Here is a 57,671-nt window from a genome sequence, read left to right as displayed (position 1 = left end):
ATCAGATGCTCGTGGTAAGCATTTGTTAGGTTATCGCCAAGAGCCAGGTGTAGCGGAAGACTCACGTACTGAAACTTACGTTGGTATGAAAATGTTTATTCAAAACTGGCGTTGGAATGGTGTGCCATTCTACGTTCGTACAGGTAAACGACTACCAACACGTGTGACGGAAGTGGTTATTCACTTTAAGAAAACACCGCACCCAGTGTTTGGTGAAAATGCACCTGAGAACAAGCTAATTATCCGTATTCAGCCTGATGAAGGGATTCTAATGAGCTTTGGTCTTAAAAAACCAGGGGCAGGTTTTGAATCTCAAGAAGTATCAATGGACTTCCATTACGACAAGCTTGAAGAAACCCATATGCTGACAGCGTACGAACGTTTACTTCTTGATTGTATGAAGCAAGATGCAACCTTGTTTGCACGTACAGATGCTGTTCGCGCTTGTTGGAAATTTGTTCAACCAATTCTTGAATACAAAGAAAACCCAGAACACTTATTTGGTTATGCCGCAGGTACGTGGGGACCAAAACAAGCTGATGACTTACTTGCATCAAGTAATCGTGAGTGGCGTTTTCCTTGTAAGAATTTAGCAAACACTGACTATTGTGAGCTATAAGCATGATTAATTATCGCGTATTTGAAACACCGCAGGATGTTGTCGTTTCATTAGCTGACACCATGATGGCAATGAGCAAGCAGGTGAAGCCTGTCCATATATCGCTTTCTGGTGGGAGTACACCAAAACTGTTGTTTAAAACATTAGCGCAAGCACCTTATGCGAAAGATGTTAATTGGAGCAACTTACACTTTTGGTGGGGCGATGAGCGTTGTGTTGAGCCAACCGACCCGGAAAGTAACTTCGGTGAAGCAAACGAGTTATTGTTCCAACAAATCGATATTCCAGCTGGCAATATTCACCGTATTAAAGGTGAAGATGATCCTGCTGTAGAAGTGGTTCGATTTGCAGAGGAAATGGATGCAGAAATTCCACTTAAAAATGGCTTACCTGCATTTGATTGGATTTTATTGGGTATGGGAACCGATGGGCATACAGCATCATTATTCCCGAACCAAACAGACTTTGACGATCCTGAGCTTTCTGTGATTGCAACGCATCCAGATAGCGGTCAAAAACGCATTTCAAAAACAGCGCGCTTACTTGAAAATGCGGATCGTATTACCTACCTGGTGTTAGGTGAAAGCAAAGCTGAAGTATTGCAAGAAATTAATAATACGCCTGCAGAAGCTCTTGCTTATCCTGCAGCGAAAATTAAAGCCGTAAATGGCAAAACAGAATGGTTTTTAGATTCAGCAGCGGCAAAACTGCTGGCGCAAGGAGAATAATATGAAAGGCGATATCGGTGTAATTGGCTTGGCAGTAATGGGCCAAAACCTGATCCTAAACATGAATGACCACGGCTTTAACGTTGTTGCTTACAACCGTACTGTAGCAAAAGTGGAAGAATTCCTTGAAGGCCCAGCAAAAGGCACAAACATCGTTGGCGCAACGTCTCTTGAAGATCTTGTTGCTAAGTTAGAAGCACCACGTAAAGTGATGCTAATGGTTCGTGCTGGTGATGTTGTTGATGCATTCATTGATCAACTAATTCCACTATTGGATGAAGGCGATATCATTATCGACGGTGGTAACACTAACTACCCAGATACTAACCGTCGCGTAGCGCATTGCCGTGAGAAAGGCATCTACTTCATCGGTACTGGTGTATCTGGTGGTGAAGAAGGCGCTCGTTTCGGTCCTTCAATCATGCCTGGCGGCGCAGCTGAAGCTTGGGAAGCGGTTAAGCCAATTTTCCAAGGTATCTCTGCTAAAACTGATGCTGGTGAGCCTTGTTGTGACTGGGTTGGTAACGACGGTGCTGGTCACTTTGTTAAGATGGTTCATAACGGCATTGAATACGGTGACATGCAGCTTATCACTGAAGCATACCAGTTCATGAAAGATGGCCTAGGTATGAGTGCTGATGAGATGCAAGCAGTATTCGCTGACTGGAACAAAACTGAGCTAGACAGCTACCTAGTTGAAATCACAGCTGATATTCTTGGCTACAAAGATGAAGATGGTGAAGCACTTGTTGAGAAGATCCTAGACACTGCTGGCCAAAAAGGTACGGGTAAGTGGACTGGTATCAACGCACTAGACCTAGGTATTCCACTAACGCTTATCTCTGAGTCTGTATTCTCTCGTTGCCTGTCTGCACTGAAAGACCAACGCGTTGAAGCTGCAACTTTATTCGGCAAGACAATCACGCCAGTTGAAGGTGATAAGCAAGAGTGGGTTGATGCACTACGTCAAGCACTACTAGCATCTAAGATCATCTCTTACGCGCAAGGTTTCATGCTAATGCGTGAAGCATCGAACGAAAACGGTTGGGATCTAAACTACGGTAACGTAGCACTAATGTGGCGTGGTGGTTGTATCATCCGCTCTGCGTTCCTAGGTAACATCCGTGATGCGTATGAAGCGAACCCAGATATCGCATTCCTAGGTTCTGACGAGTACTTCAAAAACATCCTACAAGGCAGCCTAGCAGCATGGCGTAAAGTAGCAGCGAAATCTCTAGAGTCTGGCATCCCAATGCCATGTACGATTTCTGCGCTATCTTTCCTAGACGGTTACACAACAGCTCGTCTACCTGCTAACTTGCTTCAAGCTCAACGTGACTACTTCGGCGCTCACACTTATGAGCGTACTGACCGTCCACGTGGTGAGTTCTTCCACACAAACTGGACTGGTACAGGCGGCAACACTGCCTCTACTACTTACGACGTTTAATACCTAAATAACGTAAGCAAAAAAACCACCGTTAGCGGTGGTTTTTTTATATCTAATTTTTAAGTGTATGTTTTTTTTGTTCTTTTTTTTTGTTCTTTTTTTTTGTTCTTTTTTTATTTGAACTAATGATATTGATAGCTTAGTCTGAAATCGGATTTCATTGAAAGGGGATATGGATCACTTTTACCATCTCGAAACAACAAGTAAAGAGATTGGGGATGTTGAAGAATATGTTTCAGAAAGTATAGACAGGAATAAACAGTACGCTATCTGTTCACTGCTGCTGATGACTCATCATTTTGGAATCAAGAACTCACGAATTTGATGAGAAGTTCAAAAGAAAATACGTTTGCAAACTGGAGTAACGATCCTTCCATTCAAGTTGGTGCTATTGGTTATTTAAACTATCTCACCGGTGAATTTACTTTAGTTAGTACAGATATGGTTGATGACCCTGTTTATTTTCTGACTAAACGTAAAGATGAAAAATGGGAGTTCTCATCAAAAAACACATCTAAAAATAGTGGTGAAGTAAAAGTTGACGGTGGGTACTTAGATCCAAACTCAGGGGTTAAAGTAGACGTTGGAATGGAACACTCTTGGGTTTTTTCAAAAGCGAAAAGTTTAGCTGCGACGTATATTATTGCGGTAGAAGCATATACTAATAACCCTTATGGTTTAGTTGCTGATAAATGGGATATTATAAAAAGTGCAGCCGAAAAAACACCGTATATTGACCATGAAACCGGAGATATATCTCAAGGGTTTGGCTATATCAGTGGGGTAAAATGGGCGAGTCGTGGTGTTGCTATTGCAAGCAACGACGACGAAGGTCAGTACAGTATCGTAACCTCGGTGAATGTGGCCTCACCAAAGAAAGATCAAATAGGTCTTACTCCAAAATTAATTTCTGAAAAAGGCAGTAATTCTGTTACTGCAACTAAATTCCCAGCAACAAGAGATGAAATCGGTGATCTGGTTCCTGTTGCTTTTACGTTTACTTCAATTGACGGTAAACGTCCAATCAATAATTGGACTCAACCAATTAATCAGTTAGAACTCATCATCAATAGTAAGCCCGGTAGTACGTATATAACCAAGTGGCAATTAGCATATAAGACAGTAACGAATAAAAATATTCAGCACAAATCTGGTGCCTTCCCTGCACCACAAAGTGCTTCAGTTTATTTGCCTAAAGATGCCGTAGATGTTCAGTTATCTATTAAGTTACCCGGTGTTTTTTCAAGTAATAGATGTGAAGTCGTTTGGAAAGATCCTATTAATCAGTGGAATAAAGGTAAAAAAGAAGTTCAGACGTACGGTATATGGCCTGCAAATGCATGGTGTACAGAGCTGAAATCTTCTATTGGATAAGATGCTGCTATGACCCGCCCTAAGCTGACGGGTCTTTTTGTAGTGTTGCCTTTTTTCTTCTTTACTATTACTCATTACAAAATAACAACGTCACTTATTTACCGCTTTATCCGATAGAGCCTCTCAAAATGCCCGTTATACTACCTGAATTGAATAAACTATGACTGCGTTGTTTTTCTCTTTCAAGAATAAGTATCCCCAATAGTAAAGTTTTACCAAATTTAAGAGTAAAAAAAGCCCTAACAGATAGGTTAGGGCTTAATATTATTCAGACACTAATTTTAATTAGCTGACTTCAATTGGACCACCGAACGAGGTGACAGGTGGCAGTTCACCTTTAAACTTCTCGAAGTTCACAATACAGGTTTGTGCGCTTGTTGCCTGCGCTAACTCTGATGTTGGAATATCGATAGTAAGAGTGTTTGGATCGCCATAAGTGTCGATCGCACCAATTTTTTCGTTAAGAGGGCCATACCATGCCCCTTCTTCGATACGAACAATACCGCGAGGGTAGCTGTCAGTCAGCACTGCACCTGCTAATAGCTGTCCACGGTCATTAAATACACGTACCACATCACCATCTTTGACGCCTTTTTCAGCCGCATCTTGAGGGTTAATGTAAATAGGTTCACGACCTTGTACAGTGTAAGTTGCACGGAACTCTTCCGATTCACACATTTGTGAGTGCAAACGCTTATCTGGGTGACAAGACTGCAGCCAGAACGGGTGTTTATCAGAGCCCGGACCACCGTGAGAACGTTCTGTTTTTTCAAACCACATTGGGTGTTCTTGACAGTGTTCGTATTTGTAACGGCCAATCTTACGACTTGTGATTTCAATAAAGCCGGATGGTGTACCTAGCGCGTTAATTTCAGGATCTTGACGGAAATCAGCATGACGTACCCAAGGCTTACCTGTACCAAAGTCTAAGAAACCTTGTTGCCAGAATACATCAAACTCAGGCATATCAAACTTACCCTTGTTCGCTTTACGACAATCATTATAAAGCATACTAACCCATTGCATTTCATCCATACCACGGGTGTATTCGTTGTTTTTACCAAAGCGACGTGTCAGCTCTGTAAAGATCTCAAAGTCAGTTTTAGATTGGTAAAGCGGATCAACCAGTTTATGCATAGCCAGTAAACCACGACCACTGTATGAACCCATGACATCAATATCATTTCGTTCAAACTGGGTACATGCTGGCAGCACAATATCGGAGAAACGACAGGTGGCCGTCCAAGCAAAATCAATCGTTACAACGGTTTGTAGCTTTTGGAACGCTTTCTTCATGCGGTTACGATCTTGGTGGTGATGCCAAGGGTTGTTACCACTGATCACCATCATTTTGTAATCAGGAAGAATAACTTTTGAACCATTGTATTTAATTTCTTTGCCCGGCTCTAAAATACAGTCAACGAAACGTGCAACAGGGATAGTGCGGCTGTAACCGTTAAAATCATTGTTATCCCATTTCGGCTTTTGACCTTCATCGACGTTACGAGGGAAGCCACCTGGTGCAGCAAAGCCTGTTGAAGGTACACCGATACCAGAGTAGTGGTGACCATACGAAATACCACCGCCAGGAAGACCGATTTGACCAACCATCGCGGCAATAACTGCTCCCATCCAGTATGGCTGCTCACCGTGCTCTTGACGTTGAATACACCAACCAAACAGAATTTGTGTACGCTCTTTAACCAGCATACGAGCAAAGTCTTTAATTTGATCGGCTGGTACGCCACAGATCTCAGCAGCCCATTCAGGGGTTTTCTCAACCTTGTCTTTGGTTTCGCCTTTTACGTAACCAATGAACTCATCGAAACCAAGGCAGTACATCTTGATGAACTCTTTATCGTAAAGGTTCTCGTTGTACAGGGTATGCGCTACACCTAACATAAATGCCACATCGGTTTGTGGATTAATGTATAGATGTTTGTTGTTTAGGTAACGTTGGGTCTTGTTCTTAACTGGATCGACAGAGATCACATTGATCTCACCGTTATCGACTTTCTCTTTTAACTGCGCTAGATATGGGAAAGATTCGTGGGTTTCACAGTTCCAGCCCACCTGCAGGTTTTTCACCGGATCGTTTGCCCATAGCACCACATTTTTACTGTGATCAAGGATTTCAGACCAAGAAGTACCTTGTGCGTAAACTTCTGTTGAGCCGAGTACGTATGGCATGATGGTTTGACCAGCACCTGTTGAGTAGTCGCCTACTTTAGTGATGTAGTTACCATGCATACCCACAGCACGTTGCATGTGGCTGGTACAGCTGTGGAACTGACCCGTTTGACGCCAACCCGTTTGGCCTGCATGCAATGCCCATGGACCGTAATCTTTTTGAATACGTTCCAGTTCACGGTAGAACAAATCTAATGCTTCATCCCATGTAACACGGATAAAACGGTTATTACCGCGAGTTTCACCACTAAATTTGTGTTTCTTCAGCCAATCTAAACGCACCATAGGGTAGCGTACACGTGATGGATTGTAGATTACGCCCTTAATGCCTTTTAGCATTTCGGTTGGGTTTTTATCTATTTCAATCGCTTCGATTTCTTGTACTTTACCGGCATAGATATGGGCGCGGAAAGCGCCCCAGTGTGAGCCGGAGTAACGCCATGTACCTTGACCAATTTGATCGTCTGCAAACACTTTTGATGATGCGAGTAGGCTAGGACCGATAACAGAAGCAGCACTTGTTGTTGCAAGGCCTTTAAGAAAACTTCTTCTTGATACAGACATATTTATTTTAACTCCATCAATACTTAGTGTTGTGCGTCAGAAAAATCAGAAGAGTGCTTCTGAAGGTATTTACGCACCACGGCTTCACTATCACGATCAAAGTTAACGAACGCTAACATACCGTTGAACATTCCAGGCCAAGTATTGGCATCGAAGTGGCTTTCAGCAGGTTGAGTGTGACAAACTGAACAGTTAGTGGTGTAAGCTGATTTCGCTTTTTCCCAAACTGGCGTGATGTCATTAACAAGCGAGTCTTTTGGCATCCAGACTTTTGCTGTTACACGTTGCCAAGGAAGACCTGTTAGGTCATCAACTTTCTCTTCATATTTATCAACAACCTTGTCGTTTTGTGCAGATTCTTTTAGGAGCGATGCAACAGGAATGTTCATACCGAAGTCTTCTTGAATCACTCGGCCATAGCCCTTGTCTTTACGCCAGCCTGCAATTTCAACTTCAACTGCGTTGTCAGTTTCATCGATCACTTTTACGCCAGAAGCAGGGTTTAATAGGCCAGCTTCTACCTTCATATCTTTATCTTCATAAACAGGAAGGAAACGTACGCTATACACTTCTTCGCCTTTGTTGTACTTAGTATCGTGAGATAGCTGTACTAACTCAGATATCATGCCACCACTGGTATCCATATCTTTCGGTAAGTGGTGAGCAATACCTTTGTGACAATCTACACAGCTTTGATCACGCTCTGCTGCATTCTTCATTTGAACGCGAGCAACAGGAGACATCTTAGTGAAGTCCATTCCTTTATAGTCATGGCAATCTCGACATTCTTGAGAACCATTCGCTTTAAAGCGTTCCCACTCATGTTGAGCCAGTACAATGCGGCGGTCTTCAAATTTTTCAGGGGTATCAATGAAGCCAGCTACGTGGGCGAAGACTTCTTTACTTGCTTGAATTTTACGCGCGATTTTATCTGTCCAGTCGTGTGGAACGTGACAGTCAGGACAAGTTGCACGAACACCAGAACGGTTTTTGTCATGAATAGTGTTGGCGTATTCAGGTGCAACGTTGTCAGCGTGGCAACTAACACAGAACTCTTCGGTATTGGTTGCTTCTAGTGCAGTATTAAAACCACCCCAGAAAATAACGCCAGCAATAAAGCCACCAAGGGTTAGTACACCTAGGCTAATATGAACGCTTGGACGTGATAGGGTCTGCCAAGCTTTAAGCAAAAATGATTTCATTATAGATTCTCTTATATGATGCTAACGGTGATTAATTAGGGATTAACCGCCATGTCCTGGTGGACCAAATACGAAGAGTTGAAGCATCCAAACGGTAAAGCCGTAGCCCCCGACAAAAATGACGCTGAGAATTGGAAATAAAAAGACGACGATAAAAATGAACATCTTCCATTCTCGGCTACGAGTTTGCTTGGTTTCTTGATCAGTCGCACTGCTCATACAACCTCCTAATTTGTAAAAATGAGTAGTTATAAATATTTTTATTAAATCTATTTATATTGCGATCATAAATTAACCACTACATGCAGTTCAATTAATACTTTAGAGTTAACCCTATGTTTTACAGTGTTTTTTGATTTTGACCCTATACTGTAACAATAAAAGACATAATAAGTAGAAAAGTTAAAATTTATGACAGTATGTTTTAATTTAAAGGAGGGGGGATTATTCGTGATTGTATTATTGGTTGTTTGATTGTAATAAAATAAAAGTAAAGTTGTATTAATCGTTATTTGAATGTGTAGGTGTAATTGTGTTATAGCAATTAATTGCTGCTTAAAATATGAATAGCATGAATAACATTACTGATGAAAAAATAGGCATTATATGAATGCCTATTTTTTATTGATAATTACAGCGCTTAAGCTTTAATCAATAAGCTGGTAGTGATTACGTAAAATATTAATAATTTCAGCTTTAGGGTTTTTGCTTAATGTGATCTTTTTTCCGGTGATTTTTTCGGCAATACCCGTATAAACACGCGATATTTGCATGAGTACTTCTTGTGGTAACTCGTTGTCACGAGCAAGAGCAAAGCGTTCTTCCATGCGATCTTTATTTAATAAAATATCGGGCTCTGGAAAAGTGTTAAGTAGTACTTGGCGAAAATCTTCTTTTGAGTTTTCGACGATTTGACCGTCGCGGTAAGCTGCGCCATCCCAGATACGAGAAGAATCGGGTGTTCCCACCTCATCCATATAAATGAGTTTTTCGTTACCACTAGCATCTGTTACATAGCCAAACTCAAATTTGGTATCAACAAAGATTTGATCAATATTTGCGAGTGCATTACTGATAACATTAAATCCTTCTGCCAATAACTTTTCATACTGGGTAATGTCATCAGTATTGCGGAAGTTGAATGCAGCGAAATTATTGACGAGATCATCACGAGTGACATTGACATCATCTGCTTCAGGAACATTCGGAATGCCTTTTAGAATCCCTTTGGTTGATGGTGTCATGAGTAGTTCAGGGAGCTTTTGATCTTTTTCTAGCCCTTCAGGTAATTCTATACCGCAGAAATGACGTTCACCTTTGCTGTATGCACGCCACATTGAACCGGTAATGTATTGGCGACAAATAGCTTCAACCATCACAGGTTTTGCTTTTTGTACAATCCAAACAAAAGGGTGGGGGATATCAAGGATATGGCTATCCGCTAATCCATTATCTTTAAATAATTGAAACCAGTGATTAGATATCGCATTTAACGCAGCACCTTTCCCTGGGACTCCTTTAAGCCCTCCTTCACCGTGCCAGATACAATCAAAAGCAGAAATACGGTCGCTGATCACCATAATAGCGAGCGGTGCGTCGGGTTGAACGTTATAGCCTTTTTCTTTAATCAAACGTTGACTGTCAGCTTCTGTAAGCCAGTAAACAGAGCGTACCTTACCGCTATGAACGGGTTTATCAGTACGGATAGGGAGATCATCATTAACAGCTAAAACTTGATCGGCAAGGCTCATCGTGAAAGTCCTATTCAAAGATTACGCAGAAATGCAGAAGGATAATGACATGAATAAAATCACATCGTTATCAATCATCGTAATCGCATAATACAAGGTTAAGTAAGTCACTGCCAGTAAAATAGCAAACGTTTGCCTTTGGTTTGATTAAAACAAAAAAGGCGATAGACATTGGAATGTTTATCGCCTTGGCTATGTTTAAAATAGCTGGTGGATACTGCTTAATTTTTGTGGTGTTTGATGGATGAAGTGGGTTACCCATACTTGAATATCAGTCCAGTTTAGCCATACGGGACTAAACCGAAAGTGGTGCCAATTGGTTAAAATATGCAATGTCTTATGATAAGACGGTGCGGTCGCAAAAAGTAAAACAATTGCCACTATTTGCGCCAAGCTAATGAGAGGGTTCCTAACGGAAAAGGGTTTTAATGCTGTTCCAAATGACTTTTTTAGACGTTGGTTGGAAAGATCAACACTATAAATTTCATCTAACAACAAGTGAACAAAACCACCAAAAAGAACAAAGCTACCTGCTAGCCAGCTGGTTTCGGCGGTATGTCCAATGATAGAGCTTACATGAACGCAACATAGGGCAATGAGCAGAACAAACGCAATTGAATGGCAGCAACCACGGTGGACAGTACGGCGTTCAAAAACCGCTTTTCCCATATAGCGGATAGTAATAAACAGTGCTGCGCTATAGAGTAGTAACTCAAGCATCGTCACTTGAGTATAAATATGACTAATTAAAATGAAGCAGCAAAAACCAGCCAAGATATTAAACAAGGCTTTCATCGATGTTGAATGATCTGAATCTATGTCAGGTAATAGGCCACCAATAGTGCCAAGAAATGTCATCCAAATTGCCGCCGAAGGCGAAATATGATCAGCCGATAAGAAGGCGGTGGCCGTTAAACCACTAGCAACGGCAGCAACACTAAAGTGAGTAGAAAAGTTTGCCAAGAAGAAAGTTCCAACTGGGTTTATATACAGTTGTGTTTATCATTATATGGTCATAAATTTCAACCAATATCACAATTCTAGCATGTACTTTATGTTTGTTCGGATAAATAAACAACGAAACGGAGTATTTATCTGTTAAGTGTGTTAGGGCGTTGATGGTGAGAGAAAGAGATAAAAAAGCCTTAGTAAAGTTGGAGTAACTTAACTAAGGCGCTAATTCACAGGGAGAGAAAAAGTTATGCAGCGATAAATGCTGAGATAATACCGATCACACCACCAAAGACACCGCCCCAAACGACTAACCAGCCTAAGTGTTCACTGATCATCTTTTGCACCATTTCTTTGACCATTTTTGGGGTTAATTCATTCAGGCGCTGATCGATAATTTCTTCAATCGTCTCTTCGATATCATTGAGTGATTCAGGCTTAGCTAGTTGATCTTTAAGTGCTGCTTTAAAGTCATCTTGTTGGCTAATTTCGTTAACAGAATCCTGCATTTTTTCAATGAAAGGTTCGCGTAGTGGTTGGAGTGCTTCTACGCCACCCATCATGGTTAGCATGCCACCAAATTGTGAATTCATAATCACATCAAGTAACGAATCGTAAGCTGGCGCAAAATCAATTTTTTGGATCACAGGCTGCAAGTTTAAATTGGTTGAGCTTGTCATTTCTTTATTAAGAAAGCGGCTAATGTTTTCTTGAGTAAAGAATTGCTCCATCATGAGATTTTTAATGGCTGTTTTAAATTCTTCAAAACGAGCAGGAATAACACCTGAGCCGTAGAGTCCGGGCACCTTTTCAAATAGCATATGAATAGCAAGCCAGTTTGTTAATGCGCCAGAAAATGCGAATAAGCCACAATAAAGGATGACTTGCTGGTTAGTAAGGTAACCAACAGCTAGCAAGATAAGTGAAATAAGGTTGGTGAGTAAGCTTTTATTCATACGGGTTTATTCTCGGTGTGGAGCACACAGCTAATTTTAAAAGAGGTGAGCCAAGTCTTTATGGCTTATTGTGGACAGATTTTAACAACAGACTATGCGCAATGCCACAATTAGCAGATTGATAGGTAATCGTTAGGTATATGTTATGCTCAACTGCTGTATATATCACCAGCAATGAATGTAAACCTAATTAAGGAATTGTTATACTCGCGCATTCACTTATCTATCATCACGTGGTGTTGTCATGACAAGCTTTACAGCTGAACAAACGGCTTTTATTAATCACCTATCTGGTAATGCATTATGTGTTGCAGGAGCGGGGACGGGTAAAACCACTACTTTGGTAGGGCTAGTTGAGAAAAAATTAGCGACAATTGCACCACAAAACATGTTGGTGTTGATGTTTAACCGTGATATTCGCACCGATTTTAAAGCTAAATTAGAGCGAAATAGTCATGGGGTGAATGTTCCCGTGCATACATTTCACAGTTTTTGTTATCAATTATTACGTCAATCAGGCTATTTAGCTGAGACGGGTTATCAAATTGATTTCAATAATGGTGAAAGTGATAAAATCATTGCGAAACAAATTTTGCGTCAAATGGCAGCGCAAGAGAAGTCGTATCAAAAGCAACAAACATTCAAAGATCCGCGCACCATTGAATTATTGATGAGTTTTATTGGCTTGGTAAAAGCGCATATGTTACCGCCAAAGGAAGTGTTTGAGCTGTCTGATATTAGTGATGAATACCATTTTATCATTGAAGCGTATTGGAATTTTGAAACTATTCGTAAAGAGCGTAAACAGTTATTCTTCGATGATTGGTTGGTAGAAACGGTTAATTTACTGACTGATAATGAGGCGTTACGTGCTTATTATCATCAACAAATCCAATTTATGGTTGTTGATGAATTTCAGGATATAAATACCGCGCAATATCGATTGTTAAAACTGTTACTCGGGGAGCAAGCGCAATTAGTGGCTGTCGGTGATGTCGATCAGTGTATTTATAAATGGCGTGGCAGCGCTCCCCAATTTATGCTGAACTTTGAACAAGATTTTACGCCTGCAACCACCTATAGCCTGTCACATACATTTCGTTTTGGCCACAGCTTAGCGTTAGCTGCGAGTCACTTGATTGCCAATAACAAGCAACGTTTCCACGATTTTCAAACGATCTCTCATCAGTCAGTTGCTGATACCCCCGTTGAAGTGATAGGAACTGCGCGCCAAGTCGGCGAGATCGCACAATCTATTGCTGAATATATCGAACAAGGTGGAACACCTTCTGATGTTGCGATTTTAGTTCGTCGTTGGTCACAAACTATGTTGTTTGAATTAGCGTTTTTAACTAAAAATATTCCTTTTTATATGCCTGTTGGCTCGGTGTTATCAAATAGTCGAGAAGTGAAATTATTGCTTGATGTGATGCGATTTGCCACTGGGCGCTACAATCAGTTTCAACCATATGAGAAAGCGACACTCGTCTTTAATATGATGTCTTTTCCACACTGTTATGTGCCAAATGCCAGTTTGCGACCGTTATGTGATGAGCTTGCTAATACGCCAATTGAGCAGTGGTTAGAGGTTGTGAAGAAAACGGAAAAGTTACAGCCAGCATTAAATCTTGATAATTTTACATCACGAGTAGAATTATTAATGATGCTTCGCCGTAAAGGGGGCTTTAAAGCATTAGATGTTTATCGTCAGTATCGTCGTGATAGCGAGTTAGATAATTGGATTTGGAAAACAGAAGCGACTGCATCAGAAATAGAAGAAGCGGTTGAACGACTTGATAGTGTTGAAACGGTATTGGCTTCGATGGATCAAGATTGTGAAAAAGCACTTCAGTATTTTGAGTATTATACGCAACGTTCTGATTCGTTACGCCAATCAGAATCCACCACAAGCAATGTGCAATTAACCACGATATTCAGAGCGAAAGGTTGTGAGTATAGCCAAGTACATTTACCGTATTGGGATAAAGATGCTTTTCCTTACGTTAATCGATCTTCTGTCGGTATTTCAGCAGATACTGAAGAAGAACGACGCTTGGCGTATGTCGCGATAACGCGTGCGAAACATAAAGCTAAAATTTACTATTCAGTTGAGAACAGTAAAAAAGATACTTATGTTCGCAAAGATAAAAACGCGAGTCAGTTTATTCTTGAATCGAAGGCGACAGTTGCACAAGAAATTGGTCCTCAGCTTTATCTGGAAGGGACGTTACCCTTTAATAAATCGCCGATTGTTCAAGGGTATTACCAACGCTTAGGACGGTTTGAGCAGATGCAAGCAGCGCCAGAGCCTGTAGAAATAGAGCAGCCAGCAGTTGGTAAGGATGGACAATTAAACTACAGTTTTTTGTGGGCAGTTGAACAACCGTTACCAAATAATGCAGAAAAGCTTGTTCGTTCAATGGTGAAAACTAAAACAGCAAAATATTTAGAAACAGAGTTAAATAGAATTTTACGAGAATTAAAAAAAGCAGATTTGACGAAAGAAAAAGTATTGGTGAATCGGCTTATCGTAATCGCTAAAGCAAAAGCGAGAAGGTATAGCTAAATAGATATGTCATTCATAATTTCACGTTATCAACATGCTATTTATGGCTTTGGCTTGTTTTAGGACCGATTTTTTGTTGAAACTCGTAATTAATTTACTATTTTAATTATTTCAATCGTATTGTTTTTATTTGATGATATTTACATGATAAACGTTTCATTATTATATCTATCATTAATCAACAAAATAACGTTGTTCTCTATTATATCGAGCTTCGCGTTGGCCTAAATTTTGTTGAATAACAAATTCAAGACGAGAGCGTAATTGTTGCGACTTATTAATTTTTCGTCTATGAAAAACAGAGTGAAGTAATTGTTTTAACATTCTAAACCTACTTGTTTTTTTAGCTACACAATAAAAAGATTTGTTAGTTATTCAAAAACATCGTATTCCAGCTTCCCTATACAACTCAATATATCAAACCGTTTCTGAACCTACGTTGTATTAAATAACATAGGTGCTGACTTCTTCATTCAACAGAGAATGTTAAGAATGATAAATATAAAGGGAGATTAACATCAATAGTGATTATGTTAAGTAACGAGAGTTACCCTGTCAAAATCGAAAAATGCATCATAATATTGTGCAATTATGATGCATTTCCATGCTTAAGTTAAGGTTACTTATTTTGCCATTTATCAACAACAAGTGCTGCAATCAAATCACCTTCAACGTTAACGGCTGTTCTAAAGGTATCTAACGGACGTTCAATAACCAATAAAATTGCGATTGCCTCTAAAGGGATACCGACAGCCAGCATGACTAACTGCATACCTGACATAGAACCTGACGGCATACCTGGTGCGCCAATAGAAGAGACCATTGCCATGATGAAAATCATGATTAGACCACCAGTACCTAAGTCGATACCGTAAAGCTGTGCTAGGAAGATAGCTGCTACGCCTTCAAAAAGGGCTGTACCATCCATATTCATAATAGAGCCAAGCGGCAATACCATACTGCTGGTTGATTGTGAAATGTTAAGCTCTTCTTCCGCTGTTTGCATTGAAAGTGGTAGCGTTGCTGAACTTGATGATGTTGCAAATGCCATGGCCATTGGTGCTGATAGCGCTCTAAATAAGTCTTTGAACTTAATACCTGTCACGACTTTTGCGATGATAGGTAAGACAAAACCACCGTGAATAAAGGTTAGAGTAAATACCAGTAACGCAAAGCGGGCGAGTTCACCAAAAATGGCATTACCGCTTTGAAGAGTAAATTGGAAAACAATCGCAAATACAGCCAGTGGTGCTAGTTTGATGATCCACGATACCACACGGTTAACGGCAGTATTGAGTCCATCGATAACCTCAAATACAGGGTGCTTTTCCGGTAAGCTTGCCAGCAATGCAATGCCAAGTAATAGCGCAAATACAACAATCGCTAATAAGTTAGTTGTTGCCATTGCTTGAAAAGGGTTTACCAATGCCATGTTAAATAGCTTTTTAACAATAGCGCCACCGGAGGCGGAGGTTTGATCGATTAATTGAACATGGCTGCTAACATGAACTTTTGAAGTATCGACTAATTGTGGCCATTTAGGCAGTGACAGTGAAACACCTAAGGCTAATGCAATTGCAAGCGTTGAAGTAAAGGCATAAAACGAAACTGTTTTTAAACCAAGCTCTTTTAATCGAATTATTGAGCCGATACTGGTGATACCACGTAGCAATGAAAATAGCACTACGGCACCAACAAGCATTTTTAGTAAACCAATATAAGTGGTTTTTAATAACATAAGGAGCTTGAAGGTTGTGCTTGTTTCAAACCCTGACGATAGTGGTAGCAGTGTTGCTAACGCCCATGCTAACAAGCCAGCAATAAGTAATTGAAATGGTAATGATTTTAATAAACGGCGATGCATGAGAGTCTCTTGTAACGTTCGTTGAGAATAAAATTAAAAAATAAAAATGAGCGTTGTTATAATTTTTTATAAGAAAAAGCGCTCTGACACAGAGTACCAGAGCGTGGCAAATGCCAATTCTCAATTAACGATAAGTCGGTTGTCTTTACGACTGACAGAAAAATTTGGTTTATTATTACTTTCGCTAAAAGAGGAAGTGCTGATCCGTAGCAGGTTTTGAACAAAGGTGTGAGATAAAATCTCGCCTGTCTTCGTAACAGACAGTAGTCGTTACGAAGACAGGATGTAGCTTAAATAAGAGGAAAATTACTTATCAAAGTGAATGATAGTACGAATGCTCTTACCTTCGTGCAGCAGATCGAATGCTTCGTTGATCTTGTCTAGGCCCATGTTGAATGAGATGAAGTCATCTAACTGGAACTCACCTGCCATGTAACGATCTACGATACCTGGAAGTTCTGAACGGCCTTTAACACCACCGAATGCAGAACCACGCCATACGCGACCTGTTACTAGTTGGAATGGACGAGTTGAGATCTCTTGACCTGCACCTGCAACACCGATGATTACAGACTCACCCCAGCCTTTGTGACAGCACTCAAGCGCAGAACGCATCACGTTTACGTTACCGATACATTCGAAAGAGTAATCAACACCACCGTCAGTCATCTCAACGATCACTTCTTGGATAGGCTTATCGAACTTAGTAGGGTTAACACACTCAGTTGCACCTAGTTTACGAGCAAGGTCGAACTTGTCTTCGTTGATGTCGATAGCAATGATGCGGCTTGCTTTAGCCATTGTTGCACCAATGATAGCTGCTAGACCGATACCACCAAGGCCGAATACAGCAACAGTGCTACCTTCTTCAACTTTCGCTGTATTAAGTACCGCACCCATACCTGTAGTAACACCACAACCTAGTAGACATACTTCTTCTAGCGGTGCTTCTTTGTTGATTTTCGCTAGTGAAATCTCAGGAAGAACAGTGTATTCAGAGAATGTTGAACAACCCATGTAGTGGAAGATAGGTTGACCATCTTTATAGAAACGTGTTGTACCGTCTGGCATTAGACCTTTACCTTGTGTCTCACGTACTGCTTGACATAGGTTTGTTTTGCCAGATAGACAGTATTTACACTTGCCACATTCTGCAGTGTAAAGTGGAATAACGTGGTCGCCTACTTGAAGATCGGTAACGCCTTCACCAACCATTTCAACAATACCACCACCTTCGTGACCAAGAATTGCAGGGAAGATACCTTCTGGATCATCACCTGATAGTGTGAAAGCATCAGTGTGACATACGCCTGTTGCTACGATGCGAACGAGAACTTCACCTGCACGAGGTAACATTACATCTACTTCTTCAATTGAAAGTGGTTGTTTTGGACCCCATGCAATCGCAGCTTTTGATTTGATAAATTTATCAGTCATCGTTAAATCACTCTGTTAAGCCAACTTGATTGGCGATAATTATTATTAAAATACGACAATTAAACGATATTACTCATGTCGTCTTGATGGAACTATTATATTTATTTCTTAGCAAATGATAATCCCTTGATATGGAAAATGATTATTACCAAATAGTAATAGTAAAAATTATCATTTCCGTTAAAAGCATAAAATTAACTTTAAATATTAGTAAAGAACTATACGCTATTGTAGCTTATGTTTTAAAGGAATTTTCAGGTATTCCATTTTTAATGTTATAAACACTCAAGAGGAAAAGTGTATCTTGCTGATTTTATAGTTTATTTTGACTTTTAAGAGTGGGTTTATTGAGTGTGCTTGAACAGCGTGATTAGGTTGAATGAGTAAAAGGTATAAGTGTTATTTGTCGCTATGGGAGAGCGGTTTATTTTAAAAACGTTATGAAGTTGCTGTTTGGGATGGGATTTAAAAAAACAATAGGTGTGATTGTTATCGTGTGGAAGACGGCAATAATGCAGTATTGTGTCATTCATGTATTTTATTTAACGTAAATAAAAAAGCACATGCAACCCGAATGGTTTACATGTGCTTTAAACGTTATTGGATTTATTTTATCGCTTATGCACTTTTATGGTTTTGTGCGTAAACGTGAGTTGCGATAGCATCCATTAGTGCTGGAGATAGGCAATCGTATGGCTTAAGGCCTAGTTCGTTTAGACGCGCACGGATTGCATCCATATCTTTTGGATCAGTACCCGTTTCGATGATAGAAGAAACAAATGCTGCAAATTCAGGAGCAGACCAACCTTCGTCAGTTGATAGTTCAGTGTGAACAAAGTCTAAACCGTGGAATGGGTGGTTAGTATCTTCGATACGGCCGTACATGTGAACACCACATTCTTTACAAGCGTGACGTTTGATTGCTGCATTTTGGTCAACGACAACGAGTTTGTCTGCATTTGCAATCACTTCAACGTTGTCACGAGAAATAACAGCGATTTGAGAGAAAACTGCGCCTTCAGGCTTCCAGCATTTAGAACAACCACAAGCGTGGTTATGTGCTGTTTGACCAGAAAGTTTAACTCGAACTGTATTTGTGTCACATTTACAGCTTAATACGCCACCAACAAAGTTTTCTTTAGTTGCAATAAAGCCATTATCAATTGATGGGTGTAATTTAATAGACATAAAGATGCTCTTATATTATTTATAATTAAATGTAGAGTTAGAGTGTTATTTTTAGTTTTCTATTCGTTAATTAAATATTAATTAGCGAATAGAAGTATTCTAAAGTTTAATTAGATTTAAACAATCTGTTTTACAGTAAATGATTATTACTGATTAGAAACAATAAAATTAAATTATTACTTGTTTTGCTGTGCAATATGAGTAGCAATGGCATCCATTAAGTCTGGAGATAGGCAATCGTAAGATTCCATACCTAGTTCTTCAATGCGAGCACGGATAGCAGCCATGTCTTTTAAATCTGTGCCCGTTTCAATGATTGAAGAAACAAAAGCAGCAAATGTTGGTGCAGACCAGCCTTGTGTTGGCGATAGTTCAGTATGGACAAAATCTAAGCCGTAGAATGGGTGGTTAGTATCTTTAATACGGCCATACATATGAACACCACAGTCTTTACACGCAAAACGCTTAATCACAGCAGCGTCATCAACAACTTTTAGTTTATCTGCATTTGCTGTTACTGTTACTTTGTCGCGAGGAATAACAGCAACTTGTGAAAATAGCGCGTCTTTAGGTTTCCAACATTTAGAACAACCACAAATATGGTTATGCGCTGTTTGTGACTCTAAATTAACAACAACTTTATTATGTCGGCAATGACACTGTAATTTACCGCCATTTAACGTGTTATTAGTTGGATTAATACCACGATTAACAGCAGGGTGGATATTAATAATAGTCGGTTTGTTTTTACGATTAAAAATTTTAGCGAATAGATTTAGCATTATTAGACTTATTTAATTTTGGTGTACGGATTCACTATTTACGAAAATAGTAAGATGTTGGATATTTATAATTTAATTCAGAGAGATTAATAACGGTCAATATAGTCGTTATATTGACCGTCATAGTAGAAGGCAATTTACAGATTAAATACCGTTTGGCTTAAATACCGCTTTTAGACGTTTAGCAATCATTAAACGTGAAACGGTGAACATACCTGTCACTGTACGTTGGTGCAGGCGGAAGATCGTATCGTATAAACGACGGATCAAGCGACCTTGTAGTACCATTTTACCTTCCATCTTTGAGCCTGGTGCAAATGAACCGACTGCAAAATGGTGACCAACAGCAACAACCATACCGCCATCTTTAAATTCGAAGTCAGTCAATGGTTTACCACGTAGCATACCGCCTAAGCTTTTCGCTAGGTGTACTGCTGCACGGTTAGCCGCTTGTGCTTTAGGTGGAACAAAGCTGCCATCAGCCTGAGGGATTGATGCACAATCACCTAAAGAGAAGATGCTGTCATCAACGGTTGTTGTTAAATTAGCATTCACCTGAATTTGGTTCATACGGTTATAACTTAAACCGCCAATACCGTTTAGCCAATCCGGTGCTTTAACACCCGCAGCCCAGAACTGTACGTCAGCATCTAACTCACGGTTATCAACTGTTAGCATACCTTTTTCAGTGACTTCACGAATACGTGTATCAAGAAGAACATTTACGTTATTACGCTCAAGCTCTTTTTGTACTTTTTCTGACATTTTTTCAGGGCTATTTGGTAATACACGACCTGCAGCTTCAATCAAGTTGATATGCAGTGGGGCACCATTATAGCGTTGAAGTTTGTGGCTAACACGAGCAAGCTCTGCTGCAAGCTCAACACCAGTCGCGCCAGCGCCAACAATATTTACTGAGCGATCTTCACTTGCACGAAGGATCTGGCTAACTTGATGCCATGCTTGACGCGCTTGGCTTGCTGAATCTAGGAATAAGCAATGATCTTTTGCACCAGTGGTATTAAAGTCATTACTTACCGCACCAATCGCAATAACAAGGTAATCGTATTTTAAAGCCGCTTCTGTACCATCAGGACGACGAACAGAAAGCATTTTATTATCACGATCAATATCTGTCATCGCGGCTTGGTAATGTTGATAGCCATGACGTGCACCATGGGTGAAATAACAAACTGTATCTAAGTCGCTATCAAAAGTACCTGCTGCAATTTCATGCAAGCGAGGTTTCCAGAAGTGATGCGTTTCTGGTTCTACAAGAATAATTTCATCTTCTTTACGTACGGTTTTTGCTAATAGAGTTGATAACTCTAAGCCTGCGGCACCGCCACCTACAATAACGATTCGTGACATACGAATTCCTCAAAGGCACCCCGGGCTTCATTCCACAGGGGATGGTTTGACCATCATTAAATTAATGAGCTAATCCGTTGCTACTCTATTTTTTGTGAGCATGCCTATATGGAATGGCATGCTCTATCATTTATAAGATCAATTTCTTTGATATAAGACAATGAAATTCACCAAAATTCAAGTTTTGTGAGCTAAAGCAGGATTTTTTTTTCAAAACCGTACTTTTCTTCGATGGAAGTTATTATATTTATTTCAGATAAGATAACAATGATCATAAACGTCAAATTACTTTTACTGACAGGTAATAATTAGATACCTTAATGGTATCTTTTGTTGCTGTTTTACACATTCTGAGTGTTTTGTTAATAAAAATTACATCCCACTCAAATAAAAACGTCATAAAGACATGCGATATTCCTTCTGGTTTGACCAGTTATTATATTTAAAGGAATAGGTATGTCGTTATCACGTCGAGGATTTGTAAAAGCGCTATCATCAGCAGCGATGGTTACTTCGCTTACAGGATGTAATAGTAATGATCAACAGCTACAAAAATCGAAAATTAAGGTTGGCTTTAATCACGGCGTTGCGAGTGGTGATCCTTTACAACATGCCGTTATTATTTGGACGCGTATTACGACAGAAGCACGCTCAATTGACGTTCAATGGCAAGTTGCGACTGATGAGAAATTTATGCAGATTGTTGCGTCAGGCGAGGTGACGACCGATAGCGTAAAAGATTTTACAGTAAAGGTAGATGTTAACGGTCTACAACCTAATCAACATTATTATTATCGTTTTGAAGCCAATGATACGTTAAGTCCTATAGGGCAGACTCAAACTTTAGCAGAAGGTGAATTAGATAAAGCGTCTATTGCTGTCGTGTCATGTTCTAATTTTCCTGCTGGTTACTTTAATGTGTATCGAGAAATAGTTAAGCAGCACCAAATGTCACCTATCAATGCAGTACTACATTTAGGCGATTATATTTATGAATATGGGGCTGGGCAGTATGCCACTGAAGATGCACAACGTTTAAATCGCATTCCAAGTAAAGAGTCTGAATGCCTTACTTTAGATGATTATCGCAAACGTTATGCGCAATACCGTAGCGACAGTGATCTTCAAGCGTTACATGCGGCATTACCAATGATCGCTATTTGGGATGATCATGAAATAGCCAATGATACATGGCGAGAAGGGGCTGAGAATCATCAACAGCAAGAAGGTGACTTTGCTCAACGTCGAGCTGCAGCTGCTCTAGCTTGGCTAGAATGGTTACCTGTTAGAGAAAATCCTGTTTCTTCTATGATCACCTATCGAGACTTTAGCTTTGGTGATTTGTTTGACTTATATATGTTAGATACCCGCGTTGTCGCGCGTGATGAACCGCTTGACTACTTTTCACTGGCTGATACATCGATTGAATCTATCTCTGGGTTAATTCAACAGGCACGCGCTCCTGAACGCAAATTACTCGGCAATGATCAAAAGCAATGGCTCAGTGAGCGTATGACAACGAATACGGCAAAATGGTCATTGTTAGGCCAACAAGTGTTAATGGGTAAGATTGAAATGCCAAGTAGTGTCATGATGGGGCTGTTTCAATTATTTCAGGCAAGTGATGCAAACAAGTCAGCTGCGATGATCGCGGTACAGAATGCAATTAATACCTATTTATCTGATCCAAGTTCAGACCCATATTTACTTCCATATAATTTAGATGCTTGGGACGGGTTTTATATGGAGCGTGAATGGTTATACGGCATGACGACAACGTTAAATAAACAACTTATCACGCTAGCAGGCGATAGCCACAATGCTTGGTGTAGTGAATTAAGTGATCATAAAGGAAATGGGGTGGGGATTGAGTTTGCAACAAGCTCGGTGACCTCTCCCGGATTAGAAAAATATTTAGGGTTAGATTTGCAAACTATTGGGCAGATGGAATTTATCCTACCCCAATTAGTTTCAGAACTTCAATGGGTTAATTTAAAACAACGTGGTTTTATTCGTTTAGATCTTGATCATCAGCAAGTGCTTTCAACGTGGCACTTTGTTTCGACGGTAAAAGAGAAAGAGTACCAAGTAGACACTCAGAAGCTGGTGACCCAAAATGGATTAATGGTCAGCTAAACCTATTTATAATTAACAATGAATAACCTGATGAATTGCCGTTTGGTGAATGAGTCAGGTTATTTTATTTACTAATAAAGAAATTACCGTTTCATTACCTGGCAATCCTGCGCAAACATGGGTATTTGATCAGAGTGACTTTAGGCTGTATGAAAAATAAGAGATAAAAGAAAAGGAGCGTTAATAAACGCTCCTTTTGTCATTAAGAAATGCCTAATCTTTTCAATGTTTATTTCTCAGTTACATGGATCGCAGTTTGCAGATCTTCAGGGTGAAGATCTGCGCGATCAAATTCTTGTGAGGCGGGCATACGAAGGTGGAAATCTTTAAATATTTCAACTTCAACATTACCTTCTGTGAGAATAAAGTCACTCACATGACCACCTTGAGTACGATCATCACTAATAAAGTGAAAGTGGAACCCCGGCACATTAATACCAATCATATAGTCTGGTATTTTAAAACCAATCATCACACCTGAAACATGCGTCATTTCAGCAATAGGTTGATGTTTAACAACTTCAACCATAGGTGGATAAGGGCGGTGCTGAGCCGGCACTGTACGTGTTTTAACATACGAGAACTTACCTGTTAAACGGATGGCATTAATCGCGTTGTGAGCGAGTAGATCTTGCTCTAAGCACGTTTCAAATTCTTTTTTACTTAGTTCAATTAAACTCAGTTTTGCTTTTGACTCAAAGTTAACAACCGAAGCAAATGGTGTGGTGATATCGTGATCAACAAGATGAACATCGCCTGTGCTTGTAAGTTGGTAAACGTCATCACCCATTACAATCATTTCACCGTCAAGATCGTTAAAGGTACCAATGCCAAAGTTACCATGATCTAATAACTGACCAATTGTGAAATCACCTTGATATAAGCCTGCAATTAATGCACTCATCATTGAGGTTTGGTAGAACGCTTTGTTATGTGTTTCAGCACTCATGTGATGCTCCTATTAATCTTGTTGGCATGGATGAAGTTGATCAAGTAGGCGACTGTTATCGCTATAATCAACATTGACGTTAACCAGTACTGGGCCACTTAAGCTCATAGCTTTTCGCATAACAGGCTCAATATCATCGGCAGTATTGATCGCTAAACCATGTGCGCCGAAGCTTTCTGCGTACTTAACAATATCAGGACCTATAAAGCTGACAGCACTCTCTCGACCATACTTTTTAAGCTGTTGGATCTTAACCATGTCATAACTGTGATCAGTCCAAACAAAGTGAACGATATTACATTTATGACGCACGGCCGTGGCTAATTCCATTGATGAGAATAGGAAGCCACCATCACCAGACATGGAAATGACTTTTTCATTAGGGTGAAGAAGGGAAGCTGCAATTGCCCAAGGTAAAGCGACGCCCAATGTTTGTTGACCATTACTGAACAATAAACGACGAGGTTCAAAGCTGTGGAAGTAACGTGCCATCCAAATATAGATTGAGCCTACATCACAACATACAGTGGTGTCGTCACTGACAAAGCGACGTAAATCATGAACAAAACGAAGTGGGTGAACGCCGTTTGATGAGGTTTTATTTATCCCCATCTGCATAATATGTTGTAAATCGTGGCGTAATAATTGGATTTGTTGGTTACTTTCTAAGGATTCTCGCTTATCTAATTCAGAAGCAATAGACGTAACAGACACCGCTAAGTCACCCACAACTTCACAAACAGGGTTATAGCTAATTTCTAAATCTGCTTGTTGATAACCAATATGAATAATTGGGGTATTTGCATCTTTATTCCAAAGAATCGGATCGTATTCAATGGGGCTATAACCAATGGTGATGATTAAGTCTGCGCTGTTTAACGCAATATCACCGGGTTGGTTTTTAAATAAGCCCACTCGACCTAAAAAGCAGTTGTATAAATCATGAGAAATAACCCCAGCTGCGGCAAACGTATTCACAACGGCAATTGGTGTTTGTTTGAGTAGTTGGCGAATGGCATCAGTAACAAAAGGCTGGCTTGCATCCATACCCAGTAATAACACCGGATTTTTTGCAGCATTAATGCGATCAGCAGCCTGACGAATAGCTTGTGGGTGCGCACCACCGAACAAAATTGGATTAGGCTGTTGTACTGGTTGGTAAGGAATACGATTAGTTAGAATATCTTGCGGTAGACTAACAAAGCTAGCACCTTGGGTAGGTTGCTCTGCAATACGAAAAGCTTTATGTACAACATCAGATACCGAGCCGCTATCCATCACTTCTGCTGAAAACTTGGTGATAGGAGTAAACAGTGAACGGGTATCCATGGATTGGTGAGTATTGTGAGAATACATCGAAAGCGGTACAGCACCTGCAAGAGCAACCACAGGATCACCTTCACTGTTCGCTGTTGCAACGCCTGTGACAAGGTTTGATGCGCCCGGGCCAGAGGTCGCTAAACAAATGCCTGCTTTACCCGTTAAACGCCCTGTTGCTGCTGCCATAAACGCTGCATTTTGTTCATGATGACAAATAATGATTTCTGGTCCGTTATCACAAACAGCATCGAAAACAGCATCCACCTTTGCACCTGGAATACCAAAAATGTGTGGAATGTTATGTGCATTTAAAGTTTCAACAACCAGTTCAGCACCAGAGACGGTTTTATCCGACATATAAGCCTCAAAATTATATTTATTAAGTTAATAGGCTCAGGACATTGTTCGTGAATTCGAATTTTATGTGATGAGTGGCACAATTCTATACATTCATCATACAAATCAAATAACTGAAAATGAAAGTTAAATTCTCAATTTACAGATAAATAAGGGGAGGGGGAATTTACGATGTAATAAAAATGCCAGCCTTCATATTAGAAAAGACCGGCATTTTAAGGGAGGAATGGCAATGACAACGATTAAATCATGATGCCTGCAATTAACGCTGATAGAAAACTAACGAGCGTTGAACCGTAAAGCAAACGTAAACCAAAACGTGCCACCATATTACCTTTTTCTTCGTTCACCCCTTTTACAGCACCAGCAATAATACCGATAGAGCTAAAGTTAGCGAATGACACAAGGAAGATAGAAACAATACCTACGGTGTGCGGTGTTAATTCACTTACTTGTTTTTGTAGTGACAGCATTGCTACAAATTCGTTAGCAACAAGCTTGGTTGCCATAATACTACCTGCTTGTAGGGCTTCATGAGCAGGGATACCCATGATCCATGCAAATGGATAGAAAGCGTAGCCAATAACATCTTGGAAGCTAATACCGAATGCAGCATCAAAGCCGGCATTAATCATTGAAATTAGCGCGATAAAACCAATCAGCATTGCCGCTACAATAACCGCGACTTTAAAACCAGTAAGAATATATTCTCCTAACATTTCAAAGAACGTCAGTTTCTCACCACTTTCAGCCGCCATCATCTCATCAATATTCATCTCTGCTTCGTGGTCATATGGGTTAATGATAGAGAGAATAATGAAGGTACTAAACATGTTTAGAAACAAGGCAGCCACGACGTATTTAGGATCGATTAGCTTCATGTAAGAACCGACAATAGACATCGATACGGTTGACATGGCTGTTGCCGCTAACGTGTACATGCGACGCTCAGACATTCTACCGAGAATATCTTTATAGGTGATGAAGTTTTCAGATTGACCGACCATTAAGGCACTAATAGCGTTAAAGGATTCAAGTTTACCCATGCCATTAACTTTTGATAATAAATATCCAAGGCCTTTTATGACATATGGCAAAACTTTGATGTGCTGAAGAATACCAATCAGTGCTGAAATGAATACGATTGGCATTAGAACACTTAAGAAAAAGTTAAAGCCATCATTGTTAGATAGGTTACCAAAGACGAAATTTGTCCCTTCTGCGGCAAAATTGAGTAATCCATTAAATCCATCAGCAAACTCTTTAACGATCCCTGTACCCATTGAGGAGTTAAGCAAGAAGTAGGCTAATCCCATTTCAATAAGCAGTAGCTGAATAATATATCTGTACTTGATGTTTTTACGGTTATTACTTGCAACAAGTGCTAGGGCTGCGATAACGATTAACCCTAAAACGAAATGTAGATAGACCATGTTTGGTTGCTCTCAGTGTGATTCTTATCAAGATATATACTTATGTTTAAATATTTCTTTCTCTCTAAAAGTGACTTAAGTCTCACTTTTTGGTCGCGTAATTTTCTGTCACTATTACGTGCTTAGATCAATGACGATTGCGGCAAACGATTGCAGTTCGAAAGAGCCCTGTCATTACTGGGTTGTCGTTATACGCTCATATAACTGTATCATCAACATGCCAAATGAGCATAACTGTGAACTGAATCTCACCTGTAATATGATTGAAAAATACTTTTTAGTGGTTTTGGAATATCGCAGTAGTCCAATCGGTAAAAACACGATGATTAAATAGGCAATTGTAGTCTCTGTGTATATCAAATGTTATTTTTTATTATGTTTAATAAATATGGAAAATAATATTTTAGATAAATAAATTTCAGAATTTTTTAAATATGATTCAATGCTGCACTTAATGTTCATTTGTCTTACAAAATGAAATATTATATTCGTGATAATTTAGTGGAATAGAAACGATGAAAAAATCCTCTAAAAATCGTAAGCTATGGTACTTCCATCGACACGATCAGCGTAATGAAACAAGATTGAATAAAAGCTTAAAGGCTAAGTAATGCATGTATGGCTAACTTACGTTGATCGTCTAAACGAAAGGCGGCTCAACGTAAGTAAGTATACTTACTCAAGAATGGTAGGGACATTAAACCGGTAAGGTGGAACAAAAGGTCGGACACCTTTCTGGCGGTATTTTTTTAAACGCATTAATTGTTTATAGACAATGTAATAACGATTTATATTTGTAACGTAGACAACAGGTTGTTTGCCTATATATCTCCTGGTAATAATTTCAACATTATTAAACCATATATCAGGGTTATAGCCTTTTTCCTTTGCATAACGTCGCATTTTTCTAATATTGCCAGGTCCTGCATTATAAGAGGCGAGTGTCATATACATTCTATTATCATAGGTTAGACTGCTATCATCTAAGTAATTATTTTGGATATAGCGCATATACTTTATACCCGCATGAACATTATTACTTGCTATATAAATGTTAGGAATATTTATATATCGATCTCTTGCTGTACTTGGTAGTACTTGCATGATGCCAACGGCACCTTTATTGGAGACTTTATGCTGATTAAGCCCTGATTCTTGGAAACCCTGAGCCATCATCATTAAATAATCAAAATCATATTCCGTAGAATATTTAAAAAACAGATCAGAAAGTTTTTCCATTTTATCCATATTACTATGGTTCAATAGGTTTGTTATCCAGCCTTGATTATTTAAATACTTGTTATAAATAACATTTCCTAATAATGACCCTGATTTTATTTGTTCAATATACCTATTAACTAATTTCATTAATTTAGGGCTATCTTTTCTCATTGCCCAGGCTATTTCACCGTTTTTCCTTAAAACGAAAGCAGAATTCATGCGTAATTTTGGTAATATCTTGTTCCATATTTTCATCTTATGATCATCTAAAACGGTCATATTCATCAACCCGAGATTAACCATTTCCAACAACTCATAATCTTGTAGTGTTTCTTCTAAAAAATGGATCTTCATTGGCGCTAGGCGTTGGAGTAATAGACGATTATTGACTTCAAGTAGGCTTTGATAGTAGCTCGAACTTTTTCTTACCCAGATATCTTGATCGCTGAGTTGCTCTATTTTTGTAATTTCAGGTGAATCAATATTATTAATAATAACTTCTGAAATATTGGTAAGTACAGGCTCACTAAAGGCGACTTGCTTTTTGCGCTGTTCAGTAATGGTTAAATTAGCGACGGCAAGATCACCATATCCAGTAATTAAGAACTTGATGAGTTGATCTCGATGTACAGGGATCACTTGAATATTGAGTTTTGGATAAGTTTTATGAATATCTAACTCAAAGTGGTGAAGTAATTCAGCGATAATGCCTTTTGGAAGACCATCTTCAATATAGTAAAAACCTAAGTCAGCCGAAACTAATACTCTTAGCACCCTTTTTTTTTCAAGGACGCTAAGATCGCCAGTGTAAGTTGGGCCTGTGAGCGGGGACAGTGCTAAGCCTAAAGTAGTGCTGGAAGTAAAGAGTAAAGCCAGATATACCCATAAAGGTAATAACAGCCTTTTTAGTCGAACGTTCATAGGAAACTAAAGCCTTTTGATTTAGCTTGATCCTGTATGGTTAAAATAATCGCATTTCCCAAATCATCCTTAGCCTTTGTGTTCTCATTTTTCGATTGTTTTATGAAGTGTTTTCGTTTTTGCTCTAACGTTGATATCTGTTGTTGCAGCTGTACTCTTTGTGCGATTTGTTGTTTAAGCTTTTCGGTGATTTGTTGCTCATTTAATCCATGATAGTGCTGTTGATCTTTTTTCGCGAACGCTACACCTTGTTCTAAATTTTGTTGGGCAAGCGAAATCAAATCCCAATCTTGTGTTTTATACTGCTTTCCTGCTTTGGCAATACTGCGCTCTGTGCTACTAGATTTAGAAAGGCTTGATGCATTCATATCTTGAGCGATTTGCTGGCTTTTCTTACTTGCCCCTTTTGTACCATAACCGATGTAAGTGTCATTAATTTTACGGCCCAGTTGGATGATATCATCGTCGTAAGGGGTCTCAATATGGGGGGCTTTCTTCTTATGGTCGATATTCAAATATTTGCCATGACTCAGCAGTGCAGGTGTTGCCCACTGTAATTTACGACCTTTTAAATGGGGGCCACAATATAAGGTGTTGATGATGATATCTTTACTGACTGCTAGAGGAATAGCATGGCTAATCGGAATATCACCTTGTTGAAACTCTTCATTACCTGCAATGATGATTAAACGAAGATCGTCTTGATGGGGGCTCCACTGTAAACGGTTTGTTGCCTCTTGAATTACTTGTGGCGCATATTCTTTACTCCCTCCAATCTTTATTGCAAATAGTGCTTCTGAAAATTGGTCAAGATCTGAGGTGAGTGGTGAGAGTAAACGTAAATAACCATCATATTTTGATTGATGTTCAACACCATATTCAAACAATGCAACTTGTAAAGTAACAGGGCGATCATGTTTATTGGCTGTTGCGATGGCATTAATGATTGACCAGATCTGCTCTCTTGCCTGATTAATTAATCCTCCCATAGAACCACTAGCATCGAGTAAGATCGCGACTTGAATTGTGGGGCCTGTACGAGTAAAAGGTATGGGCGTGTTATTATTATTTGTTTGTTCTGGTTGTAAAATCTCAGGCAATACGAGTGCTGGTGGCTTTTTATCACTGCTACTGTAGGTAGGAATAGAGACCACCAGAAGAAAACTGAGCATTAATAGTCGTATCAGCATAATATCTCGCATATCAATATATTAAGTGCTAAATGTCAGCGTACACTAAAAACTAATTCTCTAAGTATGGTTGGTAAGTGCTATTTGTGCCGAGTTTGAGGCAATATTTGTGGTTTCCAATAACAAGCTAATGGTAATAAAAACATGCTAAGTCATCACGCATTTTAAATTTAATAGGTTAGTGTCAGTGGCGGATATATTTAAAAAAAACATCTATCTGATGGTAGTGTTACTCGGTTTATCAGGTTGTAGTTCAGCGTCTACGTATTCAGTACGTAAGCCTTTAGACGTTGATGTGCTGGCAAATTTGCCTGAAGTTTTAAATGAATCATCAGGTTTGGCGATTATTAATGGGCATGTATGGTCACATAATGACAGCGGCAGCCGAAATCAGATTTATCAACTGTCTTCTAATTTTCAAACAGTCACAAAAACGGTGACGGTTCAACGCAGTAAAAATTATGATTGGGAAGATTTAGCGCAGAGTAAACGCTATTTATACATTGGTGATACAGGAAATAACTCAACACGGCGTGATGGAGGTGTGATTTATAAAGTACCACTCACCTCGCTTGAAAAAGGCTCGTCAGTCACGCCTGTTTCAACTATTCGATACCGTTTTAAAGATTTTAAACCGGGTAAAACGTATCAACATAATTTCGATAGTGAAGCGATAACAGTTGTGGGTGATCAATTATGGCTATTTAGCAAAAACTGGCAAAATGAGCATACCAAGCTATACCGACTCAGTACGACTCAATCTAGCCAGACGGTCTCACCGGTTGGGGATTATTTAACAGAAGGACTCATTACGAGTGCTGATTATAACGCCAAGACCTCAACACTAGCGTTATTAGGCTATCGTAAAGACATCTTTTTAGGTTATTCCTTTATTTGGTTAGTCAAAGTGAAAAACAATCAATTGGATTGGTCAACGTCTAAATATAAGCGTTTAAGAATTTATTCACAGTGGGAAGCTGTGCATTGGTATAAGGATAATAAACTCTTAATTACCAGTGAGAAGAACCCATTAACTAAAGCAATGATAGCAACGGTAGATGTGTCATCTTTGATCAATGCAAGTGAATAACCCTGCAACATCTGCTAGTATCTGCCAAAACTTAGCTGTGATCCCCATGAAGGGGCAGCCTACTAAACTGGAAAAACTGTGACTAATAACGATATTTTACGCCGTGTACGCTACATCTTTGATTTAAATGATAGCCAACTAATTGAAATCTTTGCACAAGCAGATGCAACTGTAACTCGTGAGCAAGTATGTAACTGGTTAAAGCCAGAAGACAATGACGATTACAAAAGCTGTTCAGATGAAGAATTTGCAACGTTTCTTAACGGCTTTATCAATCAAAAGCGTGGCAAGAAAGAAGGTCCACAACCAGTACCAGAGCAAAAGCTAACGAATAATATTATTTTCCGTAAGCTGCAAATTGCCTTAAATCTAAAAGCAGATGATGTATTAGATTTGTTTAAGCTGGTGGATTTCCGTTTAAGTAAGCATGAATTAAGTGCGTTTTTCCGTAAGCTTGATCATAAACACTACCGTGAGTGTAAAGATCAGGTGCTACGTAACTTTTTACAAGCATTACAGATCAACCTTCGTGGTGATGAATCTGCGACGGTTGAAGCCGAATAATCGTGTTGTTTTTATAGATATAACACAATAAATCGAAAGTGATAAAAAGCAGCGTTGGCTGCTTTTTTTACATCTGTAATATCAGGTTGCATGTGATTTTTATTAGAAAGAGTAAAATTAATAGAAATTAAATTTAAGGAAAACGGCCAATGGCGCATTCACATGAACACCATGTTTCAAATTACAACTCCGCCTTTGCAATAGGGATTGTACTAAACCTTCTTTATGTCATTGTAGAAGCGACTTATGGTTTTATTACTGATTCTTTAGCATTACTAGCCGATGCAGGGCATAACCTTAGCGATGTTGTTACTTTGGTCTTGGCATGGGGAGCTTTTGCATTAGCAAAAAAAGCGGCAACTGAGCAGCGAACCTATGGGTTCCGTAAAGTGACAATATTAGCTTCATTAACAAGTGCGTTATTATTATTGTTTGCGCTTGGAGCAATTGCATGGGAAGCGGTTCTACGATTTTCTGACCCCCGTCCAGTGGCTGGTACCACGGTGATGGTGGTGGCTTTTATTGGTGTGATCATCAATGCTGCGACAGCGATGTTATTTGCCAAAGGACAAAAGCATGATTTAAATATGAAAGGGGCTTTCCTTCATATGGCGGGTGATGCCGCAGTCTCTCTTGGTGTGATTATTACCGCTTTGATTATAAATATTACTGGGTGGGATTGGTTAGATCCTGCGATGAGCTTAGCGATTGTCGTGATAATTTTAATCGGTACGTGGAGCTTACTAAAAGACTCAATCAATTATTCATTAGATGCGGTGCCGAACAACGTTGATATATCAGCATTAAAAACCTATTTAGCAGAGTTGCCGCATGTTAATACTTTCCATGATTTACATGTTTGGCCGATGAGTACTACTGAAAATGCCATGACAGTTCACCTTGTTGTTGATGAGTATGTTGAGGGGCAAGGTTTACCTGATGAAATTAAACATTATGTTCATGATCACTTTGAAATTGAACATGTGACAGTACAAATTGAGGCATCATCTTACGCATGTGATAGTAAGCATCAACATTGCGGTATACAGCAGTAGTTTATTAGATTAAAGATTTAAACGTTTTTTAGTTAAAGCATTTTAGGCAGCTCTACTTCAATAAGCACTTTTTATTATTAGCTTGTGAACAATAAATTCTAGCACTACGATCTCTGACAATTTTATAGCAATGTCTATCGATTTCTTTGTAAATAAATTGAATGTTCGGGCTTGAAATAAGTAGGCCATCAGTGCCGTATTTATTATGGAAATCAATTGAGTAATCGAGGTGATGTAATGAAGGTGCAGCATGTAAGGCGGATGAGAAAAATAAGCTGATAACGAAAATCTTCATCATAACCAGTCCTTGTTTTTATGGTAATAAAAAGAGCCGCTTAATAAGTTATAGCAGATATATTCATGTGTTGTTTATATTTAGAAAAAGAGTGGCCGCAATAATTATTAATTTAATTAACGAGTTAACGGCATAACCATTTTTTATTGGTGCGGCTATTTCTCACGATGATGATGACGTTGAAATATTAATGACACGGACAGACAATGCATTTTATAAGAGTAAGAAAAAGGCCGAATTTGTTTATCTATCTCGCTTTAAACAGACATAAAGATAGTTATGAACTGACGGATAGGATTAAATTTACTTAAATTAAGCTAACGTTTATTCACCATAGTGATTTTTCTTGATAACCTGTGCTTATTGTAAGTCGTCCATCTTGTTTGGACACTATATTACTGAGAAGGTAATCTCGTTGGAACATTTTGTTTGGGATGTAAACCCCGTTATGGTGTCAATCTTCGGCTTGAAGATTCATTGGTATGGTGTGTTATTTGCGTTAGCAATTACTGCTGGTTTCCAAGTTATGAAGTCAGTGTATGAACGTGAAGATAAGCCGGTAGAAAGTTTAGATTCATTATTAATGTACGCCGTCGTTGGTATTATTGTTGGCGCGCGTTTATTTCATGTAGTGTTCTACGATCCAGACTATTACTGGGCGAACCCTGGCCAGATTATTGCGGTATGGAACGGTGGGTTAGCGAGTCACGGTGGTGGTTTAGGTGTTATTCTAGCCGTCTACTTCTATACTAAGCGCTACAAAATTAACTTCATGTGGTTACTTGATCGTTTAGCCATCGCAACAGCATTGTTCGGCTTCTTTGTTCGTACGGGTAATTTCTTTAATTCAGAGATTCTAGGTACACCGAGTAATCTTCCATGGGCAGTTATTTTTGAGCGTGTTGATATGATCCCGCGTCACCCTGTCATGTTGTACGAAGGGTTTTCTTATTTAGCCATCTTTGTTTTATTGTTTGCGCTTTACCGTAAAACAGATATTGGAAAGTATAAGGGGCTACTACTAGGCTGGTTCTTAGTATTAGTGATGACAGTACGTTTCTTATTAGAATTTATTAAAGTCCATCAGGCTGATTATTCTACAGATTTGGTGCTTAATACAGGTCAACTGTTAAGTATTCCATTTATTATTGCTGGTATTATCTTGGTGATTCGAGGTCAAAAAGCACGTCGATTAGCGCGAGAATCACAAGGTTAAAAACTATAGTTTGTATAGATATTAAAAAGCCGATCTCATGATCGGCTTTTTTTTGCTGGTAATTGATAATGCAACACTAAAGTAATTAGTGGAACGGATACCAAAATAAGCTGGTGGATTCAACGCGGTGGAAAATACCAAAACCAAGTATTGCTACAATAATGACTAAAGCAATGAAATCATTTTTAGTCATTGGTTTTAAACTGTACCAAGTACGCTTTTTATTGCGACCAAAACCCCGTAAAGTCATTGCATTGGAAATGACATCTGCACGATCTAGGCTTGAAAAAATTAATGGGCCAAGAATCTTTGCTACATTACGGATACGTATCATCACGGGTGCATTTTTTGATATATCCACACCACGTGCTTGTTGAGCATGCATAATGTTGGTGAAGTCTTTCATCACTTCTGGTAGATAACGTAAAGTTAAGCTCACAGCATAAGCAACACGATAAGGTACACCTAGTTTATTTAAACTAGCGGAAAATTCTGTTGGATGAGTGGTGAACACAAACACCAATGCGATCGGGAACATGCTGAAATATTTTAGTGTCACTGTTAACAAGTAAAACAATGTTTCAAGCGTAATATCGTAATGACCAAAGAGATGGATCAGAACGGTTTTACTGTGCATATAATCGGTGCCTTGCTGCGGCGCAATCAAGAACATAAATAATGCGTTCATCAGTAAAACGACAGCTGTACCCATAAGTAACGGTTTATAAACCTTAAAAGGTATTTTGGTTTCTTTAAGTAAGAACAGACCTAAAATAATCAATCCACAAATAACACGTAGATCGAACGTCAATAATACCATGGTAACCCAAGCCATAAAGAGAATGAGTTTAGTAATACCGTTTAGCGAGTGTAGCCATGAATGGGTATTAATATAACTAATACCAAATTTGAATTTATTGGTTTTCATGATTATTTCGTTTTTGCTTCGTGCTCAATAAAACAACGGATGAAGTTGTCGATACGTGTAATGCCCATAGCCTCAGCTAAAGTGTAAAGGCTTGTCACTGTTAAGTTAGCTTTATCAAGTAGGGTTGGCTGGCTAAATATACGGTAGACACTGTCATCTGCTAGCAATTGGCTGTCAGCAATAACAATGGCGCGCTGTGTGTATTCCAGTACTAAATGCATATCATGCGAGATAATAATGATGGTAATACCAAGCTTTTCATTAAGCTCTTTAATGAATGCCATCATTGCGGTGTAGTGGTGGTAGTCTTGTCCTGCTGTTGGCTCGTCAAGGATCAACAGTTCAGGCTCTAACACAAGCATAGTCGCAATAGTTACACGTTTCTTTTGGCCAAAACTCAGTGCATCAATCGGCCATTCACGGTAACGACCTAAGCCACAGAGCTCAAGCATGTGATTAACTTTGTCTTTTACTGTATTTTCGTCAACACCACGGTTACGAAGCCCAGATGCGACTTCATCGAAAATCATGTGGTGTGAAATCATATGATTGGGGTTTTGTAATACCACGCCAATTTTATGGCTGCGTTCAAAGATAGAACAACTGGCGAGATCATTACCGTTTAACGAAATAGTACCGCTATCTTGCTCCAATACTCCCATGATTAAACGGGTGATGGTTGACTTGCCCGAACCATTTTTTCCCATAATAGAGACAAATTCACCTTTATGGACATTAAAGCTAACATTATTAAGGGTGTTTTTTACGCCATCATAGGAGTAAGACAAGTTTTTCACGCTCAATAATACTTCGCTAAGCTCAGGCTTTTGTACTGGCGCCACCTGATGAAACCATTGCTCTAGTTGTGGCTTAAATTTATCTAGCGAAAGGGTAGAGAAATAAGCGGGGTGATCGTCTTTTGAAAGTGTACACCCCGCCGCTTTAATAGCAGAAATATACAAAGGTTCACGAATACCGTGCTGCTCAAGCACCGTACTTGCTAATAATTCGTCAGGCGTCATATCTGCGACAATTTCACCACGATTCATCATTATGATGCGATCAACAGGACGGTGGAGCACATCTTCTAAACGGTGTTCAATGATAATCACTGTTTTGCCTGTATCTTTATGCAGGTTATCAATGATTTCTATTGCTGCTTTGCCTGTTTTAGGGTCAAGACTTGCTAAAGGTTCATCAAATAAGAGGATATCAACATCATCAACCATAACGCCAGCAAGTGACACTCGTTGTTTTTGACCACCACTTAAATCAAATGGTGAGTGATCAATGATTGCGTTCAAATCAATCATGTCAGCCGTTGCTTGAACAATATCGTGCATCTTTTTTTGTGGGATCATTTGATTTTCAAGCGCAAAAGCGATGTCTTCTCCGACACTTAATCCAACAAACTGACCATCAGTATCTTGTAATACTGTACCAACCATACTTGTACAGTGGTCAAGGCCCATTTTTTGAGTATCTTGCTGATTAATGGTGAGTGTTCCTGAGCAATCACCTTTAATTGCATGTGGAATGAGACCATTAAGACATTGTCCCAATGTTGATTTACCACTACCACTAGGGCCAACAATCACGACTTTCTCACCAGCGTTAATGGTGAGATTGATATTTTTTAATGTTGGCTTTTCAAGTGCCCAATATTTAAATGAAAAATCAGTAAATTGAATAGCCATGCTTAATATGCCTCTTTGAGGTTGTAACTTTGCTGTTTACGTTTAGCAACAGATGTCAAAATAAAGTGTCCCACAACGGCAATTAACGTTGTGTTACCTGCCGCAATAATGACAAGTTGCGCTAAGACTTTGGCAAAAGGTTCGGCATAGAGAATAGAGTCTAAAAAGGCAGAGCAGCCATAACCAATCACATTACCTAAGAATGCGAGCACTACAAATAGAGTGAAATCAAGTTTAGAAAAAAGGCCTTTTTCCAAGCGTTCGCGGGTGAGTTTAGGATATAAGCCAATGATCATACCAACGATTCCAGAGCCTAAAACCCAAGTGAACCAAACTCCCCATCCGGCAAATAGATCTGTTACCCAGTGGCCGATAAAACCAACAAGAAAGCCAACTAATGGGCCAAATAGAACAGCGAATAGTGCCAGTACAGCCATGGCTGGCTTTAAAGTTGTGTTTGCAAAAACAGGAATACCAAACATAGGTAACCCCCCAATGCCGTAAAGTGCAGCACCGATAGCAATCAGAACAACCGTTTTGGCTGAAAGACTCATAACTAAACCTTGTAAACTCTTGATAATTATTCAACGTATATTGAACAACACATATAAAAACTGGATTCGCGTATGCTTTATGGTTAAGTAAATGTCACCGGTTCAGCAGCCATGCCAAAGTTGGTGATAATCAATAGCAAGTTATGCTAAATGTTGTCACTCAACGCGAATAATCCATTATAAAACAAGAGCGGTGTCGGCCTAATTTCTGAGTTCGAGATATCGAAAAAAGAGTAGAACCAAAAGCGGCGCACATAATACTCTATTAAGTAAGCGATGGGAATGCTTTACATCTAGACGTCTAAAGAATGAACGACTTTATTTAAATAAATATTCAAAACTAAAATTTAGTCAGTATTTGCTGTTATTTTATTCAATGTTTCAATACGTTATAGAGTAGATAAAACGCGATTTTTACAATGTGTTCGTTGTTTGTATAGGTTATGGATCTTGATGTAAAAACTGGAGTCATAGAGATTTAAGAGGTTGATGTACATTTGTTATTGGTGTTTTTTTGCGCTTATTTTTCTATTCGAGTTAAAAAAAATCACATAATCAATTACACTCAATGGAGTGGAGAGAGCAAAAGTCATTTCGAAATTAGCATTAGTTCTAAATTTTATAAATCATAAATGATGTAACAAACTGTTATTTGATTGATAATTATAACTAATTGGAAATATTATATTTTCCGCTTTATTTTTTTTTCCAAATAGGAAATAATCAATGTGCACACTTTATTTTGAAGCGTGTAATAAAACAACTTATTGTCAAGCTTTAACTTAATACTAAACTTTGCTCTGATACACAGAATCAGCAATTGGCGAAGTGTTAAGTTAAGGTAGAATTATGTAGTAGCTATCCTGCCATTCTGGCTGGGTGCAGAGCCAAATCATTGGAGATACAGCTTGATTAATGTATTCCTTGTAGATGATCACGAACTGGTTCGCACAGGGATTAGACGTCTTCTTGAAGATGTCCGTGGTATTAAAGTGGTAGGAGAAGCCATCAGTGGTGAGGAAGCCGTAAAATGGTGCCGTAGCAATCATGCCGACATTATTCTTATGGATATGAATATGCCTGGTATTGGTGGACTTGAAGCAACCCGTAAGATTTTACGATTCAATCCCGATGTAAAAATTATTGTTTTAACAATTCATACCGAAAACCCATTTCCAACAAAAGTCATGCAAGCCGGTGCTGCGGGCTACTTAACGAAGGGAGCGGGACCTGATGAAATGGTTAATGCGATAAGAATGGTAAATAGTGGCCAGCGTTACATTTCACCTGAAATTGCGCAGCAGATGGCGTTAAGCCAATTTGCTTCAAATTCTGAGAATCCTTTTAAAGAGCTTTCTGAGCGCGAACTTCAGATAATGATGATGATAACGAAAGGACAAAAGGTAACAGATATTTCGGAGCAATTAAATTTGAGTCCGAAAACCGTTAATAGCTATCGCTATCGTTTGTTTAACAAACTGGATATTAGTGGTGATGTTGAATTAACGCATCTTGCCATTCGACATGGAATGCTTGATACAGAGACGTTATAGTGTCAGATGTTCCAAACGAAAAAAGTTTTGATTCTCAAGCTTTTCTGAAAACAGTAACACACCAGCCAGGCGTCTATCGTATGTATGACGCTACTGGTGTGGTTATTTATGTCGGTAAAGCAAAAGATTTAAAAAAACGTCTCTCTAGTTATTTTCGAACTAATGTTGCGGGTGAAAAAACACGTGCTTTAGTTAAAAATATCTGCAATGTGGATGTGACGGTAACCCATACTGAAACTGAAGCACTTATCCTTGAACATAACTATATCAAGCAGTATTTACCTAAATATAATGTATTACTGCGTGATGATAAGTCTTATCCTTATATTCTTCTAAGTGCAAGCAAGCATCCACGCTTGTCGATTCACCGCGGTGTTAAGCGTCGCAAAGGTGAATACTTTGGCCCATATCCTGATGCAGGTGCAGTACGCGAAAGCTTGCATCTTATGCAAAAAATCTTTCCGGTTCGTCAGTGTGAAGACTCAGTATATGCTAATCGAAGTCGTCCATGTTTGATGTATCAAATTGGGCGTTGCTCTGGGCCATGTGTCGAAGGGTTGATCAGCGATGATGACTATCAACAGCAAGTGCAATTGGTACGATTATTTTTACAGGGTAAAGATCGCCAAGTGATTAGCATTATGGTTGAGAAAATGGAGCAAGCAAGCCAAGCGTTAGAGTTTGAGCAAGCGGCACGATATCGCGATCAAATCCAAGCACTAAGGCGTATTCAAGAGCAGCAGTTTGTAAGCCAAGACAATGAAGATGATATTGATGTCATTGGTATTGCGCACAGTAATGGGCTTGCATGTATCCATGGTTTATATATTCGTCAAGGTAAGATCTTAGGTAGTCGCAGTTATTTTCCTAAAGTGCCAATTGATGCAACGTTAACAGAAGTTCTCTCAGGGTTTGTTACTCAATACTATTTCAACCAAGTTGAAGGTCGAGTTATCCCGAGTGTCATTTTATTAAGTGAAACGCTGGGAGAAGAAGGTGAAACTATTGCTAAAGCGTTAACGGAAATGGCTGGGCGTACTATCATTTTTAAATACAATCCACGAGGAACTCGTGCTCAGTATTTAAAATTGGCAAAGACGAATGCAGAAACCGCACTGACAAGCAAAATTAATCACCGTTTAACGATACAAGAGCGTTTCTTTGCTCTGCAACAAGCTTTAAACTTAAAGCCGATTTCACGTATGGAATGTTTTGATATTAGCCATACTATGGGTGAAAAAACGGTTGCCTCATGTGTTGTATTCAATCAGGAAGGGCCATTAAAGCAAGAGTATCGTCGTTATAATATAACGGGTATTACGGGTGGTGATGATTACGCAGCAATGGCACAAGTTTTGGAGCGTCGTTACAGCAAAAATATGGAATTAGATAAAATTCCAGACATAATTTTCATAGATGGCGGTAGAGGTCAGTTATCAACAGCGTATGATGTAGTGAAGCCGTATATTGCTGATTGGCCAAAACGACCTTTGTTTGTCGGTGTGGCAAAAGGTACGACACGTAAGCCTGGTTTAGAAACGCTCATCTTTGTTACAGGCGAAGAGTTTTCTATGCCAAGTGATTCACCAGCGTTGCATTTGATCCAGCATATTCGTGATGAAAGCCATAACCATGCTATTAGTGGTCACCGCGCCCAACGTGCAAAAGTTCGTAAGCGTAGTAGCCTTGAAGATGTAGAAGGTATTGGGCCTAAACGACGTCAAGCGTTGCTCAAATATATGGGTGGTATGCAAGAACTGAAGAAAGCAAGTAAAGAAGAAATTGCTAAAGTACCTGGTATTAGTCCTGCTTTAGCAGAAAAAATAGTCGATGCATTGCAACATAATTAGTTCGCTGCACTTTTTTGGTTTAATTTACTGATAAATTCGCACCTAAGCAGACTTTGGAGTAGGCTAGGGAAGTAGATTGAACTCTGATTTTGAACATAAGAATAATATTATGCGTTTATCAATACCTAACATCTTAAGTTTCGTTCGGCTCATGCTTATCCCATTTTTTGTTATTGCCTTTTATGTGCCGTACGAGTGGTCTGCTTTTGCAACAGCGTTAATTTTTTGGGTTGCGGGTGTCACCGATTGGTTCGATGGCTACCTTGCTCGTAAATTAAATCAAACAACTCGGTTTGGTGCTTTTATTGATCCTGTTGCTGATAAACTCATGGTAGCAACGGCCTTAGTACTCGTGGTTGAGCATTATCATTCAGTATGGGTTACGATCCCTGCTGTCACTATGATTGGTCGTGAGATTATTATTTCAGCATTACGCGAATGGATGGCAGAAATTGGTAAACGTGCAAGTGTTGCCGTTTCTTGGGTAGGGAAAGTGAAGACTGCCTCTCAGATGTTTGCTCTATTATTGTTGTTATGGCATCCGCATGAATACGTTGTATGGTTAGGTTATGTATCTTTGTATGTTGCAATGGTATTAACGTACTGGTCAATGGTGCAATATTTAAAAGCAGCCAAAGGTGATTTGCTTAACGCAGAAAATCACTAGTAAGTCCTATTTTTGAAAAAGGCCTGATTAATCAGGCCTTTTTTATATCTCGAGTATTTGTTAATACACCCTCTCTTAGTTATATTGAGTGAAAATTAAACGATTAAGGATGAGGGATCAGCGCAGTGGAATATGCTCAAGAATACTCAAAGAAAGAAAAAGCGGTTCGGATCTTGGCTGGAGTATTCGTTGGGAGCGTCATTTACTTTCTTCATACAATCTGGCTGATACCTATTATTAACGATGTTTATCTCGTCCACATTGCTTTGAATGGTTGGGTTTAATCTCGCTGATTATTTTTGGTATTTAGTGATGGTTGGTGTGCCACTATTTGCTTTTACGATGAGTTGGATATTGATACCGCGAGCTATCGCTGGAATTCGTGAAGGGCGCTTTCCACCTAAAGCCGTAAAAGTCTATCGACCAACGAAAGTAAAAACAGGATTTTTGGCTGGGTTAGTATTAGCTATGCACTTATCAATTCCCTTCGTACTTTTATTACTTGCTGCTTTGGGGTATCTACAAGCTCCTCATTTTCCTACTTTTGATAAGCAAGCGTTAGATCCTAACCTGTGTATAAAAGATAATGCTCATTAATGTTCAACATGCAGATTTATCACTCTTTCTTGTTGAAATTATATAATCTGCATGTTGATTTCTTGTCTTAATGGCAAGCTAATCTTCATCGTTACTATTAATAATGGTGACAGGACCATAATAATGATGGTGGTGGTGAGTGGTATAATGGTGGTGATGTGTACCTTTATGTGCAGCTCCTGTTCCACCGTGAATATGATGTCCATGAGAGGGTTCATGGCCGCGATATTCTTCATGATCTTTATTATGTTTATGCTCTACATCATCATCGTAACGGTGTTCCATTTTTTCATGCGTTGAACTTTTAGTTTTTTGAGTAGCCATAAATGCCTCTGTTATCAGTAGATTTCGTTTATTAGTCTAGTTCATAACTTTAAAAACGTCGGTACATTTGCTGCTTATATAAGTGTTAAATATTTTTCATATGTTCATAGCATCTCGGCGTTTAATGTCTTTGTGACCATCTTCTGACACACCGCTTTTCCAATAACTGCTAATGTAAATGAACTCTCTTTCAACGTTTTTTTCATTGCGAAAATATTGTCGTAGTTCACGCATGGTATCGAATTCACAGGCTGACCAAACAGAAACCTTGCCATCTTTCCAAGGTAATGATGTGGCAGTATCTGCTAGCGATTCAGAGGCTGTTATCCAGATCACTTTAATATCTTCAGGCTTAGATAATTCCTGTATATCCTCTTTATCAATAACTTGAATAACGGCGTATCCCTTCGCATCTATTGGCAGCCTTTGTATTTTTGTCGTTAATGATGGTAGCGCGGTCATATCGGCAACCATAAAAAACCAATCTGCATCATGATTGAGGTCTTTAATTTCCCCCGGGCCTAATAGACTAATTTTATCGCCTAATGATGCTTGCTTCGCCCATTTAGCGGCATAGCTGTGATCGCCTTGATCTGTATTATGACGAACAAAATCGACTTCAATACTATTTTCTTCTGGAATATATTTTCTAATCGTATAGGTACGCATCACTGGTCGTTGCCCTTTCGGCACAAGACTAATATCAGTACTGCCATTTTCAGCAAAAAGTAATTTTATATAGTTTCCTGCACTATTCTTAGAAAATGCAGATAAGCACTCTCCTTGTAAAGTGATTCGTTGCATATTGGTTGTGATGGTTTCGCTGTTTATTACTGTTACTTCGTTATTCATGAGCCACCAATTGAGAATGGTTTTTATTTATATTAACAAGGCGCTGTGCAATAAGATATCTTATTTACTATTTTTTACGCATATGGTTAACAGTAATTATTTGGACGAATATCTATATTTATTCCCTGTAAGTGACAGATATAATGGATAAAAACGTTGTTCGATATCGGGTGGTTTATGTTTAAAAATAAAACAGTGTTAGTACTAGCAGGCGCACAAGGAATTGGTAAGGCATGTAGTAAGTTATTGGCCTCTCAAGGCGCCAATGTCTATGTTGCTGATTGGAATATTGATGAGGCAACAGCGACGGCTAATGAAATTACCAAAAATAACGGTAAAGCAACGGGGATGTTTTTTAATGCGTTCGATAATGATTCTTACGCGCCGTTGATTGATTCTATTCTTGAAAAAGAAGGAAAGATTGATGTGCTGGTTAACAACTTTGGCGGTGTTGATTTACGTAAAGATCGTGACTTAGCCCATACTGAAGTGGTTGATTGGGAACAGAATATGCTTGCTAATATAAATAGCGTATTTATTCCATCAAAAGCAGTTATTCCAACGATGGTTAAACATGGTGGTGGGAGCATTGTAAACATCTCATCACTGTCTTCTTTAAGTGCTGAAATGTCGAGCATCTCTTACGGCACGGCAAAAAATGCCATTAACCATATGACACGTCAAATCGCGATTCAATACGCGAGTTTTGGTATTCGTTGTAATGCAGTACTACCAGGAATGATTGCGACAGATGCTGTGAAAAATAATTTAAACCAAGAGTTTATTGATAATTTCTTAGCGACGCAGCCAATTAAACGTATGGGGGAGCCTGAAGATATTGCTAATGCGGTGAGTTTCTTAGCAAGTGATCTGGCAGGTTTTATTACAGGTGTTTGTTTGCCGGTTACAGGTGGTATGAATATCGCGCCAGCACGCTATTACTTTGATGCAGATAAAGTGAGCTTCTGAGTTTTACTTATTAGTTCATCACGTTAATTTTCTATACTGATCAAACGGCTCAATGTGCAGCCGTTTTTTTATAACTATTCGTGTATAACTAGAAAAGGGTAGTGATCAACAAATTAAGGAGTGATGATGATCCCGATTGATTCTTCGATTGTAGCGGGCGTTGCGTTATCAGAAATTGATGGCGTGATGAAGATGCTACTCATGAAGCGTGTTAAAGGTGGATATTGGTGTCATGTTGGCGGTTCTATCGAAGGTGATGAAACGGGTTGGCAAGCCATTGTCCGTGAGTTTAAAGAGGAGACCCAAATTGAAGTGGTAGATCTTTATAACGCCCAATATCTGCAACAGTTTTTTGAAGCCAACGTTAATGTGCTGCAAATTATTCCTGTTTTTGTGGTGATGTGCCCTCCAAATCAAGCCGTAACACTTAATCACGAACATACAGATTATCAATGGTGCACACTAGAAGAAGCAAAAGCACTAACGCCATTTCCCAATCAGCACCGTGTTTTTGATCATGTATGGGCCTATTTTGTTGATAAGCCGATTGAGTCTCTTTTTAAAGTAGATATTAAGCAGTACATTCCAGATTATTGAGGAAATTGAAAATATGGGAAAAGTGATATTAAAAGGATTTATTGTCGTTCCTGAAGAAGAACTTAATCTTGTTAGCAAAGCACTTGAGAAGCACGTCGAATTAACAAAGCAAGAGCCCGGCTGTCTAGTGTTTAATGTTTATCAACGTTCACATTCTCCTTGTTATTTTGATGTTTATGAAGAGTTTTCTAGTAATACTGCGTTCGAACATCACCAAAGGCGAGTCAAAGCATCTGAATGGGGGAGAGTCACTTCAAATGTTGAACGCCATTATGAGGTGTGGCAAACCGAGAACGAATAGAAAAGGATAATTCAATGGAGTTTTTGCTTCCCTATAAAATGACAATTTGGGTTATTGGCTCTTTGGGATTGTTGTTACTATTGCAATTAATCGTATTAGATATTGCTATTCTTAGTCAAAAGCATATCCCTGGTTTTACTATTGAAGCTAACCATGAACACTTTTTATTTCGTGCTAATAGAGCATTAGCTAATAGTAATGAAAGCCTTGGGATCTTTATTGTATTCGTTCTGTTTGCATTATTTTCTCAGCCCATTGCTCACTGGATTAATGGCTTCGCTGTGGTTTATTTATTCGGACGAATAGGGCATATGTTGTGTTATTACTTTAATTTAAAAGTATTACGCAGTATCTTTTTCGCGGTGAGTTTACTGGGGCTTATTGGACTATTTGTTACTGCAGTTATGGCTTGGCTGTAAATTGAGTTATTTTGCTTGTAAAAATGATCGTCACAAACGTATTAAAAAAGGCACTAGTAATAAACTTTAGTGCCTTTTATTTGATTGCGTTAGCTTACCTTACGGTTTACTTGATATTGATAAACTTTTGGATAGCTTTGTGTTTCTATCTCTTGTCTTGCTTTAAACCAATTTAAGCGATGAGTGAGGGTCGTAACACTACCTATCACAATAAGCGCTGGGCTTTCAGCCTCTTTGGCTAATATCTCTAAGTGTGCTAAATCACCAGTATGTACTTGTTGTTGTGAACTGGTACCACGTTCAATAATAGCAATAGGTGTTGCCAGCGACATGCCATACGCACTGAGTTTATGGCGAATAACATGGCTCTGGTTTAACCCCATATAAAAGACTAAAGTGTGGTTAGCGCGAGCCAGTGATGACCAGTCAATTTGATCTTTACCTTCTTTTAAATGTCCGGTAATAAATTGAACACTTTGTGCATGATCGCGATGGGTTAATGGAATACCAGAATAAGCGGCGCAACCGGATGCTGCTGTAATACCAGGTACCACTTCAAAGGGAATATTAAACGGCAATAAGGCTTCTAGTTCTTCGCCACCTCGACCAAAAATAAACGGGTCACCGCCTTTAAGTCTAACCACTAATTTTCCGCTGAGTGCTTGTGCTACTAGAATTTGGTTTATGTCACCTTGCGGTACACAGTGATTTCCTGCTTCTTTGCCCACAAAAATGCGTGCACAATGTTGAGGGAATAGTTCAACAATGTCGTTAGATACAAGGCGATCATAGACAATGACATCAGCCTGTTGAATACAACGTAATGCTTTTACTGTTAACAAATCAGGATCACCAGGACCTGCACCTACAAGTATTACTTTACCGATAGCAGCAGGTTCTTCTTCTGAGGTTGGCAGTGAAAACACAGTTTCATTCGTTGTCATTCTATTAGCTCCAGGCTGATTTTTATTTTAGGTTGTCAATTAAGCGGCTTGCTGTTGCGGTTCTGTTTTCTGCGTAGAGCCTAAATATGGGCGTTGGTTACGCGGTGTGGCGAACCAGTAGCCTAAGCCCATAAATACAACACCTGAAATTGTATTACCTACCGTTACCCAGAATAAGTTATGACCAATTCCCGCTAGGGTGAATGCTTCCTTATGTTGACCAAACCATGAAAGAGCAAAGATGGTCATGTTAGCAATAGAGTGCTCATATCCTGATGCGATGAAGGCCAGTAAGCACCACCAAATAGCAATAAATTTAGCTGAGCCTTCAACACGCTGGCACATCCAAATGGCTAAACACACAAGCCAGTTACATAAAATACCTTTAAATAAAAGTACCGATGCTGAAGCGTCTGTTTTTGCAAGAGCGACGTTATTTAATAAGCTATTTGCATCAGGTAATAGTTTTCCGCCACCTGCGTAGAAAAACAATAACGCGACGCCAACTGAGCCCAGTAAGTTTCCCATCCATGTTTGTGGTAAAACGCGAAGTGTATCAGCGACAGTGATTTGGCCTGTTTTAACACCAAAAGTTAAAAACATAGTGTGTCCGGTAAATAACTCAGAGCCCGCAATAATTACGAGGGTAAGAGCAATACCAAAGGTCGCTCCCATAACAAGTGGGCGAATAGAGGGATCAACCATATTGCCTAAAGTGAAAATCAGAATGATGCCAAGACCAACATAAGCCCCCGCCATGGCTGAGCTTAACCAAAACCCGAATTTTTCCTTATCTGCAAATTCAACGATACGTGCGGCATTGGCTGAACATTTTTTAATTGTGTCTGCGTACATAGTTTTGTCCCTGTATAAAATTAAACTCTTTGGCATAAATAAGTTCGGTACTGGGCTTGTTACTTATGCCAAAAAGTGGGAAGTAGCACTGAGGCTAGTTCCCATTCTTATCGTTACAGTTGGACTAACACATTGCCGTCTTTGACTGTGACTTTGTAGCTTTCAATGTTCATTGCAGAATTTTCTAAGCAACGACCGTCAAGCAGAGAAAAGCGTTGTTTTTTTAATGGGCTAGCGACCCATAATTCATCTTGGTGCTGGCAAATAAGCCCGCGAGATAACACATTGGACTTTGAAAACGGATCCATATTATTTATCGCAAACAGTTGTTCGCTATGATCGGGACGAAAGATGGCAACTTGCTTGTCTTCAATAAGGGCGCACACGCCAGTACCAGGGATTAAATCGTCTAATTGGCATGCAGTGATCCAAGAACTCATACATTCTCCTCCAATGAAATGATGTAAGTGTTGGCTTTTTCTTCGTTAGATGCAGGACGATGTTGGTCACGGCTAGGTACAAACACGACATTATCATCACGCTTATCGCTGTTAATAAAGTGACTAAAGCGTTTTAGTTGCTGTTCGTTATCTAACGTATTTGACCATTCACAATGGTAAGAGCTAATCAGCTTTTCAATATCAGCTTCAAGTTGATCGTTAATACCCAGTTTGTCGTTAATGATCACTTCACGAAGGTATTCAACACCACCATCAAGGCTTTCTAACCATGTTGATGTTCGCTGAAGTTTGTCAGCTGTACGTACGTAGAACATGAGGTAGCGGTCAACATATTTGATTAAGGTGTCGTGGTCGAGATCGGCTGCCAGTAAATCACCGTGGCGAGGTTTCATACCACCGTTACCACCAACATACATATTCCAGCCAGCATCTGTTGCAATAAGACCTAAGTCTTTGCCCTGTGCTTCAGCACATTCGCGGGTACAACCTGATACACCAAACTTCATTTTGTGAGGAGTACGAATACCTTTGTAGCGGTTTTCTAGTTCAACACCTAAGCCGACACTGTCTTGTACACCAAAGCGGCACCATGTGCTTCCGACACAGGTTTTGGCCATACGTAGCGCTTTGGCATAGGCTTGTCCTGTTTCAAATCCTGCTTCAATTAAACGTTGCCAAATGGCAGGTAAATCATCTTTCTGTGCGCCAAATAAACCGATACGTTGTGCGCCTGTGATTTTGGTATATAAATTATAATCATTAGCGACTTGTGCAACGGCGAGTAATCCAGCAGGTGTTACTTCACCACCTGCCATACGAGGGATCACTGAATAAGTGCCATCTTTTTGCATGTTGCCAAGGAAAATGTCGTTGGTATCTTGCAGTGGGGTATTTTGAGGCGTTAGTACATAATCATTCCAGCAAGAAGCCAAAATAGAGCCAACGGTTGGCTTACAGATTTCACAGCCGTAACCTTTACCGTATTTCGCTAATAGTTCATCAAATGACTTGATCTCTTCAATACGGATCAAGTGGAATAACTCTTGGCGAGAATAAGCGAAGTGTTCACAGAGGTGGTTATTTACTGCAATACCGGCTTTTGCGAGTTCGCTGTTTAGCACTTGCGTGATAAGAGGTAAACAACCGCCACAGCCTGTACCCGCTTTGGTAACGGCTTTGATTTCGCCTAATGTCGTATGTCCATCAGCAACCGCTGCTGCAATCTTACCTTTAGTCACATCAAAACAGGAACACATCACGGCGCTTTCTGGTAGGGATTCCACGCCCATGGCTGGTTTTGCTGCACCCGCATGAGCAGGTAAGATTAAACTGTCAGGGTTTTCTGGTAGCTCAATATTGTTTAGCGATAATTGTAAAAGGTTACCGTAATCTGATGTATCACCAACAAGTACGGCTCCTAGAAGATATTTACCATCTTCAGAAACAATAATGCGCTTATACACTTCTTCTTGTTCGTTTAAATAAACATAGCTTTTACAGTTTTTAGTACGGCCATTAGCATCACCAATACTGCCAACTTTTACTCCGAGTAGCTTCAATTTGGCGCTCATGTCAGCACCTTCAAATTGCTGCTTTTCTCCTAATAAGTGACCAACCGCGATTTGTGCCATTTTGTAACCTGGCGCCACTAAACCAAAGAACATGTTATTCCAAGAAGCACATTCACCGATGGCGTAAACATCGGCATCTGATGTTTGGCAAACGTTATTAATGGCAATACCACCACGTTGACCTGTTGTTAGTCCACATTGTGTAGCTAATTTATCTTGCGGACGGATACCGGTAGAAAACACGATGAAATCAACTTCAAGAGAAGTGCCATCTGCAAATTGCAGAGTATTACGTGCATTTTCACCGGAAGGGATGATCTCTTGGGTATTTTTACCTGTATGAACATTTACGCCGAGTTGTTCTATTTTGTTTCGTAGCTGCTGACCACCTTGAGGATCAAGTTGCTCAGCCATAAGGACATTAGCAAACTCAATAACATGAGTTTCAACGCCCAGTGCTTTTAGTGCGCCAGCCGCTTCTAAGCCAAGTAGTCCGCCACCGATGACAACGCCACTTTTACTGCGTTTAGCGGTTAATTCAATCGCTTTAAGATCTTCGATCGTGCGGTAAACAAAACAGTCTTTGTTTTCGCTACCTTTAATGGGTGGAACCCAAGGGTAAGATCCGGTTGCCATGATGAGTTTATCGTAGCGAATTTCACGACCTGTATTAGAGAGAATAAGCTTTTGTTCACGATTAATGTTAATGGCGCGTTCGCCGAGCAAAACATTAATTCCATGTTTTTCGTAAAGTCCTTGCTTAACAAGAGAAAGCTCATCAGCTGTATGGTGAGAGAAATAAGAAGATAAATGTACTCTGTCATATGCGACACGGGGTTCTTCACAAAACACGGTTACTTCGTAGTTTTCGATATTCGATCTATCTATTAATTCTTCGATGTAACGGTGGCCGACCATACCGTTGCCGATAATTGCCAATTTAATTTTGCTCATAAAACCTACTTCACCATACCTTAAATTGGTTGTAGTGTATTAAGACAAAATGTGAAGAAATATGATTTAAATCAAGTGGCATTCTAAATACTACTTTAGTGGTATTTCAGAAAATCAATACGTTAGATTTACGATTTTATAATAAAGCGTCTTCGATTCTATTAGTTTGTATGTTGTTAATTATTTTACCTTATTGAATTATAATGATATTTATATTTATTGGGCTTTTTGTGGGGTAATGTTAAAGGTTGTTTTAGCTCTAGTAACAGTCGAATTATGGCTAAATTTTCGAACATAATTAATTGTAAAAGTTTGTATCTTTTTATTTTTCAATATTGTTTTTTATTAATAGGTTGTGGTATTTTTGCCCAGTCTTAGCTTGAGTAAGATAATAACGTAGTTCATCTAGCAATTACGCAGTAGGTATTTATGCTTATCAGCATAAATAGAAGGGAATTTATACGATGTTCAGTTTTGTAATAGCTGACACATATTTAAGGGACCCAACAGTGGATCTATTATCACTTTCATTTCATTTTGGTTTTCATTTACCAAAATACCGTATTATTACGGAGCCTTGATCGTTCCTGATCAAAAATCACACTAAACATAGAGTTGCATATTACTGCAGGTGCTTATTGCTTCTGCATATTTGTATTTTGAGTGTGGTTTCATCTTTAAAAATCTTAACTCGGTATTTATATCGTTATTAATATGGTTTTTGCTTATCTTTTGTTACGTTTTTTGTGCAAAAGCTAAGTGATGACAGGAACGAAATATGTCTACACTTTTTAATTTTGGCGACACTGATCTATCAACAACAGTGCCTGTTGTTAATGGTTTATATGACTTAACGCTTGATGAATTGTTATTAAGCCAAGAGCACTATGAATCGGATGTGCGTTCATACCCAAGACGTTTACCTTTAGCAATAGCGAAAGCGGCAGGTGTATTAGTTGAAGATACCCGTGGGCAATTATTTGTAGATTGCTTAGCTGGGGCAGGAACACTAGCACTTGGCTATAATCACCCAGAAATTAATAAGTCAATTGTTGACCAATTAGAATCAGGTCTACCATATCAAACTCTCGATATCACAACGGTTGCTAAAGATAAATTCATTAAGCAATTGTTGAACTTCCTCCCCGAATCGTTTGCGAATAATGCCTGTGTGCAATTTTGTGGTCCAACAGGGGCTGATGCGGTAGAAGCTGCGATTAAACTTGCCAAACAAACAACAGGTAGAAATACCCTGGCCGCTTTTCATGGTGCTTATCATGGAATGACAAATGGCACGATGGCTATGATGGGAAATTTAAACACGAAATCTCGCCGTCAAGGGTTAATGGCTGATGTACATTTCCTGCCATTCCCCTATTCATTACGCTGTCCGTATGGTTTGTCTGGCGATGAAGGCGCAAAACAAAGCTTACGTTATATCGAACGTATGCTGAGTGACGATGAAAGCGGCATCCAAAAACCTGCAGCCATCATTGTAGAGCCTGTTCAAGGTGAGGGCGGGGTTATTCCTGCGCCTGCTTTTTGGCTGCGAGAATTACGTCGAATAACGCAAGAGCATGGCATTCTACTTATCTTTGATGAGATCCAATGCGGTATTGGTAAAACTGGTCACAATTTTGCGTTTGAAGAATCAGGGATCACGCCAGATATTCTTTGTTTATCAAAAGCGGTGGGCGGTGGTTTGCCAATGTCAGTCCTTGTTTTTAATAAAGAGATTGATAGTTGGAATCCTGGAGAGCATACCGGCACATTTCGTGGCAACCAGCTAGCGATGGCAACAGGCGCAAAAACGTTAGAAATTATCGAACGAGACGGTTTAGTTGAGCATGCCCAAAAAGCAGGTATGTATCTGCGTCGCGGTTTAGAAAAAGTGGCAGCACAAACAAGCTGTATTGCTGAAGTGCGCGGTAAAGGCTTAATGTTGGGCATCGAAATTGTCCAATCTGATGGTAGTAAGAATAAGTTTGATGAGCCGATTGCCGATCCTGAGTTAACCGCTGCGATTCAACGCTCTGCATTAGAGCGCGGTTTGATTATTGAAAAAGGTGGGCGTCAAGGCTCGGTATTACGCTTTTTACCGCCTCTTATCATTAGCTTTGAACAACTTGATTTTGTGATTAATACGGTTAAAGAGGCTATTGAGGCCCATGTTGAACCGATTGAACAAGGATTGGTGTTAGAGTCGGATAATAAAGCTAATTGGAAAGAGTACTTTATTCAAACAGGTAAAGGCGGATCTGAGAGCTTTGAAACGGCACTGAATCAAACGACTCAAGTACTAAAAAAAGTCTTTGAACAAACCAATCAGCCTTATTCGGGGATGGATCCTCAATTATTAAAAACGCTAATTAATGGCATTGATTTAAATCAGCCACAATCCTCACTTGATGCCGTGATTGATCAAACAGGCGATCTTATCGCGAAGCACTCAATTATGGTGCAACATCCACACTGTATAGCGCATTTGCATACCCCGCCACTTATCCCTGCTATTGCAGCAGAAGCTTTTATTGCCGCATTGAATCAGTCAATGGATTCATGGGATCAGGCCAGTGCAGCAACGTTTGTTGAACAGAAAATTGTTGACTGGTTGTGCGATGTTTATCAATTAGGCCAACAAGCAGATGGTGTGTTTACCAGTGGGGGAACACAAAGCAATCTGATGGGATTATTGTTAGCACGCGATTGGGCTGCAGACACGATCTCTGGTCATAATATTCAGCAACAAGGTTTGCCATCATACGCGGATAAACTACGTATATTATGCTCGAAAAAATCCCATTTCACGGTGCAAAAATCAGCGTCGTTGATGGGGCTTGGTGAACAATCTGTAGTCTGTGTTGATACCAATCCTGATGGCACTATTCAATTAGCATCATTGATTACCACTATTGAAGCATTAAAAGCCGATGATCTTATTCCATTTGCCGTCGTTGGCACTGCTGGGACAACAGATCACGGTGCAATTGATGATCTTACCGGATTGGCAGATATTTCCGCTCGTCACAATCTTTGGTTCCATGTTGATGGGGCATACGGTGGCGCACTGATTTTAAGTCGTCATCAAAGTCGATTACATGGCATTGAAAAAGCGGATTCTTTAAGCGTTGATTTTCATAAGCTTTTCTTTCAACCGATTAGCTGTGGTGCAGTGTTAGTGAAAGATAAAGCGCACTTTAAATACCTGCTCCACCATGCTGATTATCTTAATCGTGAAGATGATTTACTGCCAAATTTAGTGGATAAATCAATAGCAACAACTAAGCGTTTTGATGCTTTAAAAGTGTTAATGACTATGCAAAGCGTTGGCGCTGATGCATTAGGTGAAATGTACGACCATCTTATTAATCAAACGCAGCATGTCGCCGATTTAGTTAATCAACAACCGCAATTTGAGTTATTGGCCGATCCTGCTTTATCTACCGTGCTTTTACGTTTTGTAGGTGAAGGAGCAAACGTAAGTGAGCAGCAGCTTAACCAATTGAATAAACAATTGCGTATAGATGCATTAGTACAAGGACAAGCTGTACTGGGTGAAACTGTTGTTGACGATAAAGTGGCATTGAAGTTCACAATTTTAAACCCGTGTTTAACTATTAACGATTTTAAAACCTTATTGAATAAAGTCTCTCAATTAGGTCAATCGCTATTGTCTTCAACTCAGTAAGACAACCACACAGATAAATGAATTTAAAAGGAAAGAAATAATGGCTATTTTACAAATTGGTGCTGGTGGTGTGGGCTGGGTTGTCGCACATAAAGCGGCGCAGAATAATGATGTATTGGGTGATATTACATTAGCTTCCCGTACAATCAGCAAATGTGAAAAGATCATTAGCTCGATTGATAAGAAAAGTAATCTAAAAGATCCGACAAAGACAATTCAAGCACGTGCTGTCAATGCAGACGATGTTGATGCATTAGTTGCTTTAATTGAAGACGTGAAACCTGATTTGGTTATTAATGCAGGGCCTCCGTGGGTCAATATGTCAATCATGGAAGCGTGCTATCAAGCGAAAGTTTCTTACCTCGATACATCTGTTGCTGTTGATTTATGCTCTGAAGGTCAGCAAGTGCCTCAAGCTTATGATTGGCAATGGGGTTACCGTGAGAAGTTCAAGCAAGCGGGGATCACTGGCATTTTAGGGGCAGGTTTTGATCCGGGTGTTGTTAGTGTGTTTGCAGCCTATGCCGTAAAGCATTTGTTTGATGAAATCGACACCATTGATGTCATGGATGTGAATGCAGGGGATCACGGTAAGAAATTTGCGACTAACTTTGATCCAGAAACCAATATGTTAGAAATTCAAGGTGATTCATTCTATTGGGAAAACGGTGAATGGAAACAAGTCGGTTGTCATAGCCGTATGCTTGAATTTGATTTCCCGTTAGTCGGTAAGCATAAAGTTTATTCTATGGCACATGATGAAGTACGTTCAATGCAGGAATTTATTCCAGCAAAACGTATTGAATTTTGGATGGGCTTTGGTGACAAATACCTCAATTATTTTAATTGTATGCGTGATATTGGCTTATTAAGCCCAGATCCACTCACGCTGCATGATGGTACTGTTGTACAACCACTGCACGTTCTTAAAGCGTTATTACCGGATCCAACATCGCTTGCTCCTGGCTATACAGGAAAAACCTGTATCGGTACTTGGGTACAAGGAAAGAAAGAGGGCAAAGAGCGCAGTGTGTTTATCTACAACAACGCTGATCATGAAGTGGCGTATGAAGATGTAGAGCATCAAGCAATTTCATACACAACAGGTGTTCCTGCTATTACTGCCGCATTACAGTTCTTTAATGGTAAGTGGGCTGATAAAGGTGTGTTCAATATGGAGCAGCTAGACCCAGATCCATTCTTAGCAACAATGCCAACCATTGGTTTAGATTGGCATGTTCAAGAATTGCCTGTTGGTCAGCCTGATATTCACATCTTGAAATAAGACACATCTATTTAAGCGAGCTTGTATATAGAAGCAGGCTCGCTTTCTTACTTATATAAAAGAGAAAGCCGTATTGAAAACGCCATATTTCATGATTGATGAGCAGAAGCTGATCAACAATTTAGAACAAGCTAAAAAGTTAAAACAATTATCCGGAGTAAAACTCGTCCTTGCATTGAAATGTTTTTCCACGTGGGGCGTGTTTGATGTCATGAAGCCTTATCTTGATGGTACTACCAGCAGTGGGCCGTTTGAGGTTAGATTAGGTGCTGAAAAGTTTGGTGGTGAAACGCATGCTTATAGTGTGGGATATAGTCAAGAAGACGTAGAAGATGTTCTACAGTACTGTAATAAAATCATTTTCAACTCTGTTTCTCAATTGCAAGCTCATCGCCATTTGGCTGACGGTAAAGCGTCTGTTGGTCTACGTTTAAATCCGGGGATAAGTTGTGCAGGGCAAGATTTAGCTGATCCTGCTCGTCAATATTCGCGTCTAGGGGTGCAAGAAAACCTATTAACAGATGAACTGTTTGATGAACTCGATGGCGCGATGTTTCATATGAACTGTGAAAATAAAAGTGCAGATGCGTTTATTGCGTTATTAGACTCTATATCAGAACGTTTCGGGCGTTATCTTGAAAAACTTGATTGGGTGAGTTTAGGTGGCGGTGTTTTCTTTACTTGGCCGGATTACGAGCTAGAAAAGTTAGCTATTGCATTAAAAGCATTTTCAGAGCGTTTTAATGTTCGGTTATATCTTGAGCCGGGTGAAGCTATTATTACCCAAACGACTGACTTAGTGGTGACTGTGGTTGATATTGTCGAGAACGGTATGAAAACTGCCATTGTAGACAGTGCGACAGAAGCACATCGGCTTGATACCTTAATTTATAATGAACCCGCAACAATCACAGAATCGTCAAAAGAGGGGAGCCATCAATACGTGATTGGCAGCTGTTCTTGTTTAGCAGGCGATCAATTCTGTGTTGCCAGTTTTGAACAGCCATTAACGATTGGACAGAAATTACATATTGCAGACAGCGCAGGTTATACCATGGTGAAGTTAAATTGGTTTAATGGTTTACGTATGCCAAGTATTTATTGCCGTCGCAGTAATGGCAGTATCGAAAAACTTAATGAATTTAGTTATGAGGATTTTGCTGCATCGTTATCGCGATCTGCAATCTTATAAGCAAACTAAATTCAAACAATAAGATTGTCTGGTTTTTGATCATTTATGGGCTGATTTATGGTTCGATGTTATGGAATTTAACCAGTTAAATAAAAAGTCATAATTTTTCGTTGACTGATTCTGTAAAATCAGTAAATTACACCACGTACCGCAGCGAGGTGACTCGTTGAGGGCAAAAAATTCTGGAGAAGATAACTTCTTTAGGAATTTTGCGGCGCGTTGGCAGAGTGGCTATGCAGCGGATTGCAAATCCGTGGACCTCGGTTCGACTCCGGGACGCGCCTCCATTCTCTTATGAGAATCTATGCGACACTAGCTCAGCTGGTAGAGCGCAACCTTGCCAAGGTTGAGGTCACGAGTTCGAACCTCGTGTGTCGCTCCAAATTAAAGATTATGGCGAAAGCGGTAATCACAGATGGTGTCTAACCATCGCAAGAAATTGCGTGCCCTGGTGGTGGAATTGGTAGACACAAGGGATTTAAAATCCCTCGGCGTTCGCGCTGTGCCGGTTCAAGTCCGGCCCGGGGCACCATCTAATTGAGAAGTAAAATGGCGCGTTGGCAGAGTGGCTATGCAGCGGATTGCAAATCCGTGGACCTCGGTTCGACTCCGGGACGCGCCTCCATTCTCTTATGAGAATCTATGCGACACTAGCTCAGCTGGTAGAGCGCAA

Annotated in this window: 48 protein-coding genes and 4 tRNA genes (1 of these 52 running past the window's edge); 25 read left to right on the top strand and 27 right to left on the bottom strand. The window is 39.5% G+C overall.

Annotated elements, in window-relative coordinates; genetic code table 11:
* The 4 genes from zwf to C9J45_RS02900 all read left to right on the top strand — a co-directional run.
* Positions 1-619, top strand: partial view of a glucose-6-phosphate dehydrogenase gene (gene zwf / locus C9J45_RS02915; protein ID WP_107206311.1) — the end only. Its footprint begins 881 nt before the window's first position; 619 of the gene's 1,500 nt are visible here — the last part of the coding sequence; its start codon lies beyond the left edge, outside the window; it ends in the stop codon at positions 617-619.
* A 2-nt stretch (positions 620-621) separates the two neighbouring features.
* On the top strand, positions 622-1,347 hold the full coding sequence (pgl, locus tag C9J45_RS02910; RefSeq protein ID WP_107206312.1) for a 6-phosphogluconolactonase: 726 nt from the start codon (positions 622-624) through the stop codon (positions 1,345-1,347).
* Between the two features lies 1 nt (position 1,348).
* Positions 1,349-2,797: a decarboxylating NADP(+)-dependent phosphogluconate dehydrogenase gene (gene gnd, locus C9J45_RS02905; RefSeq protein WP_105059961.1), complete on the top strand. Its 1,449-nt coding sequence runs from the start codon at positions 1,349-1,351 to the stop codon at positions 2,795-2,797.
* 324 nt (positions 2,798-3,121) lie between these two features.
* The gene (locus C9J45_RS02900) at positions 3,122-4,171 is read left to right on the top strand and encodes a hypothetical protein (protein ID WP_107287103.1); all 1,050 of its coding nucleotides are present in this window, start codon (positions 3,122-3,124) and stop codon (positions 4,169-4,171) included.
* A gap of 285 nt (positions 4,172-4,456) precedes the next feature.
* Here C9J45_RS02900 and torA read toward each other — a convergent pair whose 3' ends face one another.
* The 6 genes from torA to C9J45_RS02870 all read right to left on the bottom strand — a co-directional run bounded on the left by torA (position 4,457) and on the right by C9J45_RS02870 (position 11,785).
* Entirely contained in the window at positions 4,457-6,925 is a 2,469-nt protein-coding gene (gene torA / locus C9J45_RS02895; protein WP_107292127.1) for a trimethylamine-N-oxide reductase TorA, read from the bottom strand.
* Between the two features lie 23 nt (positions 6,926-6,948).
* Positions 6,949-8,127, bottom strand: coding sequence for a pentaheme c-type cytochrome TorC (gene torC / locus C9J45_RS02890; RefSeq protein ID WP_107206315.1), 1,179 nt, complete (start codon positions 8,125-8,127; stop codon positions 6,949-6,951).
* 42 nt (positions 8,128-8,169) lie between these two features.
* Complete coding sequence (gene torE / locus C9J45_RS02885; RefSeq protein WP_045153582.1) at positions 8,170-8,346, bottom strand: trimethylamine N-oxide reductase system protein TorE; 177 nt, start codon at positions 8,344-8,346, stop codon at positions 8,170-8,172.
* A gap of 428 nt (positions 8,347-8,774) precedes the next feature.
* Positions 8,775-9,878: a phosphoribosylaminoimidazolesuccinocarboxamide synthase gene (locus C9J45_RS02880; protein WP_107246018.1), complete on the bottom strand. Its 1,104-nt coding sequence runs from the start codon at positions 9,876-9,878 to the stop codon at positions 8,775-8,777.
* 198 nt (positions 9,879-10,076) lie between these two features.
* Entirely contained in the window at positions 10,077-10,841 is a 765-nt protein-coding gene (locus C9J45_RS02875) for a metal-dependent hydrolase (protein WP_107206317.1), read from the bottom strand.
* A 236-nt stretch (positions 10,842-11,077) separates the two neighbouring features.
* Positions 11,078-11,785: a DUF445 domain-containing protein gene (locus tag C9J45_RS02870; protein WP_107259582.1), complete on the bottom strand. Its 708-nt coding sequence runs from the start codon at positions 11,783-11,785 to the stop codon at positions 11,078-11,080.
* Between the two features lie 244 nt (positions 11,786-12,029).
* Here C9J45_RS02870 and C9J45_RS02865 point away from each other — a divergent pair, with 244 nt between their 5' ends.
* The gene (locus tag C9J45_RS02865) at positions 12,030-14,351 is read left to right on the top strand and encodes an ATP-dependent helicase (RefSeq protein ID WP_107259580.1); all 2,322 of its coding nucleotides are present in this window, start codon (positions 12,030-12,032) and stop codon (positions 14,349-14,351) included.
* Between the two features lie 174 nt (positions 14,352-14,525).
* Here the strand turns inward: C9J45_RS02865 and C9J45_RS21615 are convergent, their stop codons facing one another.
* The 6 genes from C9J45_RS21615 to C9J45_RS02840 form a co-directional block, all read right to left on the bottom strand.
* On the bottom strand, positions 14,526-14,675 hold the full coding sequence (locus tag C9J45_RS21615) for a hypothetical protein (protein WP_199187010.1): 150 nt from the start codon (positions 14,673-14,675) through the stop codon (positions 14,526-14,528).
* A gap of 295 nt (positions 14,676-14,970) precedes the next feature.
* Positions 14,971-16,215: a dicarboxylate/amino acid:cation symporter gene (locus C9J45_RS02860; protein ID WP_107292126.1), complete on the bottom strand. Its 1,245-nt coding sequence runs from the start codon at positions 16,213-16,215 to the stop codon at positions 14,971-14,973.
* 306 nt (positions 16,216-16,521) lie between these two features.
* Positions 16,522-17,652: an S-(hydroxymethyl)glutathione dehydrogenase/class III alcohol dehydrogenase gene (locus C9J45_RS02855; protein WP_107206321.1), complete on the bottom strand. Its 1,131-nt coding sequence runs from the start codon at positions 17,650-17,652 to the stop codon at positions 16,522-16,524.
* A gap of 618 nt (positions 17,653-18,270) precedes the next feature.
* Positions 18,271-18,840: an S-(hydroxymethyl)glutathione synthase gene (gfa, locus tag C9J45_RS02850; RefSeq protein ID WP_105059970.1), complete on the bottom strand. Its 570-nt coding sequence runs from the start codon at positions 18,838-18,840 to the stop codon at positions 18,271-18,273.
* A 176-nt stretch (positions 18,841-19,016) separates the two neighbouring features.
* Positions 19,017-19,622, bottom strand: coding sequence for an S-(hydroxymethyl)glutathione synthase (gene gfa / locus C9J45_RS02845; RefSeq protein ID WP_107206322.1), 606 nt, complete (start codon positions 19,620-19,622; stop codon positions 19,017-19,019).
* A 144-nt stretch (positions 19,623-19,766) separates the two neighbouring features.
* Complete coding sequence (locus C9J45_RS02840; protein ID WP_107206323.1) at positions 19,767-20,993, bottom strand: NAD(P)/FAD-dependent oxidoreductase; 1,227 nt, start codon at positions 20,991-20,993, stop codon at positions 19,767-19,769.
* A gap of 456 nt (positions 20,994-21,449) precedes the next feature.
* Between C9J45_RS02840 and C9J45_RS02835 the strand changes: the two genes are divergently transcribed.
* Positions 21,450-23,129: an alkaline phosphatase gene (locus tag C9J45_RS02835; RefSeq protein WP_107292125.1), complete on the top strand. Its 1,680-nt coding sequence runs from the start codon at positions 21,450-21,452 to the stop codon at positions 23,127-23,129.
* Between the two features lie 229 nt (positions 23,130-23,358).
* On the opposite strand, the gene budA is transcribed toward C9J45_RS02835, so the two are convergent.
* The 5 genes from budA to C9J45_RS02810 all read right to left on the bottom strand — a co-directional run bounded on the left by budA (position 23,359) and on the right by C9J45_RS02810 (position 30,520).
* Positions 23,359-24,078, bottom strand: coding sequence for an acetolactate decarboxylase (gene budA, locus C9J45_RS02830; protein ID WP_107292124.1), 720 nt, complete (start codon positions 24,076-24,078; stop codon positions 23,359-23,361).
* Between the two features lie 12 nt (positions 24,079-24,090).
* Positions 24,091-25,755: an acetolactate synthase AlsS gene (gene alsS / locus C9J45_RS02825; RefSeq protein WP_107206326.1), complete on the bottom strand. Its 1,665-nt coding sequence runs from the start codon at positions 25,753-25,755 to the stop codon at positions 24,091-24,093.
* Between the two features lie 242 nt (positions 25,756-25,997).
* Positions 25,998-27,188 (bottom strand): NupC/NupG family nucleoside CNT transporter, encoded by a 1,191-nt coding sequence (locus tag C9J45_RS02820; RefSeq protein WP_105059977.1) that lies wholly within the window; start codon positions 27,186-27,188, stop codon positions 25,998-26,000.
* Positions 27,189-27,863: 675 nt separating this feature from the next.
* Positions 27,864-29,330, bottom strand: coding sequence for a lytic transglycosylase F (locus tag C9J45_RS02815; RefSeq protein WP_107206327.1), 1,467 nt, complete (start codon positions 29,328-29,330; stop codon positions 27,864-27,866).
* Positions 29,327-30,520 carry a VWA domain-containing protein gene (locus tag C9J45_RS02810; protein WP_107292123.1) on the bottom strand — a complete coding sequence of 398 codons (1,194 nt, stop codon included), beginning with the start codon at positions 30,518-30,520 and terminating at the stop codon, positions 29,327-29,329. Before C9J45_RS02810 ends, C9J45_RS02815 begins: the two co-directional genes overlap by 4 nt.
* A gap of 187 nt (positions 30,521-30,707) precedes the next feature.
* On the opposite strand from C9J45_RS02810, the gene C9J45_RS02805 reads away from it, so the two are divergent.
* The 3 genes from C9J45_RS02805 (at position 30,708) to C9J45_RS02795 (ending at position 33,229) form a co-directional block, all read left to right on the top strand.
* The gene (locus tag C9J45_RS02805; RefSeq protein WP_233217617.1) at positions 30,708-31,610 is read left to right on the top strand and encodes a hypothetical protein; all 903 of its coding nucleotides are present in this window, start codon (positions 30,708-30,710) and stop codon (positions 31,608-31,610) included.
* Positions 31,611-31,688: 78 nt separating this feature from the next.
* Complete coding sequence (locus tag C9J45_RS02800; protein WP_105059980.1) at positions 31,689-32,174, top strand: DUF1456 family protein; 486 nt, start codon at positions 31,689-31,691, stop codon at positions 32,172-32,174.
* A 149-nt stretch (positions 32,175-32,323) separates the two neighbouring features.
* Positions 32,324-33,229 carry a cation diffusion facilitator family transporter gene (locus C9J45_RS02795; RefSeq protein ID WP_107287096.1) on the top strand — a complete coding sequence of 302 codons (906 nt, stop codon included), beginning with the start codon at positions 32,324-32,326 and terminating at the stop codon, positions 33,227-33,229.
* 52 nt (positions 33,230-33,281) lie between these two features.
* On the opposite strand, the gene C9J45_RS02790 is transcribed toward C9J45_RS02795, so the two are convergent.
* Positions 33,282-33,527, bottom strand: coding sequence for a hypothetical protein (locus tag C9J45_RS02790; RefSeq protein WP_107292122.1), 246 nt, complete (start codon positions 33,525-33,527; stop codon positions 33,282-33,284).
* A gap of 412 nt (positions 33,528-33,939) precedes the next feature.
* Here C9J45_RS02790 and lgt point away from each other — a divergent pair, with 412 nt between their 5' ends.
* Positions 33,940-34,740: a prolipoprotein diacylglyceryl transferase gene (gene lgt, locus C9J45_RS02785; protein ID WP_107292121.1), complete on the top strand. Its 801-nt coding sequence runs from the start codon at positions 33,940-33,942 to the stop codon at positions 34,738-34,740.
* Positions 34,741-34,825: 85 nt separating this feature from the next.
* Here the strand turns inward: lgt and C9J45_RS02780 are convergent, their stop codons facing one another.
* Genes C9J45_RS02780 through C9J45_RS02770 form a run of 3 tightly spaced genes read right to left on the bottom strand, consistent with a single transcriptional unit; the run spans position 34,826 to position 37,919 of the window.
* Positions 34,826-35,668, bottom strand: coding sequence for an energy-coupling factor transporter transmembrane protein EcfT (locus C9J45_RS02780; RefSeq protein WP_107292120.1), 843 nt, complete (start codon positions 35,666-35,668; stop codon positions 34,826-34,828).
* Between the two features lie 2 nt (positions 35,669-35,670).
* Positions 35,671-37,365, bottom strand: coding sequence for an ABC transporter ATP-binding protein (locus C9J45_RS02775; protein WP_107259570.1), 1,695 nt, complete (start codon positions 37,363-37,365; stop codon positions 35,671-35,673).
* 2 nt (positions 37,366-37,367) lie between these two features.
* Positions 37,368-37,919: an ECF-type riboflavin transporter substrate-binding protein gene (locus C9J45_RS02770; RefSeq protein WP_005368393.1), complete on the bottom strand. Its 552-nt coding sequence runs from the start codon at positions 37,917-37,919 to the stop codon at positions 37,368-37,370.
* A gap of 908 nt (positions 37,920-38,827) precedes the next feature.
* Here C9J45_RS02770 and uvrY point away from each other — a divergent pair.
* The 4 genes from uvrY to C9J45_RS02750 all read left to right on the top strand — a co-directional run bounded on the left by uvrY (position 38,828) and on the right by C9J45_RS02750 (position 42,586).
* Positions 38,828-39,472 carry a UvrY/SirA/GacA family response regulator transcription factor gene (gene uvrY, locus C9J45_RS02765; protein WP_005368391.1) on the top strand — a complete coding sequence of 215 codons (645 nt, stop codon included), beginning with the start codon at positions 38,828-38,830 and terminating at the stop codon, positions 39,470-39,472.
* Positions 39,472-41,322 carry an excinuclease ABC subunit UvrC gene (gene uvrC, locus C9J45_RS02760; protein WP_107246030.1) on the top strand — a complete coding sequence of 617 codons (1,851 nt, stop codon included), beginning with the start codon at positions 39,472-39,474 and terminating at the stop codon, positions 41,320-41,322. The genes uvrY and uvrC overlap by 1 nt, the downstream gene beginning before the upstream one ends.
* A gap of 109 nt (positions 41,323-41,431) precedes the next feature.
* The gene (pgsA, locus tag C9J45_RS02755) at positions 41,432-41,989 is read left to right on the top strand and encodes a CDP-diacylglycerol--glycerol-3-phosphate 3-phosphatidyltransferase (RefSeq protein WP_005368388.1); all 558 of its coding nucleotides are present in this window, start codon (positions 41,432-41,434) and stop codon (positions 41,987-41,989) included.
* Positions 41,990-42,259: 270 nt separating this feature from the next.
* Positions 42,260-42,586 (top strand): hypothetical protein, encoded by a 327-nt coding sequence (locus C9J45_RS02750; protein ID WP_107292119.1) that lies wholly within the window; start codon positions 42,260-42,262, stop codon positions 42,584-42,586.
* Between the two features lie 78 nt (positions 42,587-42,664).
* Here C9J45_RS02750 and C9J45_RS02745 read toward each other — a convergent pair whose 3' ends face one another.
* Both C9J45_RS02745 and C9J45_RS02740 read right to left on the bottom strand, forming a co-directional pair.
* Positions 42,665-42,910 (bottom strand): hypothetical protein, encoded by a 246-nt coding sequence (locus C9J45_RS02745; RefSeq protein WP_107206338.1) that lies wholly within the window; start codon positions 42,908-42,910, stop codon positions 42,665-42,667.
* A gap of 96 nt (positions 42,911-43,006) precedes the next feature.
* A complete protein-coding gene (locus tag C9J45_RS02740; RefSeq protein ID WP_107259566.1) occupies positions 43,007-43,762 on the bottom strand; it encodes a siderophore-interacting protein in 756 nt (251 codons plus the stop codon).
* A 177-nt stretch (positions 43,763-43,939) separates the two neighbouring features.
* On the opposite strand from C9J45_RS02740, the gene C9J45_RS02735 reads away from it, so the two are divergent.
* The 4 genes from C9J45_RS02735 to C9J45_RS02720 all read left to right on the top strand — a co-directional run bounded on the left by C9J45_RS02735 (position 43,940) and on the right by C9J45_RS02720 (position 46,048).
* Entirely contained in the window at positions 43,940-44,731 is a 792-nt protein-coding gene (locus tag C9J45_RS02735; RefSeq protein WP_107246060.1) for an SDR family NAD(P)-dependent oxidoreductase, read from the top strand.
* A gap of 126 nt (positions 44,732-44,857) precedes the next feature.
* Positions 44,858-45,328, top strand: a complete 471-nt coding sequence (locus tag C9J45_RS02730; protein WP_107292118.1) for an NUDIX pyrophosphatase — start codon at positions 44,858-44,860, stop codon at positions 45,326-45,328.
* Between the two features lie 13 nt (positions 45,329-45,341).
* Positions 45,342-45,629, top strand: a complete 288-nt coding sequence (locus C9J45_RS02725; RefSeq protein ID WP_107290553.1) for a putative quinol monooxygenase — start codon at positions 45,342-45,344, stop codon at positions 45,627-45,629.
* Positions 45,630-45,643: 14 nt separating this feature from the next.
* Entirely contained in the window at positions 45,644-46,048 is a 405-nt protein-coding gene (locus tag C9J45_RS02720) for an MAPEG family protein (protein ID WP_107246036.1), read from the top strand.
* Between the two features lie 89 nt (positions 46,049-46,137).
* On the opposite strand, the gene cobA is transcribed toward C9J45_RS02720, so the two are convergent.
* From cobA to nirB, 4 genes are all read right to left on the bottom strand, one after another.
* Positions 46,138-46,992 (bottom strand): uroporphyrinogen-III C-methyltransferase, encoded by an 855-nt coding sequence (gene cobA, locus C9J45_RS02715; protein WP_107246038.1) that lies wholly within the window; start codon positions 46,990-46,992, stop codon positions 46,138-46,140.
* Positions 46,993-47,031: 39 nt separating this feature from the next.
* Entirely contained in the window at positions 47,032-47,847 is an 816-nt protein-coding gene (nirC, locus tag C9J45_RS02710; protein WP_107292117.1) for a nitrite transporter NirC, read from the bottom strand.
* 113 nt (positions 47,848-47,960) lie between these two features.
* Positions 47,961-48,287, bottom strand: coding sequence for a nitrite reductase small subunit NirD (gene nirD, locus C9J45_RS02705; protein ID WP_107206345.1), 327 nt, complete (start codon positions 48,285-48,287; stop codon positions 47,961-47,963).
* Positions 48,284-50,833: a nitrite reductase large subunit NirB gene (gene nirB / locus C9J45_RS02700; protein WP_107292116.1), complete on the bottom strand. Its 2,550-nt coding sequence runs from the start codon at positions 50,831-50,833 to the stop codon at positions 48,284-48,286. Before nirB ends, nirD begins: the two co-directional genes overlap by 4 nt.
* Before the next feature lie 778 nt (positions 50,834-51,611).
* Between nirB and C9J45_RS02695 the strand changes: the two genes are divergently transcribed.
* From C9J45_RS02695 to C9J45_RS02665, 7 genes are all read left to right on the top strand, one after another.
* Positions 51,612-54,521, top strand: a complete 2,910-nt coding sequence (locus C9J45_RS02695) for a pyridoxal phosphate-dependent class III aminotransferase (protein WP_107292115.1) — start codon at positions 51,612-51,614, stop codon at positions 54,519-54,521.
* Positions 54,522-54,561: 40 nt separating this feature from the next.
* A complete protein-coding gene (locus C9J45_RS02690) occupies positions 54,562-55,806 on the top strand; it encodes a carboxynorspermidine synthase (RefSeq protein ID WP_107206348.1) in 1,245 nt (414 codons plus the stop codon).
* A 55-nt stretch (positions 55,807-55,861) separates the two neighbouring features.
* Positions 55,862-56,998, top strand: a complete 1,137-nt coding sequence (nspC, locus tag C9J45_RS02685) for a carboxynorspermidine decarboxylase (protein WP_369918772.1) — start codon at positions 55,862-55,864, stop codon at positions 56,996-56,998.
* A 213-nt stretch (positions 56,999-57,211) separates the two neighbouring features.
* A tRNA-Cys gene (locus tag C9J45_RS02680) sits at positions 57,212-57,285 on the top strand.
* 19 nt (positions 57,286-57,304) lie between these two features.
* Positions 57,305-57,380: transfer RNA gene (locus tag C9J45_RS02675), tRNA-Gly, on the top strand.
* Positions 57,381-57,443: 63 nt separating this feature from the next.
* Positions 57,444-57,530, top strand: a tRNA-Leu gene (locus tag C9J45_RS02670).
* Positions 57,531-57,549: 19 nt separating this feature from the next.
* Positions 57,550-57,623, top strand: a tRNA-Cys gene (locus C9J45_RS02665).
* The last annotated feature ends 48 nt before the right edge of the window (positions 57,624-57,671 follow it).

The sequence above is a fragment of the Photobacterium sp. GB-1 genome (assembly GCF_003026165.1).
Taxonomy (GTDB): Bacteria; Pseudomonadota; Gammaproteobacteria; order Enterobacterales; family Vibrionaceae; genus Photobacterium.
Note: the sequence above shows the minus strand (reverse complement) of the source record. Positions and strands in the feature narration are given on the sequence as shown.

What these genes read in the sequence shown, in the direction of transcription:
- pgl (WP_107206312.1), top strand. Translation starts at nt 622, where the DNA reads ATGATTAATTATCGCGTATTTGAAACACCGCAGGATGTTGTCGTTTCA.
- gnd (WP_105059961.1), top strand. Translation starts at nt 1,349, where the DNA reads ATGAAAGGCGATATCGGTGTAATTGGCTTGGCAGTAATGGGCCAAAAC.
- C9J45_RS02900 (WP_107287103.1), top strand. Translation starts at nt 3,122, where the DNA reads ATGAGAAGTTCAAAAGAAAATACGTTTGCAAACTGGAGTAACGATCCT.
- torA (WP_107292127.1), bottom strand. Translation starts at nt 6,925, where the DNA reads ATGTCTGTATCAAGAAGAAGTTTTCTTAAAGGCCTTGCAACAACAAGT.
- torC (WP_107206315.1), bottom strand. Translation starts at nt 8,127, where the DNA reads ATGAAATCATTTTTGCTTAAAGCTTGGCAGACCCTATCACGTCCAAGC.
- torE (WP_045153582.1), bottom strand. Translation starts at nt 8,346, where the DNA reads ATGAGCAGTGCGACTGATCAAGAAACCAAGCAAACTCGTAGCCGAGAA.
- C9J45_RS02880 (WP_107246018.1), bottom strand. Translation starts at nt 9,878, where the DNA reads ATGAGCCTTGCCGATCAAGTTTTAGCTGTTAATGATGATCTCCCTATC.
- C9J45_RS02870 (WP_107259582.1), bottom strand. Translation starts at nt 11,785, where the DNA reads ATGAATAAAAGCTTACTCACCAACCTTATTTCACTTATCTTGCTAGCT.
- C9J45_RS02865 (WP_107259580.1), top strand. Translation starts at nt 12,030, where the DNA reads ATGACAAGCTTTACAGCTGAACAAACGGCTTTTATTAATCACCTATCT.
- C9J45_RS21615 (WP_199187010.1), bottom strand. Translation starts at nt 14,675, where the DNA reads ATGTTAAAACAATTACTTCACTCTGTTTTTCATAGACGAAAAATTAAT.
- C9J45_RS02860 (WP_107292126.1), bottom strand. Translation starts at nt 16,215, where the DNA reads ATGCATCGCCGTTTATTAAAATCATTACCATTTCAATTACTTATTGCT.
- C9J45_RS02855 (WP_107206321.1), bottom strand. Translation starts at nt 17,652, where the DNA reads ATGACTGATAAATTTATCAAATCAAAAGCTGCGATTGCATGGGGTCCA.
- gfa (WP_105059970.1), bottom strand. Translation starts at nt 18,840, where the DNA reads ATGTCTATTAAATTACACCCATCAATTGATAATGGCTTTATTGCAACT.
- gfa (WP_107206322.1), bottom strand. Translation starts at nt 19,622, where the DNA reads ATGCTAAATCTATTCGCTAAAATTTTTAATCGTAAAAACAAACCGACT.
- C9J45_RS02840 (WP_107206323.1), bottom strand. Translation starts at nt 20,993, where the DNA reads ATGTCACGAATCGTTATTGTAGGTGGCGGTGCCGCAGGCTTAGAGTTA.
- C9J45_RS02835 (WP_107292125.1), top strand. Translation starts at nt 21,450, where the DNA reads ATGTCGTTATCACGTCGAGGATTTGTAAAAGCGCTATCATCAGCAGCG.
- budA (WP_107292124.1), bottom strand. Translation starts at nt 24,078, where the DNA reads ATGAGTGCTGAAACACATAACAAAGCGTTCTACCAAACCTCAATGATG.
- alsS (WP_107206326.1), bottom strand. Translation starts at nt 25,755, where the DNA reads ATGTCGGATAAAACCGTCTCTGGTGCTGAACTGGTTGTTGAAACTTTA.
- C9J45_RS02820 (WP_105059977.1), bottom strand. Translation starts at nt 27,188, where the DNA reads ATGGTCTATCTACATTTCGTTTTAGGGTTAATCGTTATCGCAGCCCTA.
- C9J45_RS02815 (WP_107206327.1), bottom strand. Translation starts at nt 29,330, where the DNA reads ATGAACGTTCGACTAAAAAGGCTGTTATTACCTTTATGGGTATATCTG.
- C9J45_RS02810 (WP_107292123.1), bottom strand. Translation starts at nt 30,520, where the DNA reads ATGCTGATACGACTATTAATGCTCAGTTTTCTTCTGGTGGTCTCTATT.
- C9J45_RS02795 (WP_107287096.1), top strand. Translation starts at nt 32,324, where the DNA reads ATGGCGCATTCACATGAACACCATGTTTCAAATTACAACTCCGCCTTT.
- C9J45_RS02790 (WP_107292122.1), bottom strand. Translation starts at nt 33,527, where the DNA reads ATGATGAAGATTTTCGTTATCAGCTTATTTTTCTCATCCGCCTTACAT.
- C9J45_RS02780 (WP_107292120.1), bottom strand. Translation starts at nt 35,668, where the DNA reads ATGAAAACCAATAAATTCAAATTTGGTATTAGTTATATTAATACCCAT.
- C9J45_RS02775 (WP_107259570.1), bottom strand. Translation starts at nt 37,365, where the DNA reads ATGGCTATTCAATTTACTGATTTTTCATTTAAATATTGGGCACTTGAA.
- C9J45_RS02770 (WP_005368393.1), bottom strand. Translation starts at nt 37,919, where the DNA reads ATGAGTCTTTCAGCCAAAACGGTTGTTCTGATTGCTATCGGTGCTGCA.
- pgsA (WP_005368388.1), top strand. Translation starts at nt 41,432, where the DNA reads ATGCGTTTATCAATACCTAACATCTTAAGTTTCGTTCGGCTCATGCTT.
- C9J45_RS02750 (WP_107292119.1), top strand. Translation starts at nt 42,260, where the DNA reads ATGGTTGGGTTTAATCTCGCTGATTATTTTTGGTATTTAGTGATGGTT.
- C9J45_RS02745 (WP_107206338.1), bottom strand. Translation starts at nt 42,910, where the DNA reads ATGGCTACTCAAAAAACTAAAAGTTCAACGCATGAAAAAATGGAACAC.
- C9J45_RS02740 (WP_107259566.1), bottom strand. Translation starts at nt 43,762, where the DNA reads ATGAATAACGAAGTAACAGTAATAAACAGCGAAACCATCACAACCAAT.
- C9J45_RS02735 (WP_107246060.1), top strand. Translation starts at nt 43,940, where the DNA reads ATGTTTAAAAATAAAACAGTGTTAGTACTAGCAGGCGCACAAGGAATT.
- C9J45_RS02730 (WP_107292118.1), top strand. Translation starts at nt 44,858, where the DNA reads ATGATCCCGATTGATTCTTCGATTGTAGCGGGCGTTGCGTTATCAGAA.
- C9J45_RS02725 (WP_107290553.1), top strand. Translation starts at nt 45,342, where the DNA reads ATGGGAAAAGTGATATTAAAAGGATTTATTGTCGTTCCTGAAGAAGAA.
- C9J45_RS02720 (WP_107246036.1), top strand. Translation starts at nt 45,644, where the DNA reads ATGGAGTTTTTGCTTCCCTATAAAATGACAATTTGGGTTATTGGCTCT.
- cobA (WP_107246038.1), bottom strand. Translation starts at nt 46,992, where the DNA reads ATGACAACGAATGAAACTGTGTTTTCACTGCCAACCTCAGAAGAAGAA.
- nirC (WP_107292117.1), bottom strand. Translation starts at nt 47,847, where the DNA reads ATGTACGCAGACACAATTAAAAAATGTTCAGCCAATGCCGCACGTATC.
- nirD (WP_107206345.1), bottom strand. Translation starts at nt 48,287, where the DNA reads ATGAGTTCTTGGATCACTGCATGCCAATTAGACGATTTAATCCCTGGT.
- nirB (WP_107292116.1), bottom strand. Translation starts at nt 50,833, where the DNA reads ATGAGCAAAATTAAATTGGCAATTATCGGCAACGGTATGGTCGGCCAC.
- C9J45_RS02695 (WP_107292115.1), top strand. Translation starts at nt 51,612, where the DNA reads ATGTCTACACTTTTTAATTTTGGCGACACTGATCTATCAACAACAGTG.
- C9J45_RS02690 (WP_107206348.1), top strand. Translation starts at nt 54,562, where the DNA reads ATGGCTATTTTACAAATTGGTGCTGGTGGTGTGGGCTGGGTTGTCGCA.